General features: G+C 67.2%; 58 protein-coding genes, 1 tRNA gene and 3 pseudogenes (2 of these 62 only partly in view). 38 read left to right on the top strand and 24 right to left on the bottom strand.

The genetic code is table 11. The features are described from left to right. Together ACZY1G_RS07575 and ACZY1G_RS07580 are read left to right on the top strand one after the other, a co-directional pair. Positions 1–1,044: the 3' portion of a M23 family metallopeptidase gene (locus ACZY1G_RS07575; RefSeq protein ID WP_463822029.1), read on the top strand. The gene continues 3 nt to the left of window position 1, outside the view; only the last 1,044 of its 1,047 coding nucleotides appear in the window; its start codon lies off the left edge, out of view; its stop codon occupies positions 1,042–1,044. After that, the gene (locus ACZY1G_RS07580; protein ID WP_463822030.1) at positions 1,045–1,656 is read left to right on the top strand and encodes a hypothetical protein; all 612 of its coding nucleotides are present in this window, start codon (positions 1,045–1,047) and stop codon (positions 1,654–1,656) included. It abuts the gene before it with no gap. Here the strand turns inward: ACZY1G_RS07580 and pcrA are convergent. Continuing rightward, positions 1,653–3,971 (bottom strand): DNA helicase PcrA, encoded by a 2,319-nt coding sequence (gene pcrA, locus ACZY1G_RS07585; protein WP_463815215.1) that lies wholly within the window; start codon positions 3,969–3,971, stop codon positions 1,653–1,655. The two genes, ACZY1G_RS07580 and pcrA, sit on opposite strands and share 4 nt — an antisense overlap. Positions 3,972–4,171: 200 nt before the next feature. On the opposite strand from pcrA, the gene ACZY1G_RS07590 reads away from it, so the two are divergent. After that, entirely contained in the window at positions 4,172–4,477 is a 306-nt protein-coding gene (locus ACZY1G_RS07590) for a chorismate mutase (RefSeq protein WP_463815214.1), read from the top strand. 55 nt (positions 4,478–4,532) lie between these two features. On the opposite strand, the gene ACZY1G_RS07595 is transcribed toward ACZY1G_RS07590, so the two are convergent. Both ACZY1G_RS07595 and ACZY1G_RS07600 read right to left on the bottom strand, forming a co-directional pair. Then, positions 4,533–6,548, bottom strand: coding sequence for an acyltransferase family protein (locus ACZY1G_RS07595; protein ID WP_463815212.1), 2,016 nt, complete (start codon positions 6,546–6,548; stop codon positions 4,533–4,535). Positions 6,549–6,620: 72 nt separating this feature from the next. After that, positions 6,621–8,069, bottom strand: coding sequence for an NAD-dependent succinate-semialdehyde dehydrogenase (locus ACZY1G_RS07600; protein WP_463822031.1), 1,449 nt, complete (start codon positions 8,067–8,069; stop codon positions 6,621–6,623). Positions 8,070–8,119: 50 nt separating this feature from the next. On the opposite strand from ACZY1G_RS07600, the gene pgi reads away from it, so the two are divergent. Continuing rightward, positions 8,120–9,772 (top strand): glucose-6-phosphate isomerase, encoded by a 1,653-nt coding sequence (pgi, locus tag ACZY1G_RS07605; protein WP_463822032.1) that lies wholly within the window; start codon positions 8,120–8,122, stop codon positions 9,770–9,772. Between the two features lie 83 nt (positions 9,773–9,855). Here the strand turns inward: pgi and ACZY1G_RS07610 are convergent, their stop codons facing one another. The 7 genes and pseudogenes from ACZY1G_RS07610 to ACZY1G_RS07640 form a co-directional block, all read right to left on the bottom strand. Then, entirely contained in the window at positions 9,856–10,383 is a 528-nt protein-coding gene (locus ACZY1G_RS07610) for a hypothetical protein (protein WP_463822033.1), read from the bottom strand. Then, the gene (locus tag ACZY1G_RS07615; protein WP_463815208.1) at positions 10,376–10,663 is read right to left on the bottom strand and encodes a helix-turn-helix transcriptional regulator; all 288 of its coding nucleotides are present in this window, start codon (positions 10,661–10,663) and stop codon (positions 10,376–10,378) included. The genes ACZY1G_RS07610 and ACZY1G_RS07615 overlap by 8 nt, the downstream gene beginning before the upstream one ends. Positions 10,664–10,763: 100 nt before the next feature. Then, positions 10,764–11,585 carry a glycoside hydrolase family 16 protein gene (locus tag ACZY1G_RS07620; RefSeq protein WP_463815207.1) on the bottom strand — a complete coding sequence of 274 codons (822 nt, stop codon included), beginning with the start codon at positions 11,583–11,585 and terminating at the stop codon, positions 10,764–10,766. A 30-nt stretch (positions 11,586–11,615) separates the two neighbouring features. Next, a complete protein-coding gene (locus ACZY1G_RS07625; protein WP_463815206.1) occupies positions 11,616–12,365 on the bottom strand; it encodes an SDR family oxidoreductase in 750 nt (249 codons plus the stop codon). Positions 12,366–12,438: 73 nt separating this feature from the next. After that, entirely contained in the window at positions 12,439–12,912 is a 474-nt protein-coding gene (locus ACZY1G_RS07630) for a zinc finger domain-containing protein (protein WP_463815804.1), read from the bottom strand. Between the two features lie 138 nt (positions 12,913–13,050). Continuing rightward, a pseudogene (locus tag ACZY1G_RS07635) lies at positions 13,051–13,296 on the bottom strand (DNA-formamidopyrimidine glycosylase family protein); the annotation flags it as partial. Positions 13,297–13,300: 4 nt separating this feature from the next. Next, positions 13,301–13,684, bottom strand: coding sequence for a phage holin family protein (locus tag ACZY1G_RS07640; RefSeq protein WP_463815205.1), 384 nt, complete (start codon positions 13,682–13,684; stop codon positions 13,301–13,303). A gap of 125 nt (positions 13,685–13,809) precedes the next feature. On the opposite strand from ACZY1G_RS07640, the pseudogene ACZY1G_RS07645 reads away from it, so the two are divergent. The 7 genes and pseudogenes from ACZY1G_RS07645 to ACZY1G_RS07675 form a co-directional block, all read left to right on the top strand. Beyond that, positions 13,810–14,712: pseudogene (locus tag ACZY1G_RS07645) on the top strand (AurF N-oxygenase family protein); the annotation flags it as partial. Further along, entirely contained in the window at positions 14,712–15,440 is a 729-nt protein-coding gene (locus ACZY1G_RS07650) for a DUF4873 domain-containing protein (RefSeq protein WP_463822034.1), read from the top strand. The pseudogene ACZY1G_RS07645 and the gene ACZY1G_RS07650, both read left to right, overlap by 1 nt. 66 nt (positions 15,441–15,506) lie before the next feature. Next, on the top strand, positions 15,507–16,379 hold the full coding sequence (locus tag ACZY1G_RS07655; protein ID WP_463815203.1) for an LLM class flavin-dependent oxidoreductase: 873 nt from the start codon (positions 15,507–15,509) through the stop codon (positions 16,377–16,379). 24 nt (positions 16,380–16,403) lie between these two features. Beyond that, positions 16,404–17,114, top strand: a complete 711-nt coding sequence (locus ACZY1G_RS07660) for a class I SAM-dependent DNA methyltransferase (protein ID WP_463815202.1) — start codon at positions 16,404–16,406, stop codon at positions 17,112–17,114. A gap of 67 nt (positions 17,115–17,181) precedes the next feature. Next, entirely contained in the window at positions 17,182–17,523 is a 342-nt protein-coding gene (locus ACZY1G_RS07665) for a hypothetical protein (RefSeq protein WP_463822035.1), read from the top strand. Between the two features lie 69 nt (positions 17,524–17,592). Then, positions 17,593–19,011 carry a sugar porter family MFS transporter gene (locus ACZY1G_RS07670; protein WP_463815200.1) on the top strand — a complete coding sequence of 473 codons (1,419 nt, stop codon included), beginning with the start codon at positions 17,593–17,595 and terminating at the stop codon, positions 19,009–19,011. 19 nt (positions 19,012–19,030) lie between these two features. After that, on the top strand, positions 19,031–19,666 hold the full coding sequence (locus tag ACZY1G_RS07675; RefSeq protein WP_463815199.1) for a VOC family protein: 636 nt from the start codon (positions 19,031–19,033) through the stop codon (positions 19,664–19,666). Here ACZY1G_RS07675 and ACZY1G_RS07680 read toward each other — a convergent pair whose 3' ends face one another. Continuing rightward, positions 19,667–20,827 carry an aromatic ring-hydroxylating oxygenase subunit alpha gene (locus tag ACZY1G_RS07680; RefSeq protein ID WP_463822036.1) on the bottom strand — a complete coding sequence of 387 codons (1,161 nt, stop codon included), beginning with the start codon at positions 20,825–20,827 and terminating at the stop codon, positions 19,667–19,669. It lies immediately after the preceding gene. 69 nt (positions 20,828–20,896) lie between these two features. On the opposite strand from ACZY1G_RS07680, the gene ACZY1G_RS07685 reads away from it, so the two are divergent. Next, positions 20,897–21,511, top strand: a complete 615-nt coding sequence (locus ACZY1G_RS07685) for a TetR/AcrR family transcriptional regulator (RefSeq protein ID WP_463815197.1) — start codon at positions 20,897–20,899, stop codon at positions 21,509–21,511. Between the two features lie 50 nt (positions 21,512–21,561). After that, positions 21,562–22,035, top strand: a complete 474-nt coding sequence (gene rnhA / locus ACZY1G_RS07690; protein ID WP_463815196.1) for a ribonuclease HI — start codon at positions 21,562–21,564, stop codon at positions 22,033–22,035. Positions 22,036–22,045: 10 nt separating this feature from the next. On the opposite strand, the pseudogene ACZY1G_RS07695 reads toward rnhA, so the two are convergent. Further along, positions 22,046–23,487 (bottom strand): annotated as a pseudogene (locus ACZY1G_RS07695) (HNH endonuclease signature motif containing protein). A gap of 81 nt (positions 23,488–23,568) precedes the next feature. Between ACZY1G_RS07695 and ACZY1G_RS07700 the strand changes: the two are divergent. Continuing rightward, a complete protein-coding gene (locus ACZY1G_RS07700) occupies positions 23,569–24,738 on the top strand; it encodes an alpha/beta hydrolase family protein (RefSeq protein ID WP_463822037.1) in 1,170 nt (389 codons plus the stop codon). 12 nt (positions 24,739–24,750) lie between these two features. On the opposite strand, the gene ACZY1G_RS07705 is transcribed toward ACZY1G_RS07700, so the two are convergent. From ACZY1G_RS07705 to ACZY1G_RS07730, 6 genes are all read right to left on the bottom strand, one after another. Next, positions 24,751–27,033: an ATP-dependent DNA ligase gene (locus tag ACZY1G_RS07705; protein ID WP_463815192.1), complete on the bottom strand. Its 2,283-nt coding sequence runs from the start codon at positions 27,031–27,033 to the stop codon at positions 24,751–24,753. Positions 27,034–27,099: 66 nt separating this feature from the next. Next, complete coding sequence (locus ACZY1G_RS07710) at positions 27,100–28,182, bottom strand: ABC transporter ATP-binding protein (protein ID WP_463815191.1); 1,083 nt, start codon at positions 28,180–28,182, stop codon at positions 27,100–27,102. Between the two features lie 29 nt (positions 28,183–28,211). Next, a complete protein-coding gene (locus tag ACZY1G_RS07715) occupies positions 28,212–29,096 on the bottom strand; it encodes a carbohydrate ABC transporter permease (protein ID WP_463815190.1) in 885 nt (294 codons plus the stop codon). A 2-nt stretch (positions 29,097–29,098) separates the two neighbouring features. Next, positions 29,099–30,082 carry a carbohydrate ABC transporter permease gene (locus tag ACZY1G_RS07720; protein WP_463822038.1) on the bottom strand — a complete coding sequence of 328 codons (984 nt, stop codon included), beginning with the start codon at positions 30,080–30,082 and terminating at the stop codon, positions 29,099–29,101. Further along, the gene (locus ACZY1G_RS07725) at positions 30,079–31,440 is read right to left on the bottom strand and encodes an ABC transporter substrate-binding protein (RefSeq protein ID WP_463822039.1); all 1,362 of its coding nucleotides are present in this window, start codon (positions 31,438–31,440) and stop codon (positions 30,079–30,081) included. Before ACZY1G_RS07725 ends, ACZY1G_RS07720 begins: the two co-directional genes overlap by 4 nt. 26 nt (positions 31,441–31,466) lie before the next feature. Further along, a complete protein-coding gene (locus tag ACZY1G_RS07730; protein WP_463815803.1) occupies positions 31,467–32,402 on the bottom strand; it encodes a sugar-binding transcriptional regulator in 936 nt (311 codons plus the stop codon). 292 nt (positions 32,403–32,694) lie between these two features. On the opposite strand from ACZY1G_RS07730, the gene ACZY1G_RS07735 reads away from it, so the two are divergent. The 12 genes from ACZY1G_RS07735 to ACZY1G_RS07790 all read left to right on the top strand — a co-directional run bounded on the left by ACZY1G_RS07735 (position 32,695) and on the right by ACZY1G_RS07790 (position 43,000). Beyond that, entirely contained in the window at positions 32,695–34,110 is a 1,416-nt protein-coding gene (locus ACZY1G_RS07735; RefSeq protein WP_463822040.1) for a mannitol dehydrogenase family protein, read from the top strand. Further along, positions 34,107–35,063, top strand: coding sequence for a carbohydrate kinase family protein (locus ACZY1G_RS07740; protein ID WP_463822041.1), 957 nt, complete (start codon positions 34,107–34,109; stop codon positions 35,061–35,063). The genes ACZY1G_RS07735 and ACZY1G_RS07740 overlap by 4 nt, the downstream gene beginning before the upstream one ends. A 9-nt stretch (positions 35,064–35,072) precedes the next feature. Continuing rightward, positions 35,073–36,017 (top strand): non-homologous end joining protein Ku, encoded by a 945-nt coding sequence (gene ku / locus ACZY1G_RS07745; protein ID WP_463822042.1) that lies wholly within the window; start codon positions 35,073–35,075, stop codon positions 36,015–36,017. A gap of 55 nt (positions 36,018–36,072) precedes the next feature. Further along, positions 36,073–36,864: an SDR family oxidoreductase gene (locus ACZY1G_RS07750; RefSeq protein WP_463822043.1), complete on the top strand. Its 792-nt coding sequence runs from the start codon at positions 36,073–36,075 to the stop codon at positions 36,862–36,864. An 8-nt stretch (positions 36,865–36,872) separates the two neighbouring features. Beyond that, positions 36,873–37,949 carry an NAD(P)H-dependent amine dehydrogenase family protein gene (locus tag ACZY1G_RS07755; protein WP_463822044.1) on the top strand — a complete coding sequence of 359 codons (1,077 nt, stop codon included), beginning with the start codon at positions 36,873–36,875 and terminating at the stop codon, positions 37,947–37,949. Positions 37,950–37,969: 20 nt separating this feature from the next. Beyond that, on the top strand, positions 37,970–38,218 hold the full coding sequence (locus ACZY1G_RS07760) for a hypothetical protein (protein WP_463822045.1): 249 nt from the start codon (positions 37,970–37,972) through the stop codon (positions 38,216–38,218). Between the two features lie 7 nt (positions 38,219–38,225). Then, positions 38,226–38,459 (top strand): hypothetical protein, encoded by a 234-nt coding sequence (locus ACZY1G_RS07765; protein ID WP_463822046.1) that lies wholly within the window; start codon positions 38,226–38,228, stop codon positions 38,457–38,459. Between the two features lie 93 nt (positions 38,460–38,552). Beyond that, positions 38,553–39,779 (top strand): Nramp family divalent metal transporter, encoded by a 1,227-nt coding sequence (locus ACZY1G_RS07770; protein WP_463822047.1) that lies wholly within the window; start codon positions 38,553–38,555, stop codon positions 39,777–39,779. 1 nt (position 39,780) lies between these two features. Beyond that, positions 39,781–40,845 (top strand): poly-gamma-glutamate hydrolase family protein, encoded by a 1,065-nt coding sequence (locus ACZY1G_RS07775; protein ID WP_463822048.1) that lies wholly within the window; start codon positions 39,781–39,783, stop codon positions 40,843–40,845. 82 nt (positions 40,846–40,927) lie between these two features. Beyond that, entirely contained in the window at positions 40,928–41,659 is a 732-nt protein-coding gene (locus ACZY1G_RS07780) for a DUF1365 domain-containing protein (RefSeq protein ID WP_463822049.1), read from the top strand. A 43-nt stretch (positions 41,660–41,702) separates the two neighbouring features. Continuing rightward, a complete protein-coding gene (locus ACZY1G_RS07785; RefSeq protein WP_463815178.1) occupies positions 41,703–42,284 on the top strand; it encodes a sigma-70 family RNA polymerase sigma factor in 582 nt (193 codons plus the stop codon). Next, positions 42,281–43,000, top strand: a complete 720-nt coding sequence (locus ACZY1G_RS07790) for an anti-sigma factor (RefSeq protein WP_463822050.1) — start codon at positions 42,281–42,283, stop codon at positions 42,998–43,000. The genes ACZY1G_RS07785 and ACZY1G_RS07790 overlap by 4 nt, the downstream gene beginning before the upstream one ends. Here ACZY1G_RS07790 and ACZY1G_RS07795 read toward each other — a convergent pair. Continuing rightward, positions 42,997–44,091 (bottom strand): glutamate--cysteine ligase 2, encoded by a 1,095-nt coding sequence (locus ACZY1G_RS07795; protein WP_463822051.1) that lies wholly within the window; start codon positions 44,089–44,091, stop codon positions 42,997–42,999. The genes ACZY1G_RS07790 and ACZY1G_RS07795 overlap by 4 nt on opposite strands. 127 nt (positions 44,092–44,218) lie before the next feature. On the opposite strand from ACZY1G_RS07795, the gene ACZY1G_RS07800 reads away from it, so the two are divergent. Continuing rightward, positions 44,219–45,043 (top strand): LLM class F420-dependent oxidoreductase, encoded by an 825-nt coding sequence (locus tag ACZY1G_RS07800; protein ID WP_463822052.1) that lies wholly within the window; start codon positions 44,219–44,221, stop codon positions 45,041–45,043. A gap of 6 nt (positions 45,044–45,049) precedes the next feature. Here ACZY1G_RS07800 and ACZY1G_RS07805 read toward each other — a convergent pair whose 3' ends face one another. Genes ACZY1G_RS07805 through ACZY1G_RS07815 form a run of 3 tightly spaced genes read right to left on the bottom strand, consistent with a single transcriptional unit; the run spans position 45,050 to position 46,537 of the window. Next, positions 45,050–45,319 (bottom strand): cytochrome C oxidase subunit IV family protein, encoded by a 270-nt coding sequence (locus ACZY1G_RS07805; RefSeq protein ID WP_463822053.1) that lies wholly within the window; start codon positions 45,317–45,319, stop codon positions 45,050–45,052. Position 45,320: 1 nt separating this feature from the next. Further along, the gene (locus ACZY1G_RS07810; protein ID WP_463815173.1) at positions 45,321–45,887 is read right to left on the bottom strand and encodes a cytochrome c oxidase subunit 3; all 567 of its coding nucleotides are present in this window, start codon (positions 45,885–45,887) and stop codon (positions 45,321–45,323) included. After that, positions 45,884–46,537: a hypothetical protein gene (locus tag ACZY1G_RS07815; RefSeq protein ID WP_463822227.1), complete on the bottom strand. Its 654-nt coding sequence runs from the start codon at positions 46,535–46,537 to the stop codon at positions 45,884–45,886. Before ACZY1G_RS07815 ends, ACZY1G_RS07810 begins: the two co-directional genes overlap by 4 nt. 143 nt (positions 46,538–46,680) lie before the next feature. Here ACZY1G_RS07815 and ACZY1G_RS07820 point away from each other — a divergent pair. The 6 genes from ACZY1G_RS07820 (at position 46,681) to ACZY1G_RS07845 (ending at position 49,903) form a co-directional block, all read left to right on the top strand. Next, a tRNA-Arg gene (locus tag ACZY1G_RS07820) sits at positions 46,681–46,753 on the top strand. 123 nt (positions 46,754–46,876) lie between these two features. Continuing rightward, a complete protein-coding gene (locus ACZY1G_RS07825) occupies positions 46,877–47,617 on the top strand; it encodes an SDR family oxidoreductase (RefSeq protein WP_463815170.1) in 741 nt (246 codons plus the stop codon). A gap of 54 nt (positions 47,618–47,671) precedes the next feature. Beyond that, a complete protein-coding gene (locus tag ACZY1G_RS07830; RefSeq protein ID WP_463815169.1) occupies positions 47,672–48,625 on the top strand; it encodes an AraC family transcriptional regulator in 954 nt (317 codons plus the stop codon). A gap of 125 nt (positions 48,626–48,750) precedes the next feature. Beyond that, positions 48,751–49,227, top strand: a complete 477-nt coding sequence (locus ACZY1G_RS07835) for a DUF1772 domain-containing protein (protein ID WP_463822054.1) — start codon at positions 48,751–48,753, stop codon at positions 49,225–49,227. 2 nt (positions 49,228–49,229) lie between these two features. Continuing rightward, on the top strand, positions 49,230–49,529 hold the full coding sequence (locus tag ACZY1G_RS07840) for an NIPSNAP domain-containing protein (protein ID WP_463815167.1): 300 nt from the start codon (positions 49,230–49,232) through the stop codon (positions 49,527–49,529). Next, a complete protein-coding gene (locus ACZY1G_RS07845) occupies positions 49,529–49,903 on the top strand; it encodes a DUF4267 domain-containing protein (protein WP_463822228.1) in 375 nt (124 codons plus the stop codon). The genes ACZY1G_RS07840 and ACZY1G_RS07845 overlap by 1 nt, the downstream gene beginning before the upstream one ends. Positions 49,904–49,907: 4 nt before the next feature. Here ACZY1G_RS07845 and ACZY1G_RS07850 read toward each other — a convergent pair whose 3' ends face one another. Then, entirely contained in the window at positions 49,908–50,594 is a 687-nt protein-coding gene (locus tag ACZY1G_RS07850) for a GAF and ANTAR domain-containing protein (RefSeq protein ID WP_463822055.1), read from the bottom strand. A 196-nt stretch (positions 50,595–50,790) separates the two neighbouring features. On the opposite strand from ACZY1G_RS07850, the gene ACZY1G_RS07855 reads away from it, so the two are divergent. The 5 genes from ACZY1G_RS07855 to ACZY1G_RS07875 all read left to right on the top strand — a co-directional run bounded on the left by ACZY1G_RS07855 (position 50,791) and on the right by ACZY1G_RS07875 (position 55,528). After that, entirely contained in the window at positions 50,791–52,008 is a 1,218-nt protein-coding gene (locus ACZY1G_RS07855; RefSeq protein ID WP_463822056.1) for an acetyl-CoA acetyltransferase, read from the top strand. Continuing rightward, positions 52,005–53,528 carry a carotenoid oxygenase family protein gene (locus ACZY1G_RS07860; protein ID WP_463822057.1) on the top strand — a complete coding sequence of 508 codons (1,524 nt, stop codon included), beginning with the start codon at positions 52,005–52,007 and terminating at the stop codon, positions 53,526–53,528. The genes ACZY1G_RS07855 and ACZY1G_RS07860 overlap by 4 nt, the downstream gene beginning before the upstream one ends. Positions 53,529–53,554: 26 nt before the next feature. Next, positions 53,555–54,406, top strand: a complete 852-nt coding sequence (locus ACZY1G_RS07865) for a winged helix-turn-helix transcriptional regulator (RefSeq protein WP_463822229.1) — start codon at positions 53,555–53,557, stop codon at positions 54,404–54,406. Further along, positions 54,403–54,960, top strand: coding sequence for an isochorismatase family protein (locus ACZY1G_RS07870; RefSeq protein ID WP_463822058.1), 558 nt, complete (start codon positions 54,403–54,405; stop codon positions 54,958–54,960). Before ACZY1G_RS07865 ends, ACZY1G_RS07870 begins: the two co-directional genes overlap by 4 nt. A 118-nt stretch (positions 54,961–55,078) precedes the next feature. Next, entirely contained in the window at positions 55,079–55,528 is a 450-nt protein-coding gene (locus ACZY1G_RS07875; RefSeq protein ID WP_463822059.1) for an Hsp20/alpha crystallin family protein, read from the top strand. Between the two features lie 59 nt (positions 55,529–55,587). Here the strand turns inward: ACZY1G_RS07875 and ACZY1G_RS07880 are convergent, their stop codons facing one another. Continuing rightward, a protein-coding gene (locus ACZY1G_RS07880) for a HAMP domain-containing sensor histidine kinase (protein ID WP_463822060.1) crosses the window boundary here: on the bottom strand, positions 55,588–55,983 show its end. Its footprint extends 1,038 nt past the window's final position; the window shows 396 of its 1,434 coding nt (coding positions 1,039–1,434); its start codon lies beyond the right edge, outside the window — the gene reads right to left on this strand; it ends in the stop codon at positions 55,588–55,590.

A 55,983-nucleotide genomic window follows, 5' to 3' on the forward strand; every position in this document is an offset into this window, starting at 1 on the left:
GCTCAGCATCGATCGCCTCGCCTCTCCGAGGCCCTCGCGGCGCCTGCAGCCACCGAAGTCACTGACATCATTCCGTTCAACGAGTTCGGCGCCTTGGGCGAGTTGCACGATCTCGACTGCCCGGCCGACGACGTGTTCGACCGCGACACGCAGGTCATCCGCGCTCCCGAACTCGACGATCTTCTCGACACCGATGACCTGCAGCCGCTGCGCCTCGTGCCGGCCGAATTCCGCGCGGCGAGCAGCACCTCCCCCAGCTCACGCGCCTATCGCGACAGCCATACCGACCGCAGCGACGGCAACGCCACCACCGACGTCATCGACATGCGCGGCCGGGCAGGCCAACACCGCAAACCCGAAGTACCCGTCAAGGGTCGGCTGATGGTTGCGGCCATGGCCGTCGGCGCGACCGCCGCCGGGGCGTACAGCGTCACGACCGCCGCCGAGAAGCAACCTGCAGAGACCGTGCTCGCGTCCGACTCGACCACGCTGGGCGGCCCTGGCGTCATCACCGGCTCTGTCGACGGCATGCAGATCGTCACCGTCGCACCCGCAGCAAACTCCGCCATCCACGCCGAAGAGATCACCAAGGCCGCCGCCTTCGCGCAGGAACGCGCCGAGCGCGAGGCGCGCCTGGCCCGTCCGCAGTACGTGATGCCGACGCGCGGGGTGTGGACATCCGGCTTCGGGTTCCGTTGGGGTGTGCTGCACGGCGGTATCGACATCGCGAACAGCATCGGCACGCCGATCCTCGCGGCCGCCGACGGCGTCGTCATCGACGTCGGCCCGACCGCCGGCTACGGCGCCTGGGTCAAACTCAAGCACTCCGACGGCACCGTGACGCTGTACGGCCACATCAACACATGGCTGGTCAGCGTCGGGGAGCGCGTCATGGCCGGTGACCAGATCGCCACGATGGGCAACCGGGGCAACTCCACCGGACCCCACCTGCACTTCGAAGTGCTTCTCGACGGCTCGAACCGGATCGACCCTGTCGGGTGGCTGGCCAAGCGTGGACTGTCGCCGGGCAGCTACGTTGGCTGAGTGGCCAGCGACGCAGGCGATCAACCCGAGCACCCCGACTCCTCGTCGGATGATGCCGACACCCGGATTCTGCGCCGGGCTCCGCTGACCACAGGCTCGCAGCCTGTCGAGTCCTCCTCGGAACCGGCCACCTCGATCATCCGTCGTCACCCCACCGGCGAGTTCCCCGCCGCGGAAGAGCCCGCCACCGGCTACCTGCCCCGCGCCCAACCCGTCGCCGTCGGTCCGCCGCACGAGCCGCGCGTGCCCGCCCGGTCGGCGATCGCGACCGCCGTTGTCAGCATCCTGTCCGGGTGGGCCACCGCGGTCATCGCGACCAACCTGATCTCCGGCTGGTCGGCGACCGACCCGCTGTTCTGCGTCGCCATCGGCTTCCTCGCCGCGATCTCCGCCGCGGCCACCATCGGCGGGCTGATCGCTCTGCTCCTGCGGCGCAGGATGGGCAGGCTGCTGGTGATCGTCGGCGCCGCGGTCGCGCTGCTCATCTTCGCGGGGCTGTTCGTCGCGGGCGCCGCCTTGCCATTCCTCGTCTACGGCATGCCGGTGCTTCCGGTGGCGTCGATCGTGCTGGCACTGCTCCCGGAGACGGCGCGCTGGGGCCGTTCAGGCTAGAGCTTGCTCACCGGCGCGTGGTTGTGCATCAGCTTGACTCGCCCGGCACTGCCGAAGTCGATCAGCGACATCGCCGACTCCCCCATGCCCGAGACCTCCTCCACGCGACCGAGCCCGTACTTGTCGTGCGTGACACGGTCGCCGGGCTCGAGCACCAGCAGCGGCCTCTTTCCGGCCGACGACCGCGCGGGTGACGGACGGGGCGTACCGAACCGGCCCGCCCCGCTCACCGGCGCGGAGAAGTGCGATGTCGGGGCCTCGACACGGCGCCAGTTGATCAACTCCTGCGGAATCTCCCGCAGGAAGCGGGATTCCGGGTTGAGCATCGGCTGGCCCCATGACGAACGGACCTTGGCCCGGGTGAGGTAGAGCCGCTGACGAGCCCGTGTGATGCCGACGTAGGCGAGCCGGCGTTCCTCGGAGAGCTCGACGGGATCACCGAGTGCCCGCATGTGCGGGAACATGCCGTCTTCCCATCCGGTCACGAATACCACCGGGAACTCCAGGCCCTTGGCCGTGTGCAGCGTCATCATCGTGACCACGCCGGACCCGTGCTCGGGGATGTCGTCGGCGTCGGCCACCAGAGACACACGCTCCAGGAACGAGGCGAGCACCCCGGTGTCGGGGACGTCTTCGTCCTGCGGCTCGTCTTCTGCGAGCGCTCGCGCGTTGGCCTGGTCGATGCTGAATTCGTGTGCGACGCTGACCAATTCGTTGAGGTTGTCGAGCCTTGCCAGATCCTGCGGATCGGTGGAGGCTTCGAGCTCGGCGCGGTAACCCGTGCGGTCGAGCACCGACTCGACCAGCTCGCCCAGCTCCCCGTCGAGGCCGCCCCGCAGCTGGTCGAGCATCTCGACGAAGCCGGCGATCGCCTTCTCCGCGCGGGTGTTGAGCATCGGCACCTTACCCTCGGCGGCGGCGACCAGGGCGTCGCTGAAACTCGAGCCGGTGTTCTCGGCGTGCACCGCCACACATGCCTCGGCGCGGTCACCGATGCCGCGGCGCGGCGTGTTGAGGATGCGCCGCATGCTGACCGAGTCGCCGGGATTGTCGAGCACCCGCAGATAGGCGACGATGTCGCGGATCTCACGACGCTCGTAGAAGCGCACGCCGCCGACGACCTTGTACGGGATGCCGGCGCGGATGAACACCTCTTCGAGGGCGCGGGAGGAGTTGTTGGTGCGGTAGAACACCGCGACGTCGTTGTAGGAGAACTCGGCGTCCCCGTCGGCGAGGGCGTCGATCTCCTGAGCGACGAACCGGGCCTCGTCGTGCTCGTTGTCGGCGACATAGCCGACGATGAGCTCCCCTTCGCCGGCGTCGGTCCACAGCCGCTTGTCCCGCCGACCCGCATTGCGCGCGATGACGGCGTTGGCAGCGTTCAGGATCGTCTGCGTGGAGCGGTAGTTCTGTTCGAGCAGAATCGTTGTGGCGCTGGGATAATCGCGCTCGAAGTCCTCGATGTTGCGGATCGTCGCACCGCGGAACGCGTAGATGGACTGGTCGGCGTCGCCGACAACGCAGAGCTCTGCAGGCGCCACCCCGGCTGGATCGTCGGATTCCGTCGCGGGTCCTCCCACGAGTTCACGCACCAGTACGTACTGCGCGTGGTTGGTGTCCTGGTACTCGTCGACCAGGATGTGCCGGAAGCGGCGCCGGTAGTACTGCGCGATCTGCGGGTAGGCCTGCAGCACGGCGACCGTCTCGCCGATCAGGTCGTCGAAGTCGAGCGCGTTGGCCGCCCGCAGCCGACGCTGGTATTCGGCGTACACCTCGGCGATGACGCGGGCTAGGTCCTCCGCAGCCTCCGACGCCTCGGCGGCGGCCTGTTCGGGACCGATCAGCTCGTTCTTGAGGTTCGAGATGCCGTTCGAGAGCAGCCGCGGGGAGAACTTCTTGGTGTCGAGGCCCATGTCCTTGCCGATCATCAGCAGCAGACGACGTGAGTCGTCGGCGTCGTAGATCGAGAAGTTCGAGTTCAACCCGGGCAGTAGCGACGCCTGGTTACGCAGGATCCGCACGCACGTCGAGTGGAACGTCGAAACCCACATGTTGCGGGCCCGCGGACCGACCAGTTGCGCCACGCGCTCGCGCATCTCGGCGGCGGCCTTGTTGGTGAACGTGATCGCGAGGACCTGGCCGACGCCGACCTCGCGCGCCGCGAGCAGATAGGCGATACGACGGGTGAGTACCGCCGTCTTACCGGAGCCTGCTCCGGCGACGATGAGCAGCGGCGTGCCCTCGTGGAGGACGGCCTGGCGCTGCTGGGGATTGAGCCCGTCTAAGAGCTCATCTGTTTCTGTTGCGATCGACATACTGTTCCAAACTTACCGCCGGACGGTGACACTCTTTGCGCAGGCGCGGCAGGTAGTGGCACACTCGTTGAGTGCTTTGTCAGCAGCGGCGATTTTTCTACGGGTACCGGCCAGCGGTGCCCGTGGTCTAGCTGCTTCCCAGAGCCCCGCGGTCCGCTTCCGGACCCGGGGCTCGTCTGTTGTGTGAGGCCCGGAACCGGATGAGACCAGACCAGCCACACGACGAGAATCCGGAGAACGACATGACGACAGACACCGCACAGGCGCCCGATATCGACGAGCTGCGCCAGGAGATCGATCGCCTCGACGCGACGATCCTCGAGGCCGTGCAGCGGCGCACCGAGGTCTCGCAGATCATCGGCAAGGCCCGGATGGCCTCCGGCGGCACCCGCCTGGTGCACAGCCGCGAGATGAAGGTCATCGAGCGCTACAGCGTGCTGGGCCCCGAGGGCAAGAACCTCGCGATGCTGCTGCTGCGGCTGGGCCGCGGCCGCCTCGGCCACTGACCTCCCGCGATTTCGGCGTGATCGTCGTCGCTCGGCGACGACAGACACGCCGAAATCACCGCGGCTTGACCGCGTCGACCAGCCAGGGCGTCAGCCACTCGACGGCTTCGGGCGTGGGGTGCACGCCGTCGGCGCGCACCACCATCCCGTTGACCTTCGCCTGGTAGTAGCCGTTGGGGCTGAGCTTGCGGTTCAGGTCGAGCACCGTCACGTTGGGGCGCGCTTCGGTGACGTTGCGCAGCAAGGTGTTCCACGCATCGACCCGCTTGGGTTGATCCTCGGGATAGAGGCTGCCGTCGGCCTTCTCCGCACGCCGGTTGTACGGCTCGGTCGTGACGACGATCCGGGCGCCCGTGGAGCCCAGGATGTCGAGGGCGCGGGTGAGCTCGCCGCGGAGGTAGGCGTCGTAGCCGGGCTCGCCGATGTGGGTCCAGCTGCCCTCGTTCATCCGGTCGACCACCTCCCACCGGCCGACCATCAGCAGAACCACATCCGGTTTCTCGTAGCCGATGCGCTGTGCCCACCGCGCCGGCCAGGAATCGCATTCGGGCTTCTGCTGGAGTTCCTGACCCACGTACTCATACGGCCCGCCGCGCGCGATGCCGCAGCCGATCGTGGTGAAGTCGGCGAAGTCGACCCCAGGGGTGTCGGGCAGGTACCGCATCATCGTCCACGCGACCGAGTCGCCGAAGACCGCCACCCGCACGTCCCCGGGAGCCCGCTGGCGCGCCGGCTGGGTGACCGCGACCGGAATCTCGGGGGCGACGAGCGCGGCCGAATCGATCAGCGGGCCGGTGCCCGGCTTGGGGAAGGGCACGCCGGAGGGGAGCACGGTCATCGCCACGACCGCCGCGGTGGCGGCCGTCGCCGCCGACAGCCGCAGCATCGGGACGAACGTCGGACGCCAATCCCGGATCGGCTGCTCGATCAACCACCACGAGACCGCCGCCACCGCCACGGTCGCCGCACAGCGGAGCGCGAACAGCTTCCAACCCTCGGACCCGGTGCGTTCACCGTTGAGCAGCAAGAAGAGCGGCCAGTGCCACAGGTAGACGCCGTAGGAGATGGCACCCAGGCCCACCAGCGGCCCCATCGACAGCATCCGCGCCGCCGGGCTTGTCTGATCCAGCGCCACCGGGGCGATCACCAGCACGGCCGCCACGGCGACCACGATCAGCAGTCCGCCCCGGAACTCGGCCGCCGTCCCGACGGCCAGATGCGCCGCCGTCGCCAGCACCAGCAGCCCGAGGACCGGGAGCACCCAGGCCAGCCAGCGGGTCCAACGGGAGCGCAGCGTCACCAGACCGGCTGTCATGCCGCGCCAGTCACGCACCACCAGCGCGGCCGCAGCAGCGCCGACGAGCAGAGCCTGCATGCGGGTATCGGTCCCGAAGTACACGCGGTGCAGCGCGTCGTCGGAGGCCAGCGCGACCGACGCGGCCGCCGAGCCGAGGACGCCGAGCGTGGCGACGACGAACACCGCGGTGCGGACCATCGTCGGGGTGACCGGGACGCCACGGCGGTAGGCGATCGCGCCGAGCCCCGCGACGATCCCGGCGATCAGCAGCGGCCACAGCAGGTAGTACTGCTCCTCCACGCCGAGCGACCAGGTGTGCTGCAGCGGTGACGGTGGCGCGCCGGTGGAGAAGTAGTCCGTCTGCTGCGCGACGAACATCCAGTTCGACATCCAGAACAGTGCGGCGACGGCGTCCTCACGCAGACCGGCGACCGATTCCGGGGCGAACAGGTCGCGCGCAGCCACGACGGCCAGCACCATCACCACGAGTGCGGGCAGCAACCGGCGGGCGCGGCGCACCCAGAACCCCCGCAGCCCGATCCGCCCCGTCCGGGTCGTCTCGTCGATCAGCAGCGACGTGATGAGGAACCCACTGAGAACGAAGAACACGTCGACGCCGAGGAATCCCCCCGGCAGTCCCGGCACTCCGCCGTGGTCGGCGAGCACCAAGCCGACCGCGATGGCCCGCACCCCGTCGAGCGCCGGTATCCCCTGGCCCGAACCGACATAGCGGCGTGGGCCCACCCGGATCGGCGCCGCGCTCACGGCAGTCAACTCCTGTGGCCCTCCTTGCCTTCGAACAAGGAAGCCTAGGGAGGATCGGGCGCCGAATCCGGAAGGCGCGCGCTACTTCGTCAGCGCAATGTACTTCGTGTCGAGGTACTCCTCGATGCCCTCGCTGCCACCTTCACGACCGAACCCGGATTCCTTGACTCCGCCGAACGGCGCGGCCGCATCGGAGATCACGCCGCGGTTGACGCCGACCATGCCGGATTCGATGCCCTCGGCTACGCGCAGGGCGCGATCCAACGACTGGGTGTAGACGTAGGCGGCCAGCCCGTACTCGGTGTTGTTGGCCGCGGCCACCCCTTCTTCTTCGGTGTCGAACCCGGTGATCGGTGCGACGGGCCCGAAGACCTCTTCCTTGAGGATGCGTGCGTCTGCCGGTACGTCGGTCAGCACCGTGGCCGGGTAGAAGTTCCCAGGCCCATCCGGCGCGACGCCGCCGACGGCGACGGTCGCGCCGCGGGAGACCGCGTCGGACACGAGCTCGGTGACCGTGGCGACCTGCTTGGCGTTGATCAGCGGGCCCAGCGTCGACGACGAATCGAGGCCCTTGCCGAGGGTGAACTCGCTCATCCGCTTGACCAGCTTGTCGGTGAACTCCTCGCGCACCGCGTTGGCGACGTGGAACCGGTTGGCCGCGGTGCACGCCTCGCCGCCGTTGCGCATCTTGGCCAGCACCGCCCCGTCGACCGCGGCATCGACGTCGGCGTCGTCGAACACGATGAACGGCGCGTTGCCACCCAGTTCCATCGACGTCCGCAGCAGCTTGTCCGCGGACTGCTTGACCAACGCCTTGCCGACGCCGGTGGAGCCGGTGAACGTCAGCTTGCGCAGCCGGCCGTCGTTGATCAGTGCCTCGGTGACGCCGCCGGGATTGCTGGTCGGCAGGATCGACAGCACACCCTTGGGCAGGCCGGCCTCGTCCATCAGCTTGGCCAGCAGCAGCATCGTCAGCGGGGTCTCCTGCGCCGGCTTGACGATCATCGTGCAGCCGGCAGCAAAGGCGGGCCCCATCTTTCGGGTGCCCATGGCCAGCGGGAAGTTCCACGGCGTGATGGCGTAGCAGGGTCCGACGGCCTGTTTGGTGACCAGGATGCGCCCCGTCCCAGCGGGACTCGCGGTGTACCGGCCGTCGATCCGGACCGCCTCTTCGGCGAACCACCGGAAGAACTCCGCACCGTAGGTGACCTCGCCTTTGCTCTCGGCGACGACCTTGCCCATCTCCAGCGTCATCAACGCCGCGATGTCGTCGGCGCGTTCGGTGATCGTCTCGAACACCGCCCGCAGGATCTCGCCACGCTTGCGCGGCGCCGTGGCGGCCCACTCGGCCTGCACTGCGCAGGCAGCGTCGAGTGCGGCACGCGCGTCGTCGGGGGTGGCGTCGGCCACCTTGGTGATCACCTGATCGTCGCTGGGGTCGAGCACGTCGAACGTCGACGAACCCTGCCGCTCCTCACCACCGATCCAAAGACCGGTGGGAACGGAGTTCAACAGGGTGGTGGTATCCATACCCCACGTCTTACACCCTCGGTCAAGTGGACCGCACTAGGGTTCTTTTCATGGGCTCCTCCGACATCACGGCCACGCCGGCATGGCAGGCACTGTCCCGGCACCACGAACAGATCGGCGGCACCGATCTACGTCAGCTCTTCGCCGACGATCCCGCGCGGGGAAGGGAGCTGACGCTGACCGTCGGCGACCTCTACATCGACTACAGCAAGCACCGCGTGACCGGCGAAACGCTGAGCCTGCTGCTGGATCTGGCGCGCGAAGCCGGGTTGCCGGAGAGGCGCGACGCCATGTTCGCCGGTGAGCACATCAACACCTCGGAGGACAGGGCGGTTCTGCACACCGCGCTGCGGTTGCCCCGCGACGCGGCGCTGAGCGTCGACGGCCAGGACGTGGTGGCCGACGTGCACGAGGTGCTCGACCGCATGGGCGACTTCACCGACCGGCTGCGTAGCGGCGAGTGGCGCGGCGCGACGGGTGAGCGCATCACGTGCGTGGTCAACATCGGCATCGGCGGCTCCGACCTGGGTCCGGTGATGGTGTACCAGGCGTTGCGCCACTACGCCGACGCGGGCGTCTCGGCGCGCTTCGTGTCGAACGTCGACCCGGCCGACCTCGTCGCCACGCTCGACGGACTCGACCCGGCCGCAACGCTTTTCATCGTCGCGTCGAAGACGTTCTCGACGCTGGAGACGCTGACCAACGCGACGGCGGCACGACGCTGGCTCACCGACGCGCTGGGCGATGACGCGGTGAGCAAGCATTTCGTGGCCGTGTCGACGAATGCGAAGTTGGTCGACGAGTTCGGGATCGACACCGCCAACATGTTCGGCTTCTGGGACTGGGTGGGCGGCCGCTACTCGGTCGACAGCGCCATCGGCTTGAGCGTGATGGCCGTGATTGGCAAGGAGCGATTCGCCGAGTTCCTGGCCGGCTTCCACCTCGTCGACGAGCACTTCCGCACCGCCCCACTGGAGGCCAACGCGCCGGCGCTGCTGGGGTTGATCGGACTCTGGTACAACAACTTCTTCGGTGCGGAAACCCGTGCGGTGCTGCCGTATTCGAACGACTTGTCCCGGTTCGCCGCGTATCTGCAGCAGCTGACGATGGAATCGAACGGCAAGTCGGTGCGCGCCGACGGGTCACCGGTGACGACGAGTACGGGTGAGATTTTCTGGGGTGAGCCCGGCACCAACGGCCAACACGCGTTCTATCAGCTGATCCACCAGGGCACCCGGCTGATCCCGGCCGACTTCATCGGATTCAGCGAGCCCACCGATGACCTGCCGACCGCCGATGGCACCGGCAGCATGCACGACCTTCTGATGAGCAACTTCTTCGCCCAGACCCAGGTGCTGGCCTTCGGCAAGACGGCCGACGAGATCGCGGGCGAGGGCACGGCATCGAATGTGGTGCCGCACAAGGTGATGCCGGGCAATCGGCCGAGCACCTCGATCCTGGCGACCAAGCTGACTCCGTCGGTGGTCGGCCAGCTGATCGCGCTCTATGAGCATCAGGTGTTCACCGAGGGTGTGGTGTGGGGCATCGACTCGTTCGACCAGTGGGGTGTGGAGCTGGGCAAGACCCAGGCCAAGGCGCTGCTGCCGGTACTGACCGAGGATGATTCGCCTGCGACGCAGTCGGATTCGTCGACCGACGCCCTGGTGCGCCGCTACCGAGCGGAGCGAGGTCGATCAGCCTGAGCCGAGCGGAGCGAGGTCGATCAGCCTGAGCCGAGCGGAGCGAGGTCGATCAGCCTGAGCCGAGCGGAGCGTGGTCGCTCGGTCTAGGCGTCGGGGTCGGGCCGCGTCCAACCCAGGATCATCGCGGGGGTGCACCCGCCGATGAGCAGGACGGTCAGCGCCATGAGCCCGCCGGCGTAGGCCATGTCGGTGTCGGCGCCGCCCGTGGCGGTGGCCCCGAAGATCAGGTAGGCCACAGGCACCATCATCAGGTACTGGGTCACGGTGAGGCCGATGGATCGGGCGCTGTTGCGTTGTGCGAGTTCGTATTCGTCGAGGGTCAGATGGGGCGCGTCGCCCTGACGGCCCGACACGATCTGCAGCATCACCCAGATCGGCAGGAACGCCACGGTGGCGGGCAACCACAGCAGCGGCGCCCAGCTCAGCCCGAACGCACAGAGCACGCTGACGACGAACATCACCGTGAATGTGGCCGCGAGGAGCATGACGAGCGCGCGGCGGCGGCGCTGCGTCCGCCACGCGGGAAACCACTCGGCGTAGCGCTTTTCGTTCCTGACGAACTGTCGCGTGCGGTAATCCTGGTACCGGTCGATCAGCGTCACGTCAGGCATGGTCGGTCCCTCCATTGCGGTTCCGGGGGTAGAGCGCCGTCGACAAGGGGGTGAACGGTTCGCGGGAGAAGACCGCCTCGACGGGGAGGTCGAACACTGCGCAGATGCGGAAGGCCAGATCGAGGCTCGGGAAGTGGTCGCCCCGCTCGAGCGCGCCGACGGTCTGTGGGTTGACGTCGATGAGGTCGGCCAGCTGTGCCCGCGACATCCCCCGCTCGGCCCGAAGCACGCCGATGCGGTTGTGGATAGGGAAGGTTTCCCCCCGTCGCACTGGACTCATACAAGCAATTGTTGGGAAAACCCAACAGCGTGTCAAGCCGCGTGGTGATTTCGGCGTGGTTTTCGTCGGCGACCGACGGCAATCTACGCCGAAATCGCGATTACCAGACGCGGACGTAGTCGATCAGCATCTCGGCCGGATAGCTGCCACCGCGCGGGTCGCCGCCGCCTGAGCCCGCGACGGCCAAGTCGAGGATCGGGAACAGCTGATAGCCCGGCTCGTTGAACTGCCAGTCGGGCAGTGCATGTGCCGGCACGTCGAAATACGGTGCGGCGCCGTCGGTGTAGTCCCGCCAGAACCGCATGCCGGCGTCGTCCCACTGCACCCGCCAGGTGTGCCACGCGCTGTCGACGGAGATGGTCTGGCTGACGTGCTCGCCGCCGTTGAGCTTGGCGTGCACCGCCGTTCCCGGCGCCCAGCTGCCGTTGCCGTACCACTCCATGATGTCGACTTCGCCGCCGTTGACGGGGTTGTTGTTGGCGAGGTACCACGCCGGCCAGCAGCCGGGGGTCAGGCAGTTCAGCTTGATGCGGGCCTCCCAGTTGTGGCCGATGCCGCCACGGAAGGTGCCGAAGATCTTGCCGCTGTAGTAGGTGTCGCCGTCCTTGGCAGCGTGGAACACCAGGTTGGACTTGCCGTCGAGGTAGACGTTACGACGGTCGTCGCGGTACTGGCCGACGTTGCCGGGCAGCTCCCAGTACGTCGGGTCCTCCATGGACTCACGCGCGGTGGCGATCTCCCACTTCGACCGGTCCGGCGCGGAGCCGGCGGGGCCGTCGAAGTGGTCTTCGAACAGGTACTTTCCCGGGGGCGGCGGCGCGGCCGGTGGCGGAGTGGCCCGGGACGTCGCTGTCGGGAGAGCCGCGCCCAGCAGGCCGATCCCGGACATCACCATCAGACTGCGGCGGTCGAGATTATGCATCCGACGATGAAAGCACGCGTTCCTGTGGGTTCAGGCGAAGCGTTTGGTGTATTTCGGCGGCAGCAGCTTCATCACCTCGACCAGCGGCCACCACGGCCAGCCCGGCACGACGGCGCGGCCCTTTTCCTTCTCGATGGCGTCCACCATCGCCTTGACGCCGGTTTCGTTGTCGACCATCAGCATCGTCGAGTTCGACTTGGCGGTCATCTCCGACTCGATGTAGCCGGGCTCGAGCACCGTGATCTTGATGGGTCCCGACGGGTACTCCGCGCGTAGCGACTCCCCCAGCGACGTGACGCCGGCCTTGCTGGCCGCGTAGGCAGCCTTGTGGCCGGGCACGCCGACATTGCCCAGCACCGAGGAGACGAGGACGAGGTGGCCCTTACCTGCGGCCTTGAACATCTCCAGCGCGGTCTCGATCTGTACAAGGGCGGCAACGAGATTCGTCTCGAGCGTGGCCTTGTTGGCCCACAGTTTGCCGCCGCCGAGCGGATAGCCCTTGCCGATGCCGGCGTTGACGATCACGCAGTCGATACCGCCGAGTTCCTCGGCGAGTTCGGCGAAGACCTTGGGCACCTGGTCGTGGTCGTTGACGTCGAGGGCGGCGACGGCGACACGCACGCCGGGATACCGCGAGGTGATCTCGGTCCGCAGTTCGTCGAGGTTGTCGAGGCGACGGGCGCACAGCGCGAGGTCGCGGCCCTTGGCGGCGAACTGGCGGGCCATTCCGGCGCCCAGCCCGGAGCTCGCACCGGTGATCAGGATCTTCTGCCGAGTCATTGCGGCAGGATAACCGAGTTAGACAACTGCGCCGAAATCGAGCGCTCCACCCCGCCGCGGGTTGGTGCCCGAGCTATTTCAACAGGCGGGACATTCGCCGGTCGGCGAGCACCTTGCCGCCGGTCTGACATGTCGGGCAGTACTGGAACGACTTGTCGGCGAACGAGACCTCCCGCACGGTGTCGCCGCAGACCGGACACGGCATGCCGGTCCGAGCGTGCACCCGCAACCCGGATCGCTTCTCACCCTTGAGCGTGGCGGCCTGCTGACCGACCGAGCGGGTCACGGCGTCGGTCAGGACCGAGACCATCGCGTCGTGCAGCGCGGCGAGCTGCGCCTCGGTCAGCTTGTTGGCCGTCGCGAATGGCGACAGCTTGGCCACGTGGAGGATCTCGTCGCTGTAGGCGTTGCCGATCCCGGCGATCACCTTCTGGTCGGTGATCACGGTCTTGATGCGCCCGGAGTTGCTCCGCAGCACATCTGCCAGGCCGTCGACGGTCAGCGCCAGCGCATCGGGCCCCAACGACGCGATCTGCGGCACGGCCATCGGGTCGGTGGTCAGCCACACCGCGAGCCGCTTCTGCGTGCCGGCCTCCGTCAGGTCGAAGCCGAGGCCCTCGTCCCCGAGGTGCACCCGCAGCGCGATGGGTCCTTTGCCCGGTTTCAGCGGTGTCGGCGACAGCTTGTCCGACCAGCGCAGCCAGCCGGCACGCGACAGATGAGTGATGAGGTGTAGCTCGCCGGCCTGCAGGCCGAGGTACTTGCCCCACCGGTTCGCGGCGGTCACCTCCCGGCCGTGCAGCGCGGACAGCGGCGGATCGAAGGTCTTGAGCACCGACAGCGCGGCGACGTCGACGCGTCGCACGGTCTGCCCGACCGCGTGCCGGCGCAGATGGTCGGCGAGCGCTTCGATCTCGGGCAGTTCTGGCATCTGTTCAGTCTGCCTTCACGACCAGCGACAGCACCCAGCTCACGATCGACAGCACGATCGCCGCCCAGATCGCGGTCCACCAGAAATCGTCGATGAACAGACCCCAGTGGGTGGTGTGCTCGGTGATCGACGAGGTGATCCACAGCATCAGCGCGTTGATCACGATGTGGATCAGGCCGAGCGTGAGGATGTAGAGCGGGATCGAGATGATCTGCACGATCGGCTTGATGATGGCGTTGACCAGCCCGAAGACGATGGCCACCACGAAGATGATGCCGATGCGCGCCGGAGTCGAGTCACCTCCGACGAAGGCGATTCCCGGGACGACCAGGGTGACCACCCACAGCGCCACCCCGGTGAGCGCGGCACGCAGCAGAAACGACGTCACGGTTGTCATCATGCCCGTCGGCGCCGACAGGGGCGAGTACCAAAGGTATGCGGTACCGCGGGTATTGACATCACGGCGCACCGCTCCCTACCGTCATGATCATCACGGCCGAAGGGATGTCGACGATGACAGCTCCACCCGCCCAGCGCAGCCCCACGACACGCGACGGATTCGCCGACCGCCTGCTCAAGGGCTCGGTGAAGAAGTCCTACGCGCCCGTCGTCGACATCGACTGGGACGCCCCACTGGAGCCGGACAAGTTCTTCCTGCCCCCCAAAGTGGTGTCCCTGTATGGAACCCCGTTGTGGGACAGCATGTCTCGCGAAGAACAGATCGAGCTGTCGCGCCAGGAGCTGGCGAACACGCTGTCGGCGGGCATCTGGTTCGAGAACATCCTCAACCAGGCCCTGCTGCGCAAGATGATGCATCAGGACCCGACCGCGCGCGCTACCCATTACGAGCTCACCGAGCTGGGCGACGAGACCCGCCACATGGTCATGTTCGGCAAAGCGATCGAGCACATCGGCGCAAAACCGGTGCGGCCCAGGCTGTATCAACGCGTGATGATCAACATGCTGCCGTTCGCGTTCCGGGGCTCGCTGCTGTGGGTGGCCGCTCTGGTCGGTGAGGAGATCTTCGATTCCCTGCAGCGGCAGATGATGGACGATCCCGAACTGCAGCCACTCGTGCAACGTCTGATGCGCATCCACGTCACCGAGGAGGCGCGCCACATCCAGTTCGCCCGCGACGGTCTGCGCAAGCGCGCACCGCAGCTGGGGCGGCTGTCGCGCATGTGGGTGGGCAACATCAACGGCGCCGGCGGGTTGTTCTTCCGGCATCTGTTCACCAACCGGGTGCAGTACTCGCGGGTGGGTCTCGACCCCGACGAGGCGCGGCGCATCGCGCGCAGCAGCCCGCATCGCCGCGAGGTGCAGACGCTGGGCTTCGCACCGCTCGCGGCGTTCCTCACCGAGGTCGACCTCATGGGACCGCTTGCACGCCGCGTGTGGCAGCGCACCGGGTTCCTGTGACCGAGACGGTCATGTACGTCAGCGGCTCCGTCGCTGCCGAGTTCGACGAGGGGACACACACCTGGCAGGTGGGTGACCGCACGGCGCGTGTCTTGATCGCGACCGACGGCACGCTGCCGGCGGGCACCGCGGCACCGTCCGACGGCCTCCTTCCCTACCTCGGGGTTGCGGTGGCCGGGGTGCCCAACTACTTCCTGCTGTCGGGACCGGACACCGCCGCGCAGAAGAGCTACATCGCCAAATGCCTGGACCACCTCGGCCGCACCGGGGGCTCGCGGATCGAGGTGCGCCCGGCCTCGCAACACATCTTCAACCGGCGCGGCCGAGCCGGGGAGCACCGCGGCGGACGGTACTGGCGCGCGGTCGGCGCGAAGATCCCGTCGGCGTTCGAGGTCGAGCGGCTCAGTGACGAGCTGCCCGATGATCTGGACGACGCCGTCTACGACGGGATCGCGACGGTCACCGTCGACGGGCACGAGGTCAAGGCGCGGGTGCGGCTCACCGGGCAGCTCGACCCGATCGACGGCCTTTTCCATTGGCGCGGAACGCTGTTGACTGAGCTCGCGGACATCCGGATACCGTCCGACGTGGACATCGCCGCAGACGGCGAGTCGGTCCGCGCACGACTGACGGAACGGACCACGCAGGGCGGCATCACGGTCATGGGCACGGGCACTCCCCCGTTCGCGCTGGCGACCACCGACATCGAGGTCCCCATCCTGTAAGACGGTTGCGCCCCGCAGAATCTAGAACACGTTCTAGTGTGTGGTCAGCGACGACCAGGAGGCGATGTGCGGTTCACCTTTGCAGAAGCCATGACCGACCCGACGTACTACATCCCGCTGGCCAAGGCGGCCGAAGCGGCGGGCTACCACGCGATGACGATCCCCGACAGCGTCGCGTATCCGTTCGAGTCGGATTCGACCTATCCGTACACCCCTGACGGCAGCCGCGAATTCCTCGACGGGAAAGCTTTCATCGAGTCGTTCGTCCTCACCGCGGCGCTGTGCGCGGTGACCACCACGCTGCATTTCAACCACTTCGTCCTCAAGCTGCCGATCAGGCCGCCGGCGCTGGTCGCCAAGCAGGCCGGTTCGCTGGCCGCGCTGTTCGACAACCGACTGGGCCTCGGCGTCGGCACCAGCCCGTGGCCGGAGGACTACGAATTGATGGGTGTGCCGTTCGCTCGCCGCGGCAAGCGGATGGACGAATGCATCGAGATCATCCGCGGCCTGACCTCGGGCGAGTACTTCGAGTTCCACGGGGAGTTCTACGACATCCCCAAGACCAAGATGACCCCGGCGCCGTCGCGTCCCGTACCGATCCTGATCGGTGGGCACGCCGATGCGGCACTGCGGCGGGCGGCCCGAAACGACGGCTGGATGCACGGCGGCGGCGACCCGGAAGAGCTCGACGGGCTGCTGGCCAAGCTCGCCCGCTTCCGCGAGGAGGAGGGCAGCGCAGACAACGACGACTACCAGATCCATGTCATCTCGATCGACGCGTACACCCTCGACGGCGTCAAGAGGCTCGAGGACAAGGGCATCACCGACGTCATCGTCGGCTTCCGGATCCCCTACATCACCGGTCCCGACACCGAGCCGCTCGACACCAAGATCCGCAACCTCGAGATGTTCGCCGAGAACGTGATCGCGAAGCTGTGACGGCCCGTGGGTAGAGTTCGGTCGATGACACGCGGCGCCTACGACGTTCCCGACGCCTTCGATGCCGGCGCCGACGCCTACGACGGACTGGTCGGCGCGAACCCGGGCTATCACGAGCACCTCCGGCAGTCGGCGCAGCGTATGGCCCTGCCGGATCAGGGCCGCGGGCTGCGGCTGCTCGACATCGGCTGCGGCACCGGCGCCTCCACGGCCGCGCTGCTGGAGGCGGCGCCGCACGCGGAGATCATCGGCGTCGACGGGTCGGCCGGAATGCTGGCGCAGGCACGGGCCAAACAGTGGCCGGATTCGGTCAGGTTCGTGCACAGCCGCGCCGAAGGTCTGACCGAGGCCGGGGTCACCGGACCGTTCGACGGCATCCTCGCGGCCTATCTGGTGCGCAACCTGCCGGACCCCGATCCGGTGCTGCAGACACTGCGCGGACTGTTGACCCCCGGCGGCGTCTTCGCCGCGCACGAGTACTCGGTGCGCGATTCCGCCGTCGCCCGCGTGACATGGAATCTGGTCTGCGCGGCCATCATCATCCCCAGCGGCAAGATTCGTTCGGGCGACGCGGGGCTCTACCGCTACCTACGCACCAGCGTCAACGACTTCGACGGAGCCACTGCGTTCCGGGAACGCCTGCAGCGCAACGGTTTCGTCGACGTACGCAGCGAGACGGTCTCGGGTTGGCAGCGCAACATCGTGCACACGTTCCTGGCCCACGCGCCTCGCTGACACGCCGCGCGTCCACTTCCTACGGTGTGACGGGATTAACACGGCCGAGGTTGGGGCACACACCGGCATGGCTTTCAAACTCACGTACTCGGACGGGCAGGAATCCACGCACGACGACGACACCGTCTGGGAGCTCGACGACGGTGTTCTGAAGCTCGGCCGCGAAGAGGGCAAGTGGTCTGTGCTGCTGTCGCCCAGCCATTGGGCGGTCCTCGAACTCGTCACGTCTTCGTCGTCGGATTCTGACGACGACAAGAAGGACGACGATAAGGACTCCGACAAGAAGGACTCCGACAAGGACGACGACGACAAGAAGGACTCCGACAAGAAGGACGACGACGACAAGAAGGACTCCGACAAGAAGGACGACGCCGAGGATTCCGACAAGTCCGAGAAGGACGACGATTAGTCACGGAATCCAGTGCGCTGCAACGACGCTCGTCGCTGCAGCGCGACGCCGAACGTCAGGAGTCCTCGGATGAAGTCCCACGACACCGCCGCGTCCGATCACGACAGGGCCACCGCTTCGGGCCAGCTGACCGGCGCCGCGATCATCGTCGCACTCGTGTCGGCGGTGTCGGGCATGCTCTACGGCTACGACACCGGCATCATCTCTGGGGCGCTGCTTCAGATCACCAAGGACTTCGGTATCGAGGAGTCGTGGAAGCAGGTGATCGCGGCGAGCATCCTGCTTGGCGCCGTGATCGGCGCCCTGACCTGTAGCTATCTCTCGGAGAAGCGGGGTCGCAAGGGCACGCTACTGATGCTTGCGGCGGTGTTCGTGGTCGGCGCACTCTGGTGCGCAGTCGCACCGAATCCGTTCGTGCTCTCGCTCGGTCGCCTTGTCCTCGGGTTCGCCGTCGGTGGCGCGACGCAGACCGCACCGATGTACGTCGCCGAGCTGGCGCCACCGAAATACCGTGGCCGGCTGGTGCTCTGCTTCCAGATAGCGATCGGTGTCGGCATCGTGATCGCGACGATCGTCGGCGCCACCGAACACATTCCGTGGCGATGGTCGATCGGCGCGGCCGCGGTCCCTGCCGCGATCATGCTCCTGCTGTTGCTCCGACTGCCCGAGAGCCCGCGATGGCTGGTGAAGAACGATCGCGGCGACGATGCCCGCGACGTCCTCGAACGCGTTCGCCCGTCGGGTTACGACGTCGACGGTGAGCTCGAGGAGATGGAAGAGCTGACGCGCAAGGAGCAGACCGCGAAGACCCGCGGGTGGCCGGGGCTCCGCGAGGCATGGGTGCGTCCCGCTCTCGTCCTCGGTTGCGGCATTGCGATTTTCACGCAGCTCAGCGGTATCGAGATGATCATCTACTACTCGCCGACCATCCTGACCGACAACGGCTTCTCCGAGTCTGTGGCTCTCGAGGTGTCGGTTGCTCTCGGGGTCAGCTATCTGGTGGCTCAGCTGGTCGGTCTGTCGATCATCGACAAGGTGGGCCGGCGCAGGCTCACCCTGATCATGATCCCCGGCGCCGCGGCGAGCCTGTTCGTGCTCGGCACGCTGTTCGTGACCGGTAACAGCGATCGGGACTCGATACCCTTCATCATCGCGTGCCTGGTGGTGTTCATGCTGTTCAACGCCGGCGGTCTTCAGCTGATGGGGTGGCTGACCGGCTCGGAAACGTATCCGCTGGCGGTCCGGCCGGCAGGCACGGCTGTGCAATCCGCGGCGCTGTGGGGGACGAATCTGCTCATCACGCTGACCCTGCTGACGCTCATCAGCGGCATCGGCGTCGGTCCGGCGATGTGGCTCTACGGATTGTTCAACGTGGCGGCATGGCTCTTCGTGTACTTCCGGATGCCCGACCTGACCGGCCGCAGCCTCGAGGAGATCGAGAGCAAGTTGAGCGACGGAAAGTTCCGTCCCGCCGACTTCGCCCGTTGATCTGACACACTCGGCGCTCATGACGCTGCGCATCGCCACGCTGGAGGTGGCCGATCCGCCATCGGCCTGGGCCGAGGCCGGATTCACCGTGCGTGCCGATGGAATGTGCGCGGTCGGCGACGTGGGTATCCAATTGGTCGGCCGCGACAACGGATTCGGCATCGTCGGGTGGTCACTGGATGGCCTTCCACCCGGTGTGGGTGAGGACGTGGACGGGATCGCTACGACGAGATCCGGTGCCGCTGCGACCCCGCCGGCGGTTCACCGCAACGGCGTCACCGTCATCGACCATGTCGTGCTGATGTCGCCGGATCTCGACCGGACGGTCAGGGCGCTCGGCGGCCTGGGCGTGCAGCCGCGTCGCCAACGCGATGCTCATCTCGGCGAGCGGCCGATCCGGCAGATCTTTTATCGGTTCGGCGAGACGATCGTCGAAGTGGTCGGCTCACCCGGTGTCTCGGGCCAGGGCCCGTCGACGCTGTGGGGCATCACCTATGTGGTCGACGACATCGAGGAGTCGGCCCGGTTCTTCGGTGACCGAACCTCGCCGATCAAGGCGGCCGTGCAGCCCGGTCGGCGGATCACCACGCTGCGCCACCACGAGGTGGGCATGACAGTGCGCACGGCGTTGATGTCAGCGCCGCGGCGGTCGTGATTAGGACAGGGCGATACCGAGCTCGTCGGCGAAGACCTTGATCATGTGCTGAACGGCAATCTCGTTGCGGCCGATGATCATATGATCGTGCTGGCCGCGGCGCACCCCCTCGCCGCACTGCGGCAGCATCGCGAAATCCTCGTCGCGCACCGCGGCGTGCACGCTGTCGTAGATGGTGTCGTAGGTCGCGCGCATCTCATCGTTCTGCGCGGGAATGCGCGCCATCCAGCTGTGCCGGACGGTGCAGCGGGTCGGCTCGCCGTCGGGCAGGATGTCGATGATCTCCACTCCGACTGGGCTGTTGGCGAGAATGAGGTTCGGGTAGATCCAGTAGATGACGCCCATGTTCGTCGACGGGTCGCGCGGCCCCGCGGCGTCGGTGTCAAGGTTGGTGATCCACGTGAACGGGAAACCGATGCGGTGGTGTCGGCCGTACTCGTCGTAGATTGCGGTGTTGGCCAACGTGTTCTGTCCGATCACACTCTGACCGTGGACGAACGGGAAGTGGTAGCCCTCGGCGAAGGCCTCGAGCGCACCTTTCCATGAGACGCCGGACGTGAATTCGCGTTCTGTGTGATAGCCGTAGGACGCGAAGTTCCACCGCTCGAGTTCGGGCCCCATGGTTCCGAGATGAGCGTCCAGGTCCATCGTCGCGTCGGCCGACAGTACCGCCCAGATGAAGCCGTAGCGCTCCTCTGACGGCAGTTCGACGAGACCGTAGTCCTTCAGGTTCATCGAATCGAACCCTGCTCTGCCGGGGACCATGAAGAGCTCGCCGGTGTTCTTGTAGGTCCATGCGTGATAGGGACAGACGAATCGTGACGCATTGCCGGATCCGCAGGCCGGCATGGCGCCCCGGTGCCGGCAGTAGTTCAGCAGCACGCGGCTGACTCCATGTCGGTCGCGGGTGATCAGCAGGGAATCTCCGAGCACCGAGCGGACGACGTAGTCGTTGGCGTTCTGCACCTGCGCTGACGGCGCGATCGCGAGCGGGACCCGACGCAGGATCTGCGACTCCTCGACGTCGGTGGTCTTCGGATCGCGGTAGTAGTGCAGCGGCACCCGCAACTCGCGGTCGGCCATGTCGGTGGTGCCGGCGAGCGCGTGCGCGAGCGCCCGCTCGGTCAGCACCTCGTCGTCGCAGTGGGCAGGAGCATCCATTCCCTGACCATACATCTCTAGTGGAATGTATTGTCAATGGTCGATACCGGGTCGTGCGACGATCGCGTGATGCGTAGACACGGATGGTCGGGAGACATCCCCCGTGACGACGACGAGGCCGTCGCGCGCATTCTCGAGGCGGCCCGTCAGACCATCGACGGCGGCCGGCCCGCGACCATCTCGACGATCGCGCAGTCGCTCGGGGTGACGCGTCAGACGGTCTACCGCTACTTCCCCACCCAGGAGGCCTTGCTCGCCGCTACTGCGCTGTCGTCGATCGACGGATTCCTCGATCGCCTGGCCGCACGACTAGGCAGCATCAGCGATCCGACGCAGGCGGTGGTCGAGAGCATCGCCTACACCCTCGAGCAGCTGTCGCAGGATCGCTACCTGCGCCTGGTCGTCGAACCGGGAAAGGCGTCCGCGTTCACCGCGGGGGTGACGTCCGAGCTGGCCATCGGATTCGGCCGATCGATTCTGGAGCGCTTCGATATCGACTGGGCTGCAGCAGGTTTCGGCGGCGACTCGTTGGGTGGTCTCGTCGAGTTCATGCTCAGGACGGTGCAGTCGTTCATCGTCGATCCCGGCGGGCCGGCTCGCCAGGGCGACGCCCTGCGCGAGTACCTGGCCGAGTGGATCGCGCCGGCCATCCGAGCGCGCGCCGCGACGACGACACGCCGGTGACGCGGCGAGTCACCCCGCACACCGGTGGCCCGATTGCCTATTCTCGGCGGATGCCAGACGACGCCCGAGACGATGTCGTGGTGATCCACACCGACGGCGGCTGCCGCCCCAACCCCGGGCCGGGCGGCTGGGGCGCGGTGCTGCGGCAGCGCCAGCACGTGCGCGAGATGTTCGGTGGCGAGTCGGGCGTGACGAGCAACAACCGGATGGAGCTGACGGCGCCGATCATGGCGCTGGAGGCTTTGACCCGTCCGGTCTCGGTGCACCTCTACACCGACAGCACCTACGTGCGTAACGGCATCACCAAGTGGGTGCTCGGCTGGGAGCGCAACGGTTGGCTGACCGCCGCGAAGCAACCGGTGAAGAACGTCGACCTGTGGCAGCGCCTCCAAAAGGCCTGCGCGCGGCACGAAGTCGAGTGGTTCTGGGTCAAGGGCCACTCCGGCGTCGACGACAACGAACTGGCGGATGTGCTCGCGACCCGCGGCATGACCGAGGCCATCGCCGCAGGGATCGCGATCTAGCGATCGGCCGTCAGGCCACCTGGTTGTCGGGTGGTGCGGGTCCGCCGGGTTCTGCGGGGTCGGCCGACGCTTGGGTGGGCTCGTCGTCCTCGGGTGGGCGGAGGAGGCGTTCGGGGGTGTGTGGGTGTTGACCCGGGTTTGGCCGGTGTCCAGGTTCGGTGGTGGGGTCCATTCCACCTCGTGGCGGGTGTTCATCGACGTGGTCCAGCTGGCGGGTGCGACGGAGCGGTTGTCGGGTGGGCAGGCCAGGCCGAGGTCGTCGATGTTGGTCAGCCCGCCCGCAGCCCAATCTTGTGTGACGTGGTGGACCTGACATCCGTACGCCCCGACTCGGCAGCCGGGTTTGGTGCAGCCACCCTCACGCGCGATCAACATGATCCGTTGTGCGGCTGAGGCGACCCGGCGGGTGCGGAACAGGTCCAGCGCGGAGCCGGTGGCCCGGTCGAACACCGCCAAATAGTGGCTCGCGTGGGCGCCCATCCGAATGACGTCTTTGATGGGCAGCCGGGTGGCGCCACCGGTCACCCCGATCCCGGCGCGGGATTCCAGATCCTGCAGGGTGGTGCGCACGATCACCGTGACCGGTAACCCGTTGAGCTGACCCAACTCCCCGCTCATCAGGGCGATCCGCCCCACCGCCAGCAGCGCATCGTGCTGGCGCTGGGCCAGGCTGCGGTGATCCGCGTCGATCTGCGCCTGCGTGGGCGTCCCAGAGATACAGGGCTCGTCATCGTCGGGGTTGCACATGCCGGGGGCGGCGTATTTGGCGAAGATCGCCTCCCACACCGCGGCGGCTTCGGGGGTTAGATCGGCCCGCCACTGCGTCATGCCGTCACGGCGCTGCGGGCCCGTGTTCAACCCCCGCTTGCGGACGCGTTCCGCATCGTCGGGTTCGGGGCCGTCCTGATCGAGCAGGAACAGGGTCAGATCGGCGGCGTCGCGGGTTTCTTTCGGGCCGGCACCGACCGCGGTGCGGACCAGCTCGACCTCGAACTGCTCGCGGGTCGCGGTATCGCAGAAGCCGGGGAGTTTGTCGACGGCCTTGCGGATCTCGGTGACATGCTCGCCGGTGATCAGCCCCTGTTCCTGCGCGATGGCGGTCGCCTCCAACACCGGCGGCAAGGGTGGTCCGGTGAAGGGTTGGCGCGGTGCCAGCAGCGCAGCCTCAGTCAGCCGGCGATGCGCCTCACCGCCGCTGATCCGCCACCGGATCGCCAGCACGTCTTTCCAGTTCTTCGCCCCCATCGCATGCGGGGTGGTCTCGATCTGCAGCCGGGCCAACGCTCGGTGCTGGGCCGCCGGGAGCCGGCAGCCGGCGGATTCCACCGCGTCGAGCAGCTCCGTGAGCTCCGCAGCCGTCGAGAGGTCCAGATTGCAGGCCAGCACGCCGTCGACTGCGGCCCGCAAGACCGCCACCGCCTCCCGCACCCCCGACATACTTCGAACATACATTCGACCACCGACAAATCCCGGGCGCCCGTGACACCTCCTGATGGAATGTGGTTGGCTGCCCCGATGCGTTGGAGACACCGAATGATGTTGGCCGTACTGCTCATTGCGGCATTTGTGGCCACTCCGGCGTCACCCGCTCATGCCGACGCGCCGGCGTGGTCGGGCCTGGACGCTCGGTTCTTCGCCGGCCCCATCCCGCCGGCCGGAACGACCATCACCTCCGTCCCTCTGGACCCTGCGCTGTCACTCACCGGCGCCGGTCCCGCCTTTCGCGTCCTGTACTCCACCACCGATCAACACGATCGGCCCGCTGTCAGCACGGGAGCGGTGTTCCTGCCCCCGGGGCCCGCACCCGAGGGCGGATTCCCGGTCATCGCCTGGGCCCACGGCACCGTCGGACTCGGCGACGACTGCACACCCTCGGCCCGACCCCGGACCCCACGTGACGACGAGTACCTGTCGCACTGGCTAGACCAGGGTTACGCAGTCGTCGCCAGCGATTACGCCGGCCTGGGCACACCGGGGTTGATGAGCTACCTCAACAGTGTCGCCACCGCCCATGCGGTCGTGGACTCCGTGATCGCCGCCCACGACATGGGCCTGCCGCTATCTCCCGAGTGGGCGATCGTCGGGCAGTCGCAGGGCAGCGGCGCCGCAGTCAGCAGCGCACGCTGGGCCACCGAGTTCAGCCGCGGCACCGGATTGGACTACCGCGGCGCCGTCGCCACCGGCGCTCCCGCCAACATCGACAAGCTGGTGGCCCAGGCGGGGCCGAACCTCGAGCTCCCCGAGTTGGGGCCCATCGCCAACGCCTACACCGCGTACATCCTGGCGTCGCTGCGCGAGGCGCGGCCCGAACTGGGTGTCGGCAGTGTGCTGAGTCCCGCCGGCATCGACGCGGCCTCCCGCGCCGAAACCCTGTGCACCGCCGAGTTGTCGGATCAGCTGGCACACCTGACGCCGGCGTCGTTCTTCTCCGCACCACTGAACTCGATCCCCGGCATGACCGAGGCGCTGTACGACTTCATGGGGACGCCGTCCACCGGGTTCGACCGTCCCCTGTTTCTCGGTGTGGGGCTACTCGATCGGGACGTCCCGCCGTCGTCGACGTTGTCGTTCTACGACCAACTGGTCGCCAACAATCAGGACGTCACCCTGCGGGTCTACCCCGAAGAGGACCACAGCGGAACGGTCCTCGCATCGATGGCCGATTCGACGCCGTTCCTCCGAGAGGCGTTCGCACACAGCTGATTCCGGGAGTCTTCACTCCCATCGCACGTCCCCCGGCTCCTTGTCGGGACGCAGCCCGCGCCAACTCGGTTGGCGAAGCCGGTTGTCCCCAGTGCGCTCGCTGTACCGGACCTCACCCACCAGTTCCGGACGCACGAACGTCACGCCCTTGGCGTCCTGCGTGGGAAGCGTTGTCACGAAGGGCGATTCCGAGGTGTGCAGTGGCTCCAGCGTCGCCCGCAGCATCGCGAGTTCCTTCTCCGTGAACCCGGTGCCGACCCGCCCGACGAACTGCAAACCGTCCTCGTCGGGGATGCCGAGCATCAACGCGCCGAGACCGCTGGTGCGCCCGCCCGTTCCGGCGCGCCAGCCGCCGATCACCACCTCTTGCGTGCGCCAGAGCTTGTGTTTGATCCACGCCGAGGACCGCCGGCCCGGCTGGTAGGTGGCATCTCGCTTCTTGGCCACCACCCCTTCCCAGTTCTTGTCGCGCGCGAGCGCCAACGCATCGCGACCGTCACCGTCGAGTTGCGCCGGCACGATCAGCCCGCCCTGCTCGGCCAGCGCCTCGAGGATGCGCCGACGGTCCGAATACTTCGCCCGCAACAGCGAACGACCGTCGAGGTAGAGAATGTCGAAGGCCCAGAACTCGACCCGCGTGGACCTTTTCCGGTTCTGCATCTCGCGGAAGCTGGGCACACCGGACTCGTCGAGCGCCACCGCTTCGCCGTCGAGAATCGCATGATGCTCGGCGAGATCGGCAGCCAGCGCGCGAAACTGCGGATAATCGGCGGTGACCTCGCGGCCGCGACGCGAACGCACACTGAGCGCACCGTGGTCTGCGTCGACGAGCACCCGGTAGCCGTCCCACTTACCCTCGAAAGCCCACTGCGCCTTCGTGTATCGCTCGATGGAGCCCTCAGTGGCCAGCATCGGCGCCAGATCCGCGAACGTCGGCTCCTGCTGCTCCTTCATGCGGTGCGCTAGCCAGTTCTTGCCATCGGTCTGGATCAGCGCGTAGCGGCCTCGGATCTTCTCGCCGTGCAGAGTCACGATCACCTCACCGCCTTTCGCGGGCCCGTCCGGCGAGTGGTCGGTGAACTTCTCGGTGTCGTAGGTTCCGGTGTCCCACACGTACACCTCACCGCCCCCGTACTCACCTTTCGGGATCTCCCCGGCGAACGTCAGGTACTCCATCGGGTGGTCCTCGGTGTGCACCGCGAGGTGATTGACCGAGGGAGTGTCCGGCAGGTTCTTGGGCACAGCCCAGCTCACCAGGACGCCGTCGCGCTCGAGGCGGAAGTCGTAGTGCAGCCGTCGCGCGTGGTGCTCCTGGATGACGAACTTGTCGTTGTTGCCGACCTGCGGCGCCTGCGCCGGTACAGGTTCGGGGGTCTTGGCGCTGTCGCGCATACCGCGGTAGGTGGTCAGCCGATCGGGCACCGCCAGCGGCTCGTCCAGATCGCTGAGCAGATCTCCGTCCCGCTCCCAGCGTTCCAGGACCTCGGCGAACGTCAGATGCCGCAGGTCGGGATCCTCGATTTCGTCCCAGGTGCGTGGTGCGGCCACCGTCGGATGTTCGCGTCCGCGAAGCGAATACGGTGCGATGGTGGTTTTGTTGCCGTTGTTCTGACTCCAGTCCAGAAAGACCTTGCCGTCGCGCAGGCTCTTGGTCATCGTCGCCGTGACCTTCTTCGGCATCACCTGCTCGAGCTGCACAGCGACCCTCTTGGCCAGCACCGACGCCCCGCGTGAACTGATCGGGTCGTCCAGCGGGACGTACAGGTGCAGCCCTTTGCTGCCGCTGGTCAACGGGAACGTCTGCAGGCCGATGTCGGAGATCAGGTCCCTCACCTCGTGCGCGACCTCGCAGAGCTGAGGCATGCTCACTCCGTCACCGGGGTCGAGATCGAACACGATCCGGGTCGCCTGCCCCATCTCGGGTGCGCCGCTGCGTTCACCCGCTTCGAAGCGCCATTGCGGCACATGGACTTCCAGCGCCGCCTGCTGCGCGATCCACGCCAGACCCTCCGTGGTGTCGATGATCGGGTAGGTCGTGGTGCCCGACTTGTGCACGATGGTCCCGCGGTCCAGCCAGTCCGGCGCCGAGGAGGCCAGCTGCTTTTCGAAGAACGCCGGCTCGTCCACGCCGTTGGGCCAACGCTTCCGGGTGACCGCGCGGCCCGCGATGTGCGGCAGCATCGCCGCGGCGATCGAGACGTAGTACTCGAAGACCTCGGCTTTGGTCGTGCCCGTGGCCGGATACAGCACCTTGTCGGGGTTGCTCAACCGCACCCGCTGGTAGCCGTCCACCACTCGACGGTATTACCCCCCGCGAGTCGGTTCAACGCGCGCTGAAGTCCCGGGTGAACGCGGCGCGATTCAGTTCAGCCGCTCGCCCGTGGTCGGGTTGAACAGGTGCACTGCGCCCTCGGGGTTCTTCCGCAGGCGCACCGTGTCCGCGAGTCTCGGCGCAGTGCGTGGATTGCACCGGGCGACGAGTTCGACGCCGGAGCCCGCGTGGGTGTAGACGAAGGCCTCGCTGCCGAGATCTTCGACCAGGTCGACGACGACCTCGACGCCAGCGCCGTCGCTCGAGATCTCGAGCTGCTCGGGACGAATTCCGAACGTGACCTCCGACAGACCGGCCTCGCTGACCTTTGCGACGTCGGCGCGCTCCAACTCCAGCACGGAATCGCCGATCTTGACGCCGTTGTCGGTGACGGGAAGGTCGATGAGGTTCATGGCGGGCGAACCGATGAAGCCGGCGACGAAGGCGTTGGCCGGCCGGTCGTAAAGCTCGTTCGGAGAGGCGAATTGCTGCAGCTTCCCGAGGCGCAGCACGGCCACCCGGTCACCCATCGTCATGGCCTCCACCTGATCGTGCGTGACGTAAACGGTGGTGGTACCCAGCCGTCGTTGCAGCGCGGCGATCTGAGTGCGCGTCTGCACGCGCAGCTTCGCATCCAGGTTCGACAGCGGCTCGTCCATGCAGAACACCTGCGGCTCGCGCACGATGGCGCGGCCCATCGCAACGCGTTGGCGCTGACCGCCGGAGAGCTTCGCGGGTTTGCGATCCAGGAACTCGGTGAGGTCGAGGATCTTCGCCGCCTTTTCGACCTTCTCGCGCCGTTCGGCGGCGGGCACGCCTCGCAGCTTCAGCGCGAAGCCCATGTTCTCCGCGACGGTCTTGTTCGGATACAGCGCGTAGTTCTGAAACACCATCGCGATGTCGCGGTCCTTTGACGGCACACCGGTCATGTCCTTGCCGCCGATCTCGATGGCGCCCTCGTCGATGTCCTCGAGGCCGGCGAGCATTCGCAGCGCGGTGCTCTTTCCCGAACCCGACGGCCCGACCAGGACGACGAACTCACCGTCGTGGATATCGAGGTTCAGCGAATCCACCGCGAGCCTGTCCGAGCCCTCGTAGATGCAGGTCGCATTCCGGTATGTGATTGCAGCCATGACTATTCCGTTCTATCTCGACAGTGGGGTTACTTGATTGCGCCGAACGAAAGGCCGCGCACCAGCTTGTTCTGGGCAAACCACCCGCACAGGATCACGGGGAGTGCCGCCATGGTCGCGGCCGCCGACAGCACGGCCCAGTACTGACCCTCGCCGGTGATGAAGCCGACGAGGTACACGGGCATGGTCTGGGCATTCACCGCAGTGAGGTTCACTGCGAGGAAGAATTCGTTCCAAGCGAAGATGACGCAGATCAACGCCGTTGCAGCGATGCCCGGGGAGACCAGGGGCAGGATCACCTCCCGCACCGAGCGCCAGAGACTTGCTCCGTCGAGGCTCGCCGCCTCCAGCAGTTCGCCCGGCACCTCGAGGAAGAATGACCGCATCATCCAGACCGCGATGGGCAGGTTCATCGACGTGTAGAGCACGATCAGTGCCCAGATGTTGTCCAGCAGTCCGAGGTTGGACACGATCACATACAGCGGAAGGATGGCCGCGACCACGGGAAGCATCTTCGTGCTCATGAAGAAGAACAGCGCGTCGGATGTCTTGCGGACCGGCCGCAGCGAGAGTGCGAATGCCGCGGGCACCCCGAGCAGAAGCACCAGGATGGTCGACACGGCCGTTGCGAAGACCGAATTCAGCATCGCCGGACCGATTCCCTGGTTGAAGACGGCCGAGTACTGATCGAGCGTCGGCTCGAAGAACAGTTTGGGCGGATTGGTCGCCGCGTCGCTCTCGGCCTTGAAAGAGGTCAGCACCATCCAGAACACCGGGAAGAAGAAGCCGATACCGGCCAGCCATGCGACGACACCCCACGGACTGAACTTCCTGGACTTCTTCTTGCGTACCGGTGCTGCACCGTCGGCGGCCGTTGTTCGTTCGCTGCTATCGACGACGTCGTGGGTAGTCATGACTAGGCTGCCTCTTCCTTGCCGGAGAACGATGTGAAGATCAATCGCAGCGCGAAGCTGGCGATGATCATGGTGAAGATGACGACCACCACCCCCATCGCCGCCGCCTGACCCATGTCGAAGCCGAGGAACGCACGCTGATAGATGTAGAAAGGCAGGTTCGCGCTCGCGACGCCGGGACCGCCTTGGGTCATCATGAAGATCGCGTCGAACGTGTTGACGAGGTAGATCGCTCCGAGCACCACCCCCAACTCGATGAAGCGGCGGAGATGCGGCAGCGTCAACTCCCGAAAGAGTTGGAACGCCGTTGCGCCGTCCACCCGTCCCGCCTCGAGTTGGTCACGGGGCATCGACGTCAGGCCGGCCAGGATCAGCAGCATCATGAACGGCGTCCACTGCCAGATCAGTTCGACCATCACCATCGCCAACGGGAATTGGCCGATCCAGTCCACCGGCCCGATCCCCACCAGGGACAGCGCCCAGTTGAGGATGCCGTTGTTCGGATCGAGGATCGTGGTCTTCCAGATGAGCGCTCCGGCAACGGGAGTGATCAGGAACGGCGTGATCAGCAGCGTGCGCACCACCCCGCGGCCGAGGAATGCCCGATCCAGCAGCAGCGCGATGAGAAGGCCGAGGAATGCGGAGATGAGCACCACCCCGACGATCAGGATGACGGTGTTGCCTGCCACCGACCAGAATTGGCTGTCCTGTACGACGGCGACGTAATTGTTGATCCCGACGAACTGTCGCGAGCCGGGACGCACCAGGTTCCACGACAGCGTCGAATAGTAGAGCGTGAACAGGAACGGCACCTGGGTCACCGCGATCATGAAGATCAGGGCCGGTAGCAGCGGGCCACGCCGGCGCCACCCCTCCGCGCGGCTCACGCCGACGTCCTGCGACTCCCTGATCTTGCGAACCCGTTCAGCGACGGCTCTGTCGTCGGCCTCGGCCGTGAGGCCGGTGGGTGGCGAAGTTGTGGTCATCGCTTCTCCTGGTAGCTCTTGCCGACGACTTCGGCATACAACTGCGATTGCTCCAGCGCGGCGTCGACGGACTGCTGCCCGGCGATCGCTGCACTGATCTGCTGGCTGACCCGCGTTCCCAAATCTTGGAACTCGGGTATCCCGACGAACTGCACGCCTGTGTAGGGCACCGGTTGGACTGTGGGCTTGTCCGGGGTCGCACCGGAAATCGACCGCAGCGTCAGGGGTCCGTACGACTTCGAAATCGCCTCGTACTCCGGCAGTTCGGTGTAGGTGGAGGTTCGGCTGCCGGGTGGTACCCGAGCCCAACCCAACTTCTCGCCGACCAGCTTCATGTAATCCCTGCTTGTCATCCACGAAATGAATTTCCACGCGCCGTCAGGGTTCTTGGCGCCTTTGGGGATGCCGAGCGCCCACGTGTAGAGCCACCCCGAATTGGGCTTCTCGACGATCGGCGCAGGCAGGTAGCCGATCTTGCCGACGAGGTCCGGATACGTCGCCGGATCCTCGAGGACCGACACTGCCGACGTCGCGTCGTACCACATCGCCGTCTGGCCCTGCCCGAACAGGTTGGCGCACTCCTGGAAACCCGTCGAGGACGCCCCGAGTTCGCCGGACTCCTTGATCGTGTCGACGTAGAAGTTGACGGCCTTCTTGACCTCCGGGCTGTTGAGCTGCGCGTTCCAGTCTTCGTCGAACCACCGGCCGCCAAAGGTGTTGATGACCGTGTCGAGCGGAGCGAGCACCTCACCCCAACCGGGCTTGCCGCGCAGGCAGATTCCCGCGTCGGAGACCTGTTTGTCCTTGATGGTCTTCGCCCACTGGGCCACTTCGGGCCAGGTTGGTTGGAAGTTCGGATCCTGACTGACCTCGATCCCGGCCTTGGAGAACATGTCCTTGCGATACATCAGGAACGACGATTCGCCGTAGAACGGCACCGAGTACATGTTGCCCTCGTAGGACAGAGATTGCCGCAGCGACGGGATGAAGTCTTGTTCGTCGTAACCGGGCGTGTTCTTGGCGTAGTCCGAGAGATTGAGCAACCAACCATCTTTGGCCCACTGCGGCGTCTCGAAATTGCTGATCATCGCGACGTCGAATTGGCTGCCGCCCATGGCGGTCGACATGGTGATCTTGGCGCGGGCCTGATTCTCCGACAGCGAGATGAACTTCAGCTTGACGCCCGGGTTCTCCTTCTCGAACTCCGGCGACAGTTTCTGCGCGTCTGTCATCTGCGAGTTGGACACCAGAGCGATCGTCACCTCGTTCGACGAGGCTCCGAGACTGCCCGCACCGGCACAGCCGGCAGTGAGCACAAGGCCCGACGCGGACACCGCCACCCCGAGTCGCTTCACCATTCCTGGTCTCACTGTTCCGTGCCTCCTCACTGAGCCAACAACCAACGAGCACAATCGATATCGCACACCAACATCCGGGCGAACCTCCCTCGCAGCGCTCCGAGCGTGGCCACGTGCTTGGCGGCTCCGCTGGAGATCAGAATCGTCTTCGCGCAGTCGCGGATGTCGTCCAATGAGACGGAGACCGCCCGCAGCTGCAGTTCGGTGGCGACGGGTACGCCCTGCGCATCGAAGAAGCGACCGCCGATCTCTCCCACGGCGCCGAGGGATACGAGTTCGTCGAGCATCGTCAGGTCGAGATAGCTGCCTTCGAACAGCGTGGTCGACGTCGACGCCGCGCCGGTACCGAACAGCATCATGTCGGCGCGTCTTCCTGCCTCGAGCGTCCTGGAGATCACCGAGTCGCTGCGCATCGAGACGACCGTCGACGGGTCGGCGTACAGAGGGGCAGGAAGGCGAATACTGTTTGCTCGCAGGACGTCTGCGCAACGGTCGAGGATGAACTCGACTCCAGTCTGGTACACCGAGGTGGACATGGCGCCGTCCAGTTGGACGACGGCGCGGCAGCTGGCGGCGCCCGGCGCCAACGCCGCCACCACGGCCACCTGCTCGGGCCCCCAGGTGAAGCCGAGCACATCGTCGGGGGCGATGCGCCGGATGAGCAGCGCGGCGGCCGCGCGGCCAACGCTGGCGAACGCCGCGGGCCGGCCCGGCGCGCCGACGTCGACGCCGTGTCCGGCCACCACCGCCTCGGTCAGGCCGAAACGCTGCTCGAGTTCGCGCTCCTCGTCGGCGTGCAGGTCGTCGCGGAGGGTGGGCGGGACCACGACCTCGATTCGTACGAAGCCGTTGGCCTTGGCCCGCGCCACCAGACGACCCGCGGTCGGACGGGACACCCCGAGCCGTGCCGCGATCTCGGCCTGCGTCAACCCGTCGAGGTAGTAGAGGGTGGCCGCCCGCAGGGCGAGGCGGAGGTCCTCGGCGGAGGCGCGCTCGCGTGGCGGAACGACGTGCTCGCCAAGGGCGCGAGCGAAGTCACCGTTAGGCACCGTTGCGACCACGAACCCCACCTCGCTCAATACGCCGACCCGTGAGCAAATGCTCACGGGTGCGTGTAGATGCTCATCACGTTAACATGACAAGTGTGACGTACACAACACTTCAAGACTGCGGCTATCCGCCCGCTCCGCACCGTCCGACAGCCCTCGGCATCGGGGCCACCAGGGGTAGCGTCACAACGATGGAGGCGCGGACATGAACCTCGACAACGGAACTCTGCGGGAGCTGAGCATTCCCACCCCGAGCTATGACCGAGCCCAAACCGGAGTCGGCATCGTGCATTTCGGGGTCGGCGGATTCCACCGGGCACATCAGGCCGCGTACCTGGACCGGCTCCTCAACGCGGGGCTGGACGGCGGATGGGGTATCTGCGGCGTCGGCGTGCTGCCCGCCGACCGCAAGATGGCCGATGTGATGGCCGCGCAGGACGGCCTGTACACCCTGCTGCTGGAGCATCCCGACGGCACTCGCGAGGCCCGGGTCATCGGCTCGATCGTCGAGTACCGCTACGCGCCAGACGACCCGGACAGTGTGATCGAGCTGCTGGCCGCGCCGAGCACCCGCATCATTTCGCTGACGATCACCGAGGGTGGTTACCAGCTCGACGAGCTGCCTGAGATCAACGTGTTCGGCCTCGTGACCGATGCCCTCGCCCGTCGGCGCGACCGGGGAATCGCCTCCCCGACGATTGTCTCGTGCGACAACATCGAAGGCAACGGTGATGTCGCCCGGGACGCCTTCACCACCTACGCCGACTCCACTCACCCCGGGCTCGCGGACTGGATGGCCGAGCACACCCGCTTCCCCAACTCGATGGTCGACCGCATCACACCTGTTACCACGCCCGCGGTGATCGACACGGTGTCAACCGAATTCGGCGTCGACGACCAGTGGCCGGTGATCGCCGAGCCGTTCACGGCATGGGTGCTCGAGGACGCCTTCTCCGACGGCCGGCCTCCGTGGGAGGATGTCGATGTCCTTCTGGTCGACGACGTCACTCCCTACGAGTTGATGAAGCTGCGTCTGCTCAACGCCGGCCACCAGACTCTCTGCTACTTCGCCTATCTGGCCGGCTACCGGCTGGTCCACGACGCCGCAGGCGATCCGCTGTTCGCCGAATTGCTGCGGCGGTACTTCGCCGAGGCCACGCCGACGTTGGCGCCGGTTCCCGGCATCGACCTCGAGGACTATCAGCGCACCCTGATCGAACGGTTCGCCAATCCCGGGGTGCGCGACACCATCGCCCGGCTCTGCGCGTACTCCTCGGACCGCATTCCGCAGTGGCTGGTGCCGGTGATCCAGGCGAATCTGAAAGCCGATCGGAGCGTGCAGATTTCAGCCGCTGTCGTCGCCAGCTGGGCGCGCTACGCCGAGGGCGTCGACGAGCAGGGTGAACCGATCGATGTCGAGGACAACCGGGTCCAGACCCTGAGGCCGCTGGCGGAGGCCCAACGCGACAACCCAGTAGCGTTCATCGAGAACACGGCGCTCTTCGGTGACCTCGCGCAGCAACCCCGGTTCGTCGAGGCCTACCGCGAGTCGCTCGCATCACTGCACGAAGACGGCGCGCGTGCCACCTTGGAGGCGCTGCTCTCCGGTGGTGCGCGTTGAGCGGCCAAAGGGCATTGGTGATCGGTGAGGCTCTGATCGACATCGTCATCCGCGACACGGATGTGACCGGTGAACACGTCGGCGGGAGCCCGCTCAACGTCGCCGTCGGATTGGGCCGGCTCGGTCGCGGTGTCGACTTCCTCACCCACATCGGTCGCGACGAGCACGGCCGTCGCATCACCGAGCACCTGCACGCCTCCGGGGTCGAACTGGTCACCGGCAGCAGCACAGCCGAACGCACGCCGACCGCTCGTGCGATGCTCGACGAACACGGCGGCGCCACCTACGAATTCGACATCGAATGGCAGCTGAGCGGCACCCCCGAGGTTCCCCCGCCGCTGGTGGCCCACACGGGTTCGATCGCCGCGGTGCTCGAACCGGGATGCCGGGCGGTGGCTGCACTGCTCGACACGTACCACCCGTCGGCCACCATCACCTTCGACCCGAATGTCCGGCCGTCACTCATCGACGACGACGATGCCGCGCGCAACCGCATCGACCGTCTGCTCGAGCGCAGCGACATCGTCAAAGTCAGTGACGAGGATCTGGCGTGGTACGACCCGGACCGTTCCCCTGAGGAGATCGCGCGCATCTGGCTCGGCCTCGGGCCGGCGGTCGTCGTCGTGACGTTCGGCGAGCGCGGCTCGTCCGGCCTCGTCGCAGGCGGCAGCGTCCGTATTCCGGCACCGGCGGTCGACGTGGTGGACACCGTCGGCGCCGGGGACTCCTTCATGGCCGGACTCATCGATGCGCTGTGGGACCTCGGCGTGTTGGGGGCGAAGCGGCGACAGGACCTGCGCGGCATCTCCGAATCCGCGCTCACCCACGCCCTGGAGACAGCCGCTCTGTCGTCGGCGCTGACCGTCGCGCGACCCGGTGCCGACCTGCCGGATCGGGCGACCCGTGACGCGGCCGCGGCGAGGTCCGGCCCGCAGCCGGGTCGACCCGGCTAACCTGGGGTGATGCGGTCCATCTGGAAGGGTTCGATCGCCTTCGGGCTGGTCAACGTCCCCGTCAAGGTCTACAGCGCCACCGAGGACCACGACATCAAGTTCCATCAGGTGCACGCCAAGGACAACGGTCGCATCCGCTACAAGCGGGTGTGCGAGGTCGACGGCGAGGTCGTCGAGTACCGCGACATCGCCAAAGCCTATGAGTCCGACGACGGGCAGACGGTGATCATCACCGACGAGGACATCGCCTCCCTGCCCGAGGAGCGCAGCCGCGAGATCGAGGTGTTGGAGTTCGTGCCCGCCAGCGATCTCGACCCCCTGATGTACGACCGGAGTTATTTCCTCGAGCCCGACGGAAAATCGTCGAAATCGTATGTGCTGCTGGCGAAGACATTGATGGAGACCGACCGGGTCGCGATCGTGAACTTCGCGCTGCGCAACAAGACACGGCTGGCCGCGCTGCGGGTCAAGGACTTCAGCAAGCGCGACGTGATGATGATCCACACCCTGCTGTGGCCTGACGAGATCCGCGACCCCGACTTCCCGGTGCTGGACAAAGAAGTCGAGATCAAACCCGCGGAGCTCAAGATGGCCAGCCAGGTCGTCGATTCGATGACCGACGACTTCAACCCCGATCGGTACCACGACGACTACCAGGAACACTTGCACGAGCTGATCCAGGCCAAGCTCGAGGGCGGCGAGGCATTCACCACCGAGGAGCAGCCCACGGAACTCGACGCCTCCGAGGACGTCTCGGACCTGCTGGCCAAGTTGGAGGCGAGCGTGAAAGCCCGCCGGGAGCAGAGCGGCGGCAGTAAGCAGGACTCCGAGGACGACGACGAGCCGGCCAAGAAAGCACCTGCGAAGAAGGCCGCCAAGAAGGCGCCGGCCAAACAGGCGGCGAAAAAGGCTCCCGCCAAGAAGGCCGCGAAGAAAGCCGCAGCCAAGAAATAGAACGTGTTCCAAAAACACCTTCCGGGGCGGCGGTTCGCTTGCTAGCGTGACGGCCGTGATCCTGGACAGATTCGGGCTCGACGATCAGGTGGCGGTGGTGACGGGCGCGGGCCGCGGCCTCGGCGCAGCGATGGCGCTCGCCTTCGCAGAAGCAGGCGCTGACGTGCTGATCTCTGCCCGTACACAGGCCCAGTTGGAGGAGGTGGCCGACCAAGTCGCCGCCGTGGGCCGGCGGGCGCACATCGTCGTCGCCGACCTCGCCCACGCCGAGGACACCGCGGCCCTCGCAGCGCAGGCGGTCGAGGCGTTCGGCAGACTAGACATCGTCGTCAACAATGTCGGCGGGACCATGCCCAATGCGCTGCTGAACACCTCCACCAAGGATCTGCGCGACGCATTCGCCTTCAACGTCGCCACCGCCCACGCGCTGACGCTCGCCGCGGCACCGCTGATGCTCGAGCACTCGGGCGGCGGCAGCATCATCAACATCACCTCGACGATGGCGCGGGTGTCAGGACGTGGATTCGCGGCCTACGGCACCGCGAAGGCTGCACTGGCGCACTACACACGGCTCTCGGCGCTGGATCTCGCACCGCGCATCCGCGTCAACGCGATCGCCCCGGGCTCGATACTCACCTCGGCGCTCGACATCGTGGCGAGCAACGACGACCTGCGGACACCGATGGAGCAGGCCACGCCGATGCGCCGCCTCGGCGACCCGCTCGACATCGCGGCGGCCGCGGTCTATCTGGCCTCCCCTGCCGGCGCCTACCTCACCGGTAAGACCCTCGAGGTCGACGGCGGCATCACCTACCCGAACCTCGAACTGCCCATCCCCGATCTGTAGAGGACACCATGACGATTCGCGTCGCCGCCATCGGAACCGGAAACGTCGGCAGACACGCACTGGCACAACTGATCTCGGACTCCAGGTTCGAACTGACCGCGGTGTGGGTGTCCTCGGACGCCAAGGCAGGCACCGACGCCGGCGAGCTCGCCGGGCTCGGGGTGTCGACCGGCGTACTGGCCACCACCGATCTCGACGCCGTCATCGACACCGCGCCCGAGGCCGCGGTCTACACCGCGATGGCTGACAATCGATTGCCGGAGGCTCTCGAGGACTATCGGCGCATCCTGGCCGCCGGCATCAACGTCGTCGGAAGCAGCGCGGTGTTCCTGCAGTACCCCTGGGGGGTGTTGCCCGACGAGATGGTGACCCCGCTCGAGGATGCCGCCAAGGCCGGCAATGCCAGCGTCTTCGTCAACGGGATCGATCCCGGCTTCGCAAACGATCTGCTGCCGATGGCTCTGGCAGGTACCTGTCAGAGCATCCAGCAGATCCGCTGCATGGAGATCATCAACTACGACACCTATGACAGTGCGACGGTGATGTTCGACGTCATGGGTTTCGGCGGGAGCCTCGACGAGACGCCGATGCTGCTGATGCCCGGTGTGCTGAGCCTGGCGTGGGGGTCCGTGGTGCGGCAGCTCGCCGCAGGCCTAGGGCTGGAACTCGACGAGGTGACCGAGACCCACACGCGGGTGCCCGCACCCGAGGATTTCGACATCGCCTCCGGCCATATCGCCGAAGGGACCACTGCGGCAATCCGTTTCGAGGTCCGCGGCATGAAGGATGGGGAGGTCGCGGTGGTTCTCGAACACGTCACCCGGCTGCGCGACGATCTGTGCCCGGACTGGCCGCAGCCCGCGCAACCCGGCGGCTCCTATCGCATCGAGATCACCGGCGAACCGTCCTACGCGGTGGATCTGTGCCTGAGCAGTCCCCACGGCGACCACAACCACGCCGGCCTGGTCGCCACGGCCGCCCGCGTGGTCAACGCCATCCCCGCGGTCATCGACGCCGCGCCGGGGATCGTGACAGCGCTCGACTTACCTCCCGTGACTGGCAAAGGTCTGTACGCTAACCGGTGAAACCGCTGAAAGGACCCCGCATGAAGGTTCGCCTGACTACTGTCGCCGCTCTTCTCGTTGCCGGCGGCGCGTCCGTCGCGATCGCCGCCGCACCCGCTGCCGTGGCACAACCCACCTGCGTGCAGACCGGTGAAGGCGGCGGATTCCAGGGCGGCGCGAACACTGACTGCCAGTCCCCGGGCAACGCGCAGATCGACTCGCGGCCGAGCGTCTACGCCGAGCCGTGGGAAGGCGGCTTCGGTTGGGGCTACGGCCCGTACGTGATGTGAGCCGAGGATGAAGCGTCGAGTGCTCGGATTCGCGGCGGTCGTGAGTGCGGGTGCCGCAGTCGCCTGGGGCGGAATGGGCGTCGCGACCGCGATGCCGAAATGCAGCGACGTCGGCAAGACGATCACCTACTGCGAAACCAACGGCAGCACGCAGATTACGGCCACGCCTCCACCCTGGAACTGGGGCGGCTGGCAGGGCGGCGACTACTACCCCTTCGGCGCGTTCGGCTACCTGCCCTGACATGTGCCGTGACGCCCGACTCGTTGCGACGCCGCGAGATTTTCGGCTAACCTAACTTTTCTCTTCGATTCAACGAATAGAAAAGGGCCGTGGGTGAAACCCGACGTCGCAGCGCCGATCCGTCCGTTGTGGCTGCTGCTCGGTCCCGCCTTCGTCGCGGCGATCGCCTACGTCGACCCCGGCAACGTCGCAGCCAACGTCAGCGCGGGCGCCCAGTTCGGCTTCCTCCTCGTGTGGGTGATCGTCGCCGCCAACGCGATGGCATGCCTGGTCCAGTACCTGTCCGCGAAGCTCGGTCTGGTGACCGGCCGATCGCTGCCCGAAGCCGTGGCCGACCGGATGGGCACCCCGTCACGGCTGGCCTACTGGGTGCAGGCAGAGCTCGTGGCCATGGCGACCGATCTCGCCGAGATCGTGGGCGGCGCGATTGCGCTCTACCTGCTGTTCGATCTGCCTCTCCTGGTCGGCGGCGTGATCACCGGCGCGGTCTCCCTGATCCTGCTGATGGTCAAGGATCGAAGCGGCCAGACTGTGTTCGAGCGCGTCATCACCGGCCTGCTGGCGATCATCGCCGTCGGCTTCTTCACCAGCCTGTTCGCCGCACCACCTCCCGCCGGCGAGGCCCTCGCAGGGTTGGTGCCCCGCTTCGAGGGACCGGAGAGCATCCTGCTGGCGGCCGCGATGCTCGGCGCGACGGTCATGCCCCACGCGGTGTACCTGCACTCCGGGCTGGCCCGCGATCGACACGGCCATCACGCGGCGGGGCCTCGGCGTAAGGCACTCCTGCGCGCCACCCGGTGGGACGTCGGTGCCGCGATGCTGGTCGCCGGCGCGGTGAATCTGTCGATGCTGCTGGTGGCAGCGACCACGCTGCAAGGAATGCCGGACACCGATTCGATCGAAGGGGCTTTCGCCGCCGTTCAGAGCACGCTCGGTCACACCGTGGCGCTGCTGTTCGCGATCGGGCTGCTGGCGTCCGGGCTCGCGTCGTCGTCGGTCGGCGCGTATGCCGGCGCGATGATCATGCAGGGCCTCCTGCGCAGATCGGTGCCGCTGCTGACCCGCCGCCTGATCACGCTGCTGCCCGCGCTGGCGGTGCTCGCGGCAGGCGTCGACCCGAGCCGCGCGCTGGTGTTGTCCCAGGTGGTGCTGTCCTTCGGCATCCCGTTTGCGCTCATCCCCCTGATCCGGCTGACCAGTGACCGATCGCTGATGGGCACCGACGTCAACCGACGCATCACCACGACCCTGGGCTGGCTCGTCGCCGGCCTGATTAGTGTGCTCAACGTGGCGCTCATCTATCTGACGCTGACGGGCTGAATTGTCGGCACGTCACCACTACTTCGCGTACGGCTCGAATCTGTCGGTGCGCCAGATGGCGCAGCGCTGCCCCGATGCCACCGATCCGCAGCCCGCGACCCTGGCCGACCACGACTGGCTGATCAACGAACGTGGGGTCGCCACCGTGGAACCGCAGCCGGGTGGGGTGGTGCACGGCGTGCTGTGGCGAGTTTCCGACCACGACCTGGCGACGTTGGACAGCGCCGAAGGTGTGCCGGTGCGCTATCGGCGCGATGCGCTGACCGTGCACACCGCCCACGGGCAGCGCACCGCCTGGGTCTACATCGACCATCGCGTGGAGCCGGGTCCGCCGCGCCCCGGCTACCTGGAACGGATCCTCGAGGGCGCCCAGCACCACGGCCTGCCTCACCGCTGGATCGACTTTCTCCAGCGGTGGGACCCCACACGATGGCCCCGCCGCGACACCGACCCCGATTCGACTCCCCCACAATCGCTTTCGGATCTCCTGGCCACCCCCGGGATCACCGAGGAGAGTGCGTTGCGGTCACGGTTCGGGTTCATGGCCATCCACGGCGGCGGGCTCGAGCAGATGACCGATGTCATCGCACGCCGGGCCGCCGATGCGGCGGACGCGTCCCTCTACGTCGTCCACCATCCCGACCGCTACCCCCACCATCTCGCGTCGGCTCTCTACGATCCCGCGCAGTCACCCCGCCTGGCGGAGTTCCTCGACCACGTCGACGTCGCCGTGTCCCTGCACGGATACGGCCGGATGGGCCGCAGCACCGAACTCCTGGCCGGCGGTCGGCATCGAGAACTCGCGCAGCACCTCGCGCAGCACATCGCCATTCCGGGCTACCGAGTGATCACCGACCTCGATGCGATCCCGCGCGAGCTGCGCGGTCTGCACCCGGACAACCCGGTCAACCGGACCCGCGGCGGCGGCGCCCAGCTGGAACTCTCCGCGCGGGTCCGCGGCATCAGCCCGCGCAGCGGGCTTCCGGGTGACGACGGGCTGGCTCCCGCCACGTCCGCTCTGGTGCAGGGACTGGTGCGGGCCGCACGGTCCTGGCACCACGCCTGACAGAGAGACACCATCGCGGCGCAATCCGCAACCCGGACTGCTCCGAATACCGGGTGTGGAACAACAGGGCGGCGCTGCGGACATGACCGCTGCGATCTACCGCACCCGGATCACGCACCTGCGGCGTGCCCCGGTGCATCACTATTTCGAGCACCGCAGCTACAGCTGGCTGATCGACCTCGACCACATACCGGACCTACCGGGATGGCTGCGTCCGTTCGCGACCTTCGATCCCGCCGACCATCTCTGGCCCGCACCCGTGGACACCCTGCGCGGCCGCGTCGAGGCATTTCTCGCCGACAAGGGCATCGACCTCGCCGGCGGTCGGATCACCGCTTTGCTGCAGCCCCGGGTGCTTGGCTCGGTGTTCAACCCGGTCACCTTCTATTGGTGCCACGGCCCGGACGGCGCGCTGCGGCATGTCATCGCCGAGGTGCAGAACAGCTGCGGTGAGCGGCACGCCTACCTACTGCCGCCGTCGGGTGACTGGCCCGCGATGGTCACCAAGAAGCTGTACGCCTCGCCGTTCAACGACGTCGACGGCCACTATCTGATCAGTGCACCGCATCCCGGCGAGCGCCTCGACCTGCGCATATCGCTGCATCGCGAGAACCTGCCGGCGTTCGTCGCGACGATGCGAGGCGAGCGCCGAGCCGCCGGGATCACCCAGATCCTGGCGCTGCAGATCGTGTCGCCGCTAGCACCGATGATGAACTCCCTCAGCGTGCGAATGCAGGGCAGGCTGCTGCGCCTGCGCCGCGTCCCGGTGGTGCCCCACCCCTCTGAAGAGCGGGAGAAGGTGTATCACTCGTGATCGACAAGGCCACCTGGTGACGGCCACCTTGCCCAGAACGTCCGTGGATGGCACGGAGGCAGCCGCTAGGCTACCGCTCGTGACCGCGGAACTCGACGCTTTGCTGCGCCAGGTGGCCCGCCAGGACGTGGACGCCTTCGCCGCTCTCTACGATCAGACCCGGTCACGGGTCTTCGGTCTGGTCCTGCGCGTCCTGCGCGACCCGGGGTACAGCGAGGAGACCACGCAGGACATCTACCTGCAGGTGTGGCGCAATGCCCACACCTACGACTCGTCGGCGGGTTCACCCCTGGCGTGGCTGATGACCCTGGCGCACCGGCGCGCGGTGGACCGGGTGCGCTCCGAGCAGGCTGCCAGCACCCGGGAATCCCGCTACGGGGCCGCCAACGTCGAGACGCCCACCGATCACGTCGCCGACGAGGTGATCTTGGACGAGGAGCGCCGCCAGGTCGCAGCGTGCCTCGGCTCGCTCACCGACACCCAACGCGAATGCATCCAGTTGGCGTATTACGACGGTCTTACCTATGTGCAGGTTTCCGAGCATCTTTCGACGAACCTTGCCACCATCAAGTCGCGGATGCGTGACGCCATCCGCGGTCTCCGCCGATGCCTGGGGGTGACATGACCAGCCCGGAAGAACTGCTGTCCCTTGCGACGCCCTATGCGCTGCATGCGCTCAGTGACCATGAGGTCGACGACATCAACCGTCGGCTCAGCGACGCCCCGCCCGGCGAGGCCGAGGCGTTCCGCGCCGAAGTCCGCGCCGTGCGCGAGACGATGGCGGTGATCGCCGAAGCCACCGCCGTCGAACCACCGCCTGAACTGCGTGCGCAGGTCTTGAACCAGATCTCACGCAGTGGCGGCGGCGCTTCGGTGCGTGCCCTCGCGCCGAAACGACGCCGCTGGGCCACCGTGATGCTCTCCGCGGCGGCCGTCGTGGCCGTCGGCCTCGGCGCTCTCGGCGTCGGGATCGCGATGCGCCCGACCGCGTCGGAGTCGACGACCGACCAGATCTTCGCCGCACCCGACGTGCGGACCGTGTCGGGCGAGATTCCCGGCGGCGGCACAGCGACGCTGGTCTTCTCCCGGGAGCGCGATTCCGGCGTCCTCGTGATGAACAACGTGACACCGCCCAAGGCGGGGACGGTCTACCAGATGTGGCTGGTCGCTGCCGACGGCCCACATTCAGCGGGCACGATGGATGCCGGCGCGGTCACACCGTCGACCACGGCGGTGCTCCCGGACCTCGGGGCGTCGAAGTCACTGGCGTTCACGATCGAACCGCCCGGCGGATCGAAGGAACCCACCACGCCGGCCTTCGCCGAACTCCCGTTGACCTAGAACTCCAACGTCGCGTCAGCCGCGACGGCGACCACGTCGCGCACGTCGTGCCGGCGTCGCCACGCGCGCCGTTGACGTATCGCCCCGTTACCCTGCTCGGCGACGGCGGCCAGACCCCGGCGCACGACGTCCTCGTCGCCGGTGACCTCCAGCGCCGGACGCACCCAGTCGACCAGGTGCGCCAGCAACGTCTGCATCGGGGCGGCCGAGTTGTCACGCAGGTCGACGCCCGTACCGTCGACGCCGTCACGCGCGGCCTTCCAGTACGCCGCCTTGAGCCTCCAGGCGTCCAGCGTCGGCTGCGCCTCTCCGCGTTCTTCCTCGGCGAGAGCGGTCATCACGGCCGCGCGGGCCAACACCGCGAAGAGCACCGTCTCCCCCACCGTCGCGGGGACGTCGGCCACGCGGATCTCGACGGTCGGGAAGTTCGCCGAAGGCCGCACATCCCAATAGACCATGCCGTCGTCGCGGATCACCTCGGACTCCACGAGCATCCGCACGGCAGCGTCGTAGTCCGCGGCGGAATCGAACCGTGGCGGCGGCCCCGCGCTCGGCCAGCGCGCCCACAGCACGCTGCGCCAGCTCGAGTGGCCGGTGTCGGCGTTGCGGTAGATCGCCGAGTTGGCGGTCAGCGCGAGCAGCGTCGGCAGCCATGGGCGCAGCCGATTCGACACCGCGACCGCCGCGTCCCGATCCGGGACGGCGACGTGCACGTGGCACCCGCAGATGCCCTGTTCGTGGGCGATCATGCCGAACCGGTCGCCGATGTCGCGGTAGCGCGGCGTGTCGGTGATCGGGAAGTCGTGCGGCAGGGTCGGCGGCAGACCCGCCGCGAGGAGTCGCGCACCAGCTCGCCCGGCGGCGTCGGCGGCGGTGCGGCGCAGCCGTACCAGCGCGCTGTGGAGTTCGTCGGCGGTGTGCGCGACGTCCGTCGCCGTCTCGATCTGGCAGCTGGTGAGCTCGAGTTGCAGCTCGATGCCCAGTTCGGCGGCGTGCTCGGCGACCTCCCGGTTACGCGGAAGCGGTGCACCGGACTCGGGATCGACGAGGAGGAACTCCTCCTCGACGCCGATCGTGGGAATGTCTGCCATGGCCGTGCGGGTCCCTAAATTTTGATCCGGCCCGTCGGATATTCACGACGGGCCGGATCTGCGGGGAAAGACTGCAGCGTTAGTGCCCCTGCCGGATCCGCTTCAAACCTGTCCCTACGATCGAATCGTGGCCAGAGAATTTCGATTCGGTATCGGCGTCATGCGCGGCACGTCACGCCGCCAGCTGCACGATTTCGCACGTCAGGCCGAGGGCCTGGGCTATGACGTGGTGCACGTGCCGGACCATCTCGGTGGGCCGGCGCCGTTTCCGGTGATGACGACGATCGCGATGGCGACGTCAACGCTGCGCGTCGGCTCGTTCGTCCTCAACGCGGCGTTTTATCGACCGGCGCTTCTGGCACGAGACGTGGCGGCCGTGCGCGACGTCTCCGAGGGCAGGCTCGATCTCGGGCTGGGCACCGGCTACGTCAAGGAAGAGTTCGATGCTGCAGGCATCCCGTTCCCGAGTGCCGGCGCACGGGTCGAGCACCTGCGCGACACGTGCGCATATCTGGCCGAGCACCTTCCCGATGTGCCGATCATGATCGCCGGCAACGGCGATCGGGTGTTGCGGCTCGCGGCCCGGGTCGCCGACATCGTCGGGCTCACCGGGGGCGATCGGGCGGCGGGTGCCGACGAGGATCCGCTGGCGGACCGGATCGCGTTCGTGCGTGACGCCGCCGGTGATCGCTTCGATGCGCTGGAGTTGAACATCGCGATCACCGCGATGCCGCTGGACGGTTCGGGCATGCCCGACCTGACCATCCCGAGACACTTCCTGCCCGATCTCTCCGATGACGAGCTGCTGCGCCATCCGGGTGTGCTGTCGGGGTCCGCGGCCGAGATGGCCGATCGCATTCGCGGCTACCGGGACCGGTACGGCATCACCTACGTCACGGTTCAGGACAGGCACGCCGAAGCCTTCGGCGAGGTCATCGCGCTGCTGAAATAGGTTGCGCTACCACCACAGATAGAGCGCCGAGAGCAGCGCCCACATCCCGACGCAGTACGCCTCGAACGCGGCACGCAACGGGATCGGCGCCTGCCGCAGCTCCATGAAGTCGAGGCCGACGAGACGCACCTTGATCGCCGCGATGGCCAGCACGAGCACGCCGACGGCCGAACCGGTGCCGTGGTCGGCGCCGACCACCCAGGACACGATAGTGGCGGCGACGAGTATCAACCAGGTGAGCCCGGCGCGGTTCTTGAGCAACTGCAGGACCGTCATCTCAGCTCACCAGATAGAGCAGCGCGAACAGGAAGATCCACAGCAGGTCCACCAGATGCCAGAAGCACGCGGCGCCTTCCACCAATGCCGTACGCGTGACGCTGAGGTCGGTGCGTCGGGTCTGGGTGAGCAGGAATGTCAGGGCACCGAGTCCGAGGCAGACGTGGAACAGATGCAGGCCGGTGAGGATGACGTAGTAGAGGTAGAAGTGGTTGGCGCCCGGGCCGTGCCCCGCCGATGCGAGCAGGACGTATTCGGTCACCTTGAGAGCGATGAAAACCAGGCCGCAGCCGATGGCCGCGCCGGCCGCCCGGGTGGCGATGGCGTGCCGGCCGGCGCGCATCGCCCCCAGGGCGAGCACGACACACAGCGAGCTGGTCAACAGCACGAGCGTGTTGGTGACGCCGATCCCGATGTGCAGAGTGGTACGCGCTTCGTCGAAAACCGCTGGCGCTGTTGCGCGTTCGACAAGGAAGGTGACGAAGAAGGCGCCGAAGACGGCCATGTCGCCGAACAAGAAGACCCAGGTGCCGCTCTCGGCGGGCACCCGGCGGGCGGTGGTCGTCACCCCGACAGTGCCCGCTGCGTGGTGATCGATCTCAGGATCACCGCGGTGGTCGCGAACAACCAGACGACGAGCACGAGTCCGGGGATGTAGAACGCGAACACCCCGTTCCACGCGAGCGGGCCGTCGTTGAACACGACGACGACGCAGCCCGGCAGTGAGAGGGTGGCCACCCAGAGGTTGAGATAGCCGTACCAGCGCGGAAAGGTCGGGGTGTCGGCCTGATCGGTGAACGACGCGATGGCCAGCGTGATGTTCTGCACGATGATGGTGCCGACGATGCCGATGAACCACAGCCAGAAGACGTCATTGAGTGCCTGGGTGAGTTCGGCGGACCGCTCTTCGGGCCGGAACGCGGCCACACCGAGGAAGAACTGCGGGAAGACCAGCGCCGGCACGAACACGGTGGCGGCCATCAGTTGGGTCATCGTCAGCATGCCCCAGCCGCCCTCGGCACGTTTGATGCGCAGCACGATAGCCGCGAGGAACGGCAGCGCCAGTGCCGCGCTGAGCAGCGCCCCGGAGACGCCGAAGCGGATCCAGAGTTTGTGGTCGACGAAGAAGGCGGCGATCTCGTCGGCGGGCGCGGCGGGCGACAGTGGCGGGAAAAGCTGCGCGACGCCGGAGAAGCTGGCGCCGTAGAGAACGATCATGATGCTGCCCGACCAGGCGCCGATGCGTTGCAGTGTCAGCTCCACGCTGGGCACGCTACCGGCGCCGTTCTCTAGTTTTGTCACTTTTGCCATATCGCGCAGACTGGGGTTCAGCGGCTGTCGACCGGTAAGCTCCCAGCGTCGCCCCCGTAGCTCAGGGGATAGAGCACGGCTCTCCTAAAGCCGGTGTCGCAGGTTCGAATCCTGCCGGGGGCACGCTGTGTATGCATGGCGTCGGCTGATGCTTGACGGTCGCTGTGGCTGACGCAAGACGATCGCGAAGCTCTTCAAGACGGGACGGCGTTGTCCACCTCGCCTGCGCTCAATAGCTTCTCCTTCATGACCTCAGCGCTCATCACCGGCTGCTCCTCGGGCTACGGCCTCGCCACTGCGAAGAAATTCCTCGACCAGGGATGGAACGTCGTCGCCACCATGCGAACACCACGTCACGGCGTGCTGCCGGCCTCGGACCGGCTGCGGATCGTCGCACTCGACGTCACCAACCCGGACAGCATCGCGAACGCGATCCAGGCCGCGGGTCCGATCGACGTCCTGGTCAACAACGCAGGGATCGGCGGGATCGGCCCCTTCGAGTCGACCCCCATGGAGACCACGCGAGAACTGTTCGACACCAACACCTTCGGCGTCATGGCGGTAACGCAGGCCGTGGTGCCACAGATGCGGGAACGCCGCTCGGGCGTCATCGTCAACGTCACCTCCAGCACCACACTGGCGGCAATGCCATTGGCCGCTGTCTACACCGCGAGCAAGTCCGCAATCGAGGGCTTCTCCGGGTCACTGGCTTTGGAGCTGGGGTACTTCGGCGTTCGGGTCAAGCTCGTCGAGCCCGGCTACGGTCCATCGACGGCGTTCACCAGCAACGGCGCCGACCGCATGAGTCGCACCCCCGAGGACTACCTGCCCTTCACCACCCCCATCATGGAGGCGTTCGGTCAGCCTGGTGAGGTGACCACCCCCGGTGACGTCGCCGACGTGGTGTTCACCGCCGCAACGGACACATCGGATCAGCTGCGCTTCCCCGCAGGACCCGATGCAGTGGCATTGGCGCAATCGGCCTGATGTCCTCGCTTCGGACGTCGGCGGCCGAGGAGTCGCCGCGCTAGCGTCTGCGGCATGGGCGACACCGAACCGATGGAGGAGTTGATGTCGCTGCTGCGCCCGGAAGCAGTCCTGGCCAAGGTCATCAGCGGCGACGGCCAGTGGGGCGTCCGGAAGCCACGTTACGGCGACCCCGCGTTCTGTCTCATGCTCGAGGGATCGTGCCTGCTGGAGCCCGCCGGTCTCGACGAGATCGAACTGCAGCGTGGCGATTTCCTACTCTTCCCTCAAACGCCCGAATTCACGATGCGCAGCCACCAGGACGCGCCCGCCGTGTTCTCGCCGCTCGATCACTCACGCGACACCCACCACGGCGACTCCTCCGCGCCGATCACCATGCGCATGCTCGGCGGCTACTTCCGCTTCGACCCGGCTAGCGCCTCGCTGCTGGTCGCTCTCCTTCCACCGGTGATCGTGGTGCGCGGGGGCCAGCCCGGAGCGGCCCGGCTGACTCGCCTGGTCGAGCTGATCACCGAGGAAGCAGACACCGACGGACCCAGTCGTGACGTGATCCTCAAGCGTCTCGTCGAGGTGCTCGTCATCGAGGCCGCCCGGCTCCCTGGCGCACCAGAGCTGGGCAGCCGTGGCCGGGGGTTGATCGCCGGCCTCGCCGACCCGGTGCTCGCCCCGGCACTGCGCGCACTGCACGCGGACGTCGCCCGCGGCTGGACAGTCGAGCACCTCGCCCGCGTGGCCGCGGTGTCGCGCTCAGTGTTTGCGCAAAGATTCACCGGGACAGTGGGTTTGACGCCCATGCAGTACCTCCTCGAGTGGCGGGTGGCCTTGGCGAAGGATCTGCTGCGGACCGATCGCGCTACCGTCGCGCGCGTGGCTCAAGTGGTCGGCTACCAGTCGGCGACCGCCTTCACGACGGCGTTCGCACGAGTGGCAGGGTGCTCGCCCTCGGAGTACGCCCGCCTATCCGCCGCAGGGTCGGACGCCAGGCGGCCCGAGCGTCTCGAGGCTTGACCTGGAGCCGTGGGGCATGCGGTTGCCTGGAAGTTAGCGGCGCTTCACGGGAATAGCACTGCTATTGCTGACGTTCGCTGTAAGGGTTAGCGTCGCTAACACCTTACTCGAACGAGGGAGTCCCGATGGACCTCGACCTGTTGATCCGCATCGCGGCGATCGTCACGGCGCTCGGCACCGGCGTCGTGTACGGCACCGATGTGTTCTGCGCGATGGTGATGCGCCCGGCACTGGCACACGTCGGCGATGACGCCCTCGTGGCCGTCATGGGCCAGGTACACCGCTACGGAGACCGCCGCATGCCCGCGCCCGGGGTGCTCGGCATCGTCGGCGCGCTGGTCGCCACCGTCACCGCCGCGGTGACGGCCCACTGGACGCAGGCCGTCGCCGCAGGCATCGCCACGGCGGCTCTGCTGATCTGGCTTCTGCTCTACACCCGACTCAGCGCGCCCATCAACCGTCAACTCGCCGAAGCCGCCGACGTCGGCCGCACACCCACGAACAGCCGTGCGCTGCAAGCAAAGTGGGACTCCATCATCACCGCCCGCGCCACCTTGCAAGGCGTGGCCGTGGCCGCGGCGTGCCTCGCCCTACTGAGCTGATCATGTTCCAGCTCAGGACCTACACGCTGCGTTCACCCGAGGCGCTGCATCGCTACGCCGATGTGCACTGGCAACGCCACCTCACCACCTTCGCGTCCTTCGGCGTCACCACCCACGCCGTGTGGACCGACCCAGGCTCCCGCCGACTGTTCGCCGTCGTCTCCTATCCGTCGGGCGCCGACCCCGATGAGGTCACCCACCGGGTCATGGCGAGCCTCGAGTTCGCGGCCGACATGGCCGGTTTCGACATCACCGACATCCTCGCTGTACACACCACCCTTCTCGACCAGGAGACCTCGTGATCATCACCATCGGCTACGTCCTCGCCGGCCTTCTCGCCGTCGCCATCATCGCCATCGGCGTCAGATTTCTCGTCGCCCCGACCGTGGCCGCCGCGGGCTACGGCGTGCCCCTGGAGATCGACCGGCCCGGCGCTCGCGCCTACCTGAGCGTGAAGGGCATTCGCGACATCGCCACCGGGGTCATCGTCATCGTGCTGATGCTCGCTCACGCCACCCACCCCGTCGGCTGGGTCATTCTGGCCGCCACGATCATCCCCCTCGGCGACGCCCTGGTCGTGATCGGCAACCGCGGACCCCGGTCCATCGCCTACGGGGTGCACGGCGGCACCGCCGCGGTCATGCTCGTGACCAGCGCCCTGCTGATCGGCGGGTGAACCCTCAGTTGCCCCGGGTTTCGATCACGCGCTCGGCGATGTCGGTCAGCTTGGTGTTGCTGTCCTGCGAGAGCCGGCGCAGCATGTCGAAAGCCGCGACGTCGTCGACGTTGTAGCGCTCCATGATGATGCCCTTGGCCTGACCGATGCGATCACGCGTGGACAGCGCCGACTGCAGCTGCTCGTGATGGCGGCTGGCGAGGATCGCGGCGGCGGCGTGTGCCGCCAGGACCGCACCGATGTTCTCGTCGGCGGCGTCGAATGCATTCGGTTCGACCGCGAACAGGTTCAGCGCCCCGGCGGTCTGCGAGCTGGTGTAGAGCTTGAACGACAGACCGCTGCGTACGCCCAACTCCACGGCGGCCGCCGAATAGCGGGGCCAGCGGGATTCGGTAGCGAAGTCGTCGGAGCGCACGATGGTCTCCTCGAGAGCGGCCTCCAGGCACGGCCCTTCGCTGTACTTCATCTGCAGCCGGTCCAGCTCGTTCGGCAACTCGGAGGTGCCGGCGACGGACTCGAAGCGGCCCGCTTTGCCGACGAACAGGATGCCGGCAGCGTCGGTACCGGGAATCAGTTCCAGCACCTCGCGGGTGACATCGGACAGCACGTCTTCGACGCTGCGCGGCGAGGCGACCGCCCGAGCGAGCTCGGCCATCCGCTGCGCCAGGTCGCGGTTGGTCGAACCGCTCATGACCTCGTGAACTCCTTCATCGAAAGGAACCGTACACCGCGCGGGGTTTGCGGTGCGGGTGTGCGGGCAATGCAGGGCCGCAGACAGGGGTGTCGGTCGACCGAGACGTCTGTCAGGTCTCGTCGGTTCAGACAGGCAGCCGACGAGACCGCTTAGACCCTGTCACTCTGCTAAGTGAAGTAGTAGCGTCACGCGAGTGAGCACAGCCGGCGTCTGGATCCTGGGCGGCTACCAGAGCGACTTCGCACGCAACCTCGAACGGGAAGGGTCCAACTTCGCCGCACTCACGGCGGAGGTCGTCGATGCGACACTGACCGCCGCCCGGGTCGACGCGACCGACATCGGCGTCGTCCACGTGGCCAATGCATTCGGTGAGCTGTTCGCGCGCCAAGGCCACCTCGGCGCGATGCCGGCAACGGTGTGCGACGGCCTGTGGGACACCCCCGCCACCCGGCACGAGGCCGCCTGCGCCTCCGGCAGCGTCGCCACCCTGTCCGCCGTCGCCGATCTGCGGTCCGGCGCCTACGACAGTGCGCTCGTGATCGGCGTCGAACTGGAGAAGACCGTGCCCGGTGACACCGCGACGGCCATCCTCGGCACCGCGGCGTGGACGGGCCACGAAGGCGCCGACGCGAAATACATGTGGCCGCACATGTTCGACGTCGTCGCCGCCGAATACAACCGCCGCTACGGGCTCGACGACGCCCATCTGCGTGCCATCGCCGAGCGCAACTTCGCCAACGCGCAGACCAACCCGAACGCCCAGACCCGGTCCTGGGCCGTGCCGCAGCCGCTCACGGCCGACGACGTCAGCAACCCGCGCGTCGAGGGCAGGCTGCGCCGCTTCGACTGCAGCCAGATCACCGATGGGGGCGCCGGCATCGTCCTGGTCACCGACGGCTGGCTGCGCGCACATCCTGGCGCACACCCGCTGGCCCGCATCGACGGCTGGGGCCACCGCACCGTCGGCCTCGGACTGAATCAGAAGCTGCAGCGGTCCGCACAGTCGCCCTATGTGCTGCCCCACGTGCGCGCGGCCGTTCACGACGCCTTCGACCGAGCCCACCTCACCCTCGACGACATCGACGGCTTCGAGGTCCACGACTGCTTCACCCCCAGCGAGTACCTCGCCATCGACCACATCGGACTGACCGAGCCGGGACAGTCGTGGCAGGCCATCGAGAGCGGCGACATCGACCCCGACGGTCGGTGCCCGATCAACCCCAGTGGTGGGCTCATCGGCGGCGGCCACCCCGTTGGCGCCTCGGGAGTCAGGATGCTCCTCGACGCCGCCCGTCAGGTGAGCGGTACCGCCGACGGCTATCAGGTCGACGGCGCAACCACGTTCGGCACCCTCAACTTCGGTGGCAGCACGGCCACCACCGTCAGCTTCGTCGTCGGGAGTCACTCATGAATCTGCGCACCCATCCCGAAGTGGTCGCCTCCTTCTTGTCCACGCTGCCGCCGGACGACGACCACCCCTATCGCACCGGCCCCTGGCGACCGCAGACCACCGAGTGGGACAGCGACGATCTCGAGGTCGTCGCCGGCACCATTCCCGACGACCTCGACGGGGCGTACCTGCGCAACACCGAGAACCCGCTGCATCCGGCACTCAAGAACTACCACCCGTTCGACGGTGACGGCATGCTGCACATCGTCGGCTTCCGGGACGGAAAGGCGTTCTACCGCAACCGCTTCGTCCGCACCGACGGGTTCCTCGCCGAGAACGAGGCGGGCGGGCCGCTGTGGCCGGGCATCGCCGAGCCGGTCGAACTCGCCCGCCGTGACTATGGCTGGGGTGCACGGACATTGATGAAGGATGCGTCGTCGACCGATGTGGTCGTGCATCGCGGGGTGGCGCTGACAAGCCACTACCAGTGCGGCGATCTCTATCGCATCGATCCGTGCACCGGCGATGCGCTGGGCAAGGAGGACTGGAACGGCGGCTTCCCACGCGAGTGGGGAGTGTCCGCGCACCCCAAGGTCGACGGCGATGAACTGCTGTACTTCAGCTACAGCAAGCAGGCGCCCTACCTGCGCTACGGCGTGGTCAGCGGCGCGGGCGACGTGGTGCACACCGTCGACGTCGGACTCCCCGGTCCGCGGCTGCCCCACGACATGGCGTTCACCGAGAACTACGTGATCCTCAACGACTTTCCGCTGTTCTGGGACGCCGCGCTGCTCGAGCACAATGTGCATCTGCCGCGCTTCCACCGCGACACCCCGTCGCGGTTCGCGGTCATCCCGCGTCGCGGCGACGCCTCCCAGATCCGGTGGTTCGAGGCCGACCCCACCTACGTTCTGCATTTCCCCAACGCCTACGAAGACGGCGACGAGATCGTGCTCGACGGGTTCTTTCAGGGCGATCCCGAACCGGCCGACAACGGGATGGGCAACAAGTGGCAGCGTGCCTTCCGGTTCCTCGCACTCGACCGGATGCAGGCCCGGCTGCACCGCTGGCGGTTCAACCTCGTGACAGGCGAGGTCCGTGAGGAGCAATTGACCGACAGCATCAGCGAATTCGGCATGATCAACCCCAACCACGCCGGTCGCGCGCACCGCTACACCTACGCCGCGACGGGCAAGCCCTCCTGGTTCCTGTTCGACGGGCTGCTCAAGCACGACCTGCACACCGGCCGCGAGGAGCGCTTCGCCTTCGACGAGGGCGTCTACGGCAGCGAGACCGCGATGGCGCCCCGCCCGGGTGGGACCGCCGAAGACGACGGTTACCTCATCACGTTGACCACCGACATGAACGCCGACGCGTCGTACTGTCTGGTGTTCGACGCGGCCCGGGTCGCCGACGGACCGGTCTGCACACTCGCACTGCCCGAACGGATCTCGAGCGGCACCCACTCGACGTGGGCGGCGGGGTCGGAGTTGCCGCGGTGGCGCGACGAAGATTCTGCGGCCGCCGCGATCGGGTTGTGATCGACGCCCCGAACGCCGTCGCGCGGATGCTGGGCGTCCTCGGCGACGAGTGGAGCCTGCTGATCATCCAGCAGACGCTGCTCGGCGCCACCCGCTACGGCGACTTCGTCGACGCGCTTCCCGTGTCCCATGCCGTCCTGTCGGGGCGCCTCCGCGCGCTGGTCGACGAAGAGCTGTTGGACCGGCGCGAGTATCGGACCCGTCCGACTCGTGTCGAGTACACGTCCACGGCAAAGAGCCGTTCCCTGTGGCCGATGCTGACATCGATCTGGGAGTGGGAGCGCAGCTGGGTGACTGATCATCCGCGGCCTCTGCCCGCGATGCGCCACACGTCCTGCGGGTCGCTGTTCGCACCGAGACTGGCGTGCCGGGCGTGCGATGCGGCCGTCGCCTCGGAGAAAGAGCTTGTGGCGCAGTGGGGTCCGAGCGGTGGCTGGCAGCGTTCGGTGCCCTTGACCTCGAATCGCCGCCGCTCGCCCGACCGGCGCTCCGGGGTTCTGTTCCCGCAGACGATGACCGTCATCGGCGACCGCTGGGGGTTCGCACTGCTGGTGGCGGCGTTCGTCGGCATCGGCAGGTTCACCGACTTCCACGCCGAGCTCGGCGCACCGCCGGCTACGATCTCCGGCCGGTTGTCCGTGTTCACCGCCGAAGGGATTCTGCACACGGTCGCGGGCCGTTACCTGCTGACAGACAAGGGCCGCGCACTGCTCCCCGTCCTCGTGTGCGCACTGGCGTGGGCGCAGCGCTGGTACCCCGATCCCGACGGACCGGCCGTCCGCGTCACCCACGTCTCGTGCGGGCGAAGGTTCCATCCGCGGCTCATCTGCGACCAGTGCCTCGAACCGCTGCGCGGTGCGCAGATAATGACGTCATGACCACATTCGCGGACCGGACGGCGACGGCGCTTCTCGTCGTCGACGTACAGAACGACGTCGTCGACGGCGCGTTCCGACGAGATGCCGTGGTGGCCAACATCGCCCGGCTGGTCGAGCAGGCACGCCGGGAGGAGGTTGCTGTCGTGTGGGTGAGACACCATGACGACGAGCTGCGCCACGGCAGCGACGGCTGGGAGATCGTGCCGGAGCTCTCCCCCGCCGACGGCGAACCCGTCATCGACAAGACCTACGGCGACGCGTTCGAAGCGACCCCGCTGGAACACACCCTGGCCGACCGCAGCGTCGGCCGACTGATCGTCGTCGGCGCGGAAACCGATGCGTGCGTGCGCAGTACGTTGCACGGCGCCTTCGTCAGGGGTTATGACGTCACCCTCGTCGCCGATGCTCACACCGCAGGTGACAAGACGACGTGGGGCGCTCCGCCCGTGCCCGCCGTCATCGACCACACGAATCTCTACTGGTCTTTTCAGGCCGCGCCGGGACGCGTCGCCGCGGTCACCGCGACCGACGCTGTCGCGTTCGCCGACAGCTGACACAACCGGCGAAAACTTCTTGGCACTCTCCGGTGTCGAGTGCTAATCTCGGCGGTGCACAGTGATTTGGTCGCCCGCCAGGGTGGCGGGCTCTGGACGACATAGGAGGTGGATTGCTGTGCTTCGCTTTGATCCGTTCAGTGACCTTGATTCTCTGACCCGGGGCTTGCTGACCAGCCAGACCGGATCAAACCGTGTCCCGCGCTTCATGCCGATGGACCTCTGCAAGATCGACGACCACTACGTGCTGACCGCCGACCTGCCCGGTGTCGACCCGGGGTCGGTCGACGTGAACGTCGACAACGGCACGCTGACCATCTCTGCTCATCGCACAGCACGCTCCGACGAGTCGGCGCAGTGGCTGGCCAACGAGCGGTTCTTCGGCGGCTATCGCCGGCAGCTCTCCCTCGGCGACGGGATCGACACCAGCGCGATCTCGGCGACCTACGAGAACGGCGTGCTGACGGTGACGATCCCGGTCGCCGAGAAGGCCAAGCCGCGAAAGGTGGAGATCCAGCACGCCGGCGCGCAGACATCCATCGAGGCGACCACCGTCGACGCAAACTAGTACCAACTGACAACGCTTGCGGTTCAACCGAATTCATCCGGTTGGACCGCACGTTGGTGTCACCGTCGCGGCAGCGTCAGAACGAACCGCGCCCCGGGACGGTGCACCACGTTGACCAGATCCCCGCCGTGCGCCCGAGCCAGGGCTCGGGCTATCGGCAGGCCCAGCCCTGCGCCTCCGCGGTCGCGATCGCGGGCCTCGTCGAGACGGACCAACCGCTCGAAGATCCGCTCCCGCTGATCATCCGGCACGCCCGGACCGGTGTCGGTGACGGTCAGCACCGCCCGATCACCCGCAGTGCGGACGTCGATGTCGATCACCCCGCCCGCCGGGGTGTGCCTGCGGGCGTTGTCGACGACGTTGGCGAGGATCTGCGCGATGCGCATGGCGTCGGCGACGATCGGCAGCGCAGCCTCACCGCTGCGCCGGATCTGCAGACCGGGAGCCAGCACCGC

The organism is Mycobacterium sp. IDUB_5 (genome assembly GCF_055419565.1).

Bases quoted from the DNA above. Each gene is read 5' to 3' on its own strand.
- pcrA (WP_463815215.1), bottom strand. From the start codon at position 3,971: ATGTCGATCGCAACAGAAACAGATGAGCTCTTAGACGGGCTCAATCCC.
- ACZY1G_RS07590 (WP_463815214.1), top strand. From the start codon at position 4,172: ATGAGACCAGACCAGCCACACGACGAGAATCCGGAGAACGACATGACG.
- ACZY1G_RS07600 (WP_463822031.1), bottom strand. From the start codon at position 8,069: ATGGATACCACCACCCTGTTGAACTCCGTTCCCACCGGTCTTTGGATC.
- pgi (WP_463822032.1), top strand. From the start codon at position 8,120: ATGGGCTCCTCCGACATCACGGCCACGCCGGCATGGCAGGCACTGTCC.
- ACZY1G_RS07610 (WP_463822033.1), bottom strand. From the start codon at position 10,383: ATGCCTGACGTGACGCTGATCGACCGGTACCAGGATTACCGCACGCGA.
- ACZY1G_RS07615 (WP_463815208.1), bottom strand. From the start codon at position 10,663: ATGAGTCCAGTGCGACGGGGGGAAACCTTCCCTATCCACAACCGCATC.
- ACZY1G_RS07620 (WP_463815207.1), bottom strand. From the start codon at position 11,585: ATGCATAATCTCGACCGCCGCAGTCTGATGGTGATGTCCGGGATCGGC.
- ACZY1G_RS07625 (WP_463815206.1), bottom strand. From the start codon at position 12,365: ATGACTCGGCAGAAGATCCTGATCACCGGTGCGAGCTCCGGGCTGGGC.
- ACZY1G_RS07630 (WP_463815804.1), bottom strand. From the start codon at position 12,912: ATGGCCGTGCCGCAGATCGCGTCGTTGGGGCCCGATGCGCTGGCGCTG.
- ACZY1G_RS07660 (WP_463815202.1), top strand. From the start codon at position 16,404: ATGACACGCGGCGCCTACGACGTTCCCGACGCCTTCGATGCCGGCGCC.
- ACZY1G_RS07665 (WP_463822035.1), top strand. From the start codon at position 17,182: ATGGCTTTCAAACTCACGTACTCGGACGGGCAGGAATCCACGCACGAC.
- ACZY1G_RS07670 (WP_463815200.1), top strand. From the start codon at position 17,593: ATGAAGTCCCACGACACCGCCGCGTCCGATCACGACAGGGCCACCGCT.
- ACZY1G_RS07675 (WP_463815199.1), top strand. From the start codon at position 19,031: ATGACGCTGCGCATCGCCACGCTGGAGGTGGCCGATCCGCCATCGGCC.
- ACZY1G_RS07680 (WP_463822036.1), bottom strand. From the start codon at position 20,827: ATGGATGCTCCTGCCCACTGCGACGACGAGGTGCTGACCGAGCGGGCG.
- ACZY1G_RS07685 (WP_463815197.1), top strand. From the start codon at position 20,897: ATGCGTAGACACGGATGGTCGGGAGACATCCCCCGTGACGACGACGAG.
- rnhA (WP_463815196.1), top strand. From the start codon at position 21,562: ATGCCAGACGACGCCCGAGACGATGTCGTGGTGATCCACACCGACGGC.
- ACZY1G_RS07700 (WP_463822037.1), top strand. From the start codon at position 23,569: ATGATGTTGGCCGTACTGCTCATTGCGGCATTTGTGGCCACTCCGGCG.
- ACZY1G_RS07710 (WP_463815191.1), bottom strand. From the start codon at position 28,182: ATGGCTGCAATCACATACCGGAATGCGACCTGCATCTACGAGGGCTCG.
- ACZY1G_RS07715 (WP_463815190.1), bottom strand. From the start codon at position 29,096: ATGACTACCCACGACGTCGTCGATAGCAGCGAACGAACAACGGCCGCC.
- ACZY1G_RS07720 (WP_463822038.1), bottom strand. From the start codon at position 30,082: ATGACCACAACTTCGCCACCCACCGGCCTCACGGCCGAGGCCGACGAC.
- ACZY1G_RS07725 (WP_463822039.1), bottom strand. From the start codon at position 31,440: ATGGTGAAGCGACTCGGGGTGGCGGTGTCCGCGTCGGGCCTTGTGCTC.
- ACZY1G_RS07735 (WP_463822040.1), top strand. From the start codon at position 32,695: ATGAACCTCGACAACGGAACTCTGCGGGAGCTGAGCATTCCCACCCCG.
- ku (WP_463822042.1), top strand. From the start codon at position 35,073: ATGCGGTCCATCTGGAAGGGTTCGATCGCCTTCGGGCTGGTCAACGTC.
- ACZY1G_RS07755 (WP_463822044.1), top strand. From the start codon at position 36,873: ATGACGATTCGCGTCGCCGCCATCGGAACCGGAAACGTCGGCAGACAC.
- ACZY1G_RS07760 (WP_463822045.1), top strand. From the start codon at position 37,970: ATGAAGGTTCGCCTGACTACTGTCGCCGCTCTTCTCGTTGCCGGCGGC.
- ACZY1G_RS07765 (WP_463822046.1), top strand. From the start codon at position 38,226: ATGAAGCGTCGAGTGCTCGGATTCGCGGCGGTCGTGAGTGCGGGTGCC.
- ACZY1G_RS07780 (WP_463822049.1), top strand. From the start codon at position 40,928: ATGACCGCTGCGATCTACCGCACCCGGATCACGCACCTGCGGCGTGCC.
- ACZY1G_RS07790 (WP_463822050.1), top strand. From the start codon at position 42,281: ATGACCAGCCCGGAAGAACTGCTGTCCCTTGCGACGCCCTATGCGCTG.
- ACZY1G_RS07795 (WP_463822051.1), bottom strand. From the start codon at position 44,091: ATGGCAGACATTCCCACGATCGGCGTCGAGGAGGAGTTCCTCCTCGTC.
- ACZY1G_RS07805 (WP_463822053.1), bottom strand. From the start codon at position 45,319: ATGACGGTCCTGCAGTTGCTCAAGAACCGCGCCGGGCTCACCTGGTTG.
- ACZY1G_RS07815 (WP_463822227.1), bottom strand. From the start codon at position 46,537: ATGATCGTTCTCTACGGCGCCAGCTTCTCCGGCGTCGCGCAGCTTTTC.
- ACZY1G_RS07825 (WP_463815170.1), top strand. From the start codon at position 46,877: ATGACCTCAGCGCTCATCACCGGCTGCTCCTCGGGCTACGGCCTCGCC.
- ACZY1G_RS07830 (WP_463815169.1), top strand. From the start codon at position 47,672: ATGGGCGACACCGAACCGATGGAGGAGTTGATGTCGCTGCTGCGCCCG.
- ACZY1G_RS07835 (WP_463822054.1), top strand. From the start codon at position 48,751: ATGGACCTCGACCTGTTGATCCGCATCGCGGCGATCGTCACGGCGCTC.
- ACZY1G_RS07840 (WP_463815167.1), top strand. From the start codon at position 49,230: ATGTTCCAGCTCAGGACCTACACGCTGCGTTCACCCGAGGCGCTGCAT.
- ACZY1G_RS07850 (WP_463822055.1), bottom strand. From the start codon at position 50,594: ATGAGCGGTTCGACCAACCGCGACCTGGCGCAGCGGATGGCCGAGCTC.
- ACZY1G_RS07860 (WP_463822057.1), top strand. From the start codon at position 52,005: ATGAATCTGCGCACCCATCCCGAAGTGGTCGCCTCCTTCTTGTCCACG.
- ACZY1G_RS07865 (WP_463822229.1), top strand. From the start codon at position 53,555: ATGCTGGGCGTCCTCGGCGACGAGTGGAGCCTGCTGATCATCCAGCAG.
- ACZY1G_RS07870 (WP_463822058.1), top strand. From the start codon at position 54,403: ATGACCACATTCGCGGACCGGACGGCGACGGCGCTTCTCGTCGTCGAC.